General features: G+C 69.2%; 51 protein-coding genes and 1 tRNA gene (1 of these 52 running past the window's edge). 29 read left to right on the plus strand and 23 right to left on the minus strand.

Translation table 11 applies throughout. From position 1 onward, the window contains the following. On the minus strand, positions 1–1,020 hold the 5' portion of the coding sequence (locus tag O4N75_RS18215) for an HWE histidine kinase domain-containing protein (protein WP_269626860.1). Its footprint begins 126 nt before the window's first position; 1,020 of the gene's 1,146 nt are visible here — the first part of the coding sequence; the start codon lies at positions 1,018–1,020; the stop codon falls past the left edge of the window. Positions 1,021–1,121: 101 nt separating this feature from the next. Continuing rightward, a complete protein-coding gene (dctA, locus tag O4N75_RS18220; protein ID WP_269626861.1) occupies positions 1,122–2,429 on the minus strand; it encodes a C4-dicarboxylate transporter DctA in 1,308 nt (435 codons plus the stop codon). 59 nt (positions 2,430–2,488) lie between these two features. Between dctA and O4N75_RS18225 the strand changes: the two genes are divergently transcribed. Next, a tRNA-Arg gene (locus O4N75_RS18225) sits at positions 2,489–2,565 on the plus strand. 441 nt (positions 2,566–3,006) lie between these two features. After that, positions 3,007–3,468 (plus strand): hypothetical protein, encoded by a 462-nt coding sequence (locus tag O4N75_RS18230; protein WP_269626862.1) that lies wholly within the window; start codon positions 3,007–3,009, stop codon positions 3,466–3,468. Between the two features lie 713 nt (positions 3,469–4,181). Here the strand turns inward: O4N75_RS18230 and O4N75_RS18235 are convergent. Both O4N75_RS18235 and O4N75_RS18240 read right to left on the minus strand, forming a co-directional pair. Next, a complete protein-coding gene (locus O4N75_RS18235) occupies positions 4,182–6,335 on the minus strand; it encodes a malate synthase G (RefSeq protein WP_269626863.1) in 2,154 nt (717 codons plus the stop codon). 152 nt (positions 6,336–6,487) lie between these two features. Then, the gene (locus tag O4N75_RS18240; protein ID WP_269626865.1) at positions 6,488–7,903 is read right to left on the minus strand and encodes a helix-turn-helix transcriptional regulator; all 1,416 of its coding nucleotides are present in this window, start codon (positions 7,901–7,903) and stop codon (positions 6,488–6,490) included. A gap of 157 nt (positions 7,904–8,060) precedes the next feature. Here O4N75_RS18240 and O4N75_RS18245 point away from each other — a divergent pair, with 157 nt between their 5' ends. Then, the gene (locus tag O4N75_RS18245; protein ID WP_269626866.1) at positions 8,061–9,653 is read left to right on the plus strand and encodes an isocitrate lyase; all 1,593 of its coding nucleotides are present in this window, start codon (positions 8,061–8,063) and stop codon (positions 9,651–9,653) included. A 161-nt stretch (positions 9,654–9,814) separates the two neighbouring features. Beyond that, entirely contained in the window at positions 9,815–10,804 is a 990-nt protein-coding gene (locus O4N75_RS18250; RefSeq protein ID WP_269626867.1) for a polysaccharide deacetylase family protein, read from the plus strand. 98 nt (positions 10,805–10,902) lie between these two features. On the opposite strand, the gene O4N75_RS18255 is transcribed toward O4N75_RS18250, so the two are convergent. Beyond that, on the minus strand, positions 10,903–11,574 hold the full coding sequence (locus O4N75_RS18255) for a methyltransferase domain-containing protein (protein WP_269626868.1): 672 nt from the start codon (positions 11,572–11,574) through the stop codon (positions 10,903–10,905). A gap of 210 nt (positions 11,575–11,784) precedes the next feature. Between O4N75_RS18255 and O4N75_RS18260 the strand changes: the two genes are divergently transcribed. From O4N75_RS18260 to O4N75_RS18270, 3 genes are read left to right on the plus strand one after another with little or no spacing between them, the layout of a single operon-like run. Next, positions 11,785–12,654 carry an ABC transporter permease gene (locus O4N75_RS18260; RefSeq protein ID WP_269626869.1) on the plus strand — a complete coding sequence of 290 codons (870 nt, stop codon included), beginning with the start codon at positions 11,785–11,787 and terminating at the stop codon, positions 12,652–12,654. Continuing rightward, positions 12,651–13,919: an ABC transporter ATP-binding protein gene (locus O4N75_RS18265; protein WP_269626870.1), complete on the plus strand. Its 1,269-nt coding sequence runs from the start codon at positions 12,651–12,653 to the stop codon at positions 13,917–13,919. The genes O4N75_RS18260 and O4N75_RS18265 overlap by 4 nt, the downstream gene beginning before the upstream one ends. 18 nt (positions 13,920–13,937) lie before the next feature. Then, positions 13,938–15,056, plus strand: a complete 1,119-nt coding sequence (locus O4N75_RS18270) for a glycosyltransferase family A protein (protein ID WP_269626871.1) — start codon at positions 13,938–13,940, stop codon at positions 15,054–15,056. Here the strand turns inward: O4N75_RS18270 and O4N75_RS18275 are convergent. Genes O4N75_RS18275 through O4N75_RS18300 form a run of 6 tightly spaced genes read right to left on the minus strand, consistent with a single transcriptional unit; the run spans position 15,053 to position 20,890 of the window. After that, positions 15,053–15,991: a glycosyltransferase gene (locus tag O4N75_RS18275; protein ID WP_269626872.1), complete on the minus strand. Its 939-nt coding sequence runs from the start codon at positions 15,989–15,991 to the stop codon at positions 15,053–15,055. The two genes, O4N75_RS18270 and O4N75_RS18275, sit on opposite strands and share 4 nt — an antisense overlap. After that, a complete protein-coding gene (locus O4N75_RS18280; RefSeq protein ID WP_269626873.1) occupies positions 15,991–16,863 on the minus strand; it encodes a glycosyltransferase family A protein in 873 nt (290 codons plus the stop codon). Before O4N75_RS18280 ends, O4N75_RS18275 begins: the two co-directional genes overlap by 1 nt. Further along, positions 16,850–17,818: a glycosyltransferase family A protein gene (locus O4N75_RS18285; protein WP_269626874.1), complete on the minus strand. Its 969-nt coding sequence runs from the start codon at positions 17,816–17,818 to the stop codon at positions 16,850–16,852. Before O4N75_RS18285 ends, O4N75_RS18280 begins: the two co-directional genes overlap by 14 nt. Before the next feature lie 17 nt (positions 17,819–17,835). After that, positions 17,836–18,915, minus strand: coding sequence for an NAD-dependent epimerase/dehydratase family protein (locus O4N75_RS18290; RefSeq protein WP_269626875.1), 1,080 nt, complete (start codon positions 18,913–18,915; stop codon positions 17,836–17,838). After that, a complete protein-coding gene (locus O4N75_RS18295) occupies positions 18,912–20,012 on the minus strand; it encodes a Gfo/Idh/MocA family oxidoreductase (RefSeq protein ID WP_269626876.1) in 1,101 nt (366 codons plus the stop codon). Before O4N75_RS18295 ends, O4N75_RS18290 begins: the two co-directional genes overlap by 4 nt. Next, a complete protein-coding gene (locus O4N75_RS18300) occupies positions 19,898–20,890 on the minus strand; it encodes a glycosyltransferase (protein ID WP_269626877.1) in 993 nt (330 codons plus the stop codon). The genes O4N75_RS18295 and O4N75_RS18300 overlap by 115 nt, the downstream gene beginning before the upstream one ends. An 873-nt stretch (positions 20,891–21,763) precedes the next feature. Between O4N75_RS18300 and O4N75_RS18305 the strand changes: the two genes are divergently transcribed. Next, complete coding sequence (locus O4N75_RS18305) at positions 21,764–22,762, plus strand: NAD-dependent epimerase/dehydratase family protein (protein WP_269626878.1); 999 nt, start codon at positions 21,764–21,766, stop codon at positions 22,760–22,762. On the opposite strand, the gene O4N75_RS18310 is transcribed toward O4N75_RS18305, so the two are convergent. Next, positions 22,755–23,828 carry a glycosyltransferase family 2 protein gene (locus tag O4N75_RS18310; protein WP_269626879.1) on the minus strand — a complete coding sequence of 358 codons (1,074 nt, stop codon included), beginning with the start codon at positions 23,826–23,828 and terminating at the stop codon, positions 22,755–22,757. The genes O4N75_RS18305 and O4N75_RS18310 overlap by 8 nt on opposite strands. A 103-nt stretch (positions 23,829–23,931) precedes the next feature. On the opposite strand from O4N75_RS18310, the gene O4N75_RS18315 reads away from it, so the two are divergent. The 4 genes from O4N75_RS18315 to O4N75_RS18330 all read left to right on the plus strand — a co-directional run bounded on the left by O4N75_RS18315 (position 23,932) and on the right by O4N75_RS18330 (position 28,635). Next, a complete protein-coding gene (locus O4N75_RS18315) occupies positions 23,932–25,059 on the plus strand; it encodes a glycosyltransferase family 4 protein (protein ID WP_269626881.1) in 1,128 nt (375 codons plus the stop codon). Beyond that, positions 25,049–26,068: a UDP-glucose 4-epimerase GalE gene (gene galE, locus O4N75_RS18320; protein WP_269626882.1), complete on the plus strand. Its 1,020-nt coding sequence runs from the start codon at positions 25,049–25,051 to the stop codon at positions 26,066–26,068. The genes O4N75_RS18315 and galE overlap by 11 nt, the downstream gene beginning before the upstream one ends. A gap of 2 nt (positions 26,069–26,070) precedes the next feature. Beyond that, positions 26,071–27,246 carry a class I SAM-dependent methyltransferase gene (locus tag O4N75_RS18325; protein ID WP_269626883.1) on the plus strand — a complete coding sequence of 392 codons (1,176 nt, stop codon included), beginning with the start codon at positions 26,071–26,073 and terminating at the stop codon, positions 27,244–27,246. Between the two features lie 114 nt (positions 27,247–27,360). Further along, positions 27,361–28,635, plus strand: a complete 1,275-nt coding sequence (locus O4N75_RS18330; RefSeq protein ID WP_269626884.1) for a DUF1254 domain-containing protein — start codon at positions 27,361–27,363, stop codon at positions 28,633–28,635. A 77-nt stretch (positions 28,636–28,712) separates the two neighbouring features. Here the strand turns inward: O4N75_RS18330 and O4N75_RS18335 are convergent, their stop codons facing one another. Beyond that, positions 28,713–29,162, minus strand: coding sequence for a hypothetical protein (locus tag O4N75_RS18335; protein WP_269626885.1), 450 nt, complete (start codon positions 29,160–29,162; stop codon positions 28,713–28,715). A gap of 289 nt (positions 29,163–29,451) precedes the next feature. Between O4N75_RS18335 and O4N75_RS18340 the strand changes: the two genes are divergently transcribed. Genes O4N75_RS18340 through O4N75_RS18350 form a run of 3 tightly spaced genes read left to right on the plus strand, consistent with a single transcriptional unit; the run spans position 29,452 to position 33,766 of the window. Then, entirely contained in the window at positions 29,452–30,171 is a 720-nt protein-coding gene (locus O4N75_RS18340) for a response regulator transcription factor (protein ID WP_269626886.1), read from the plus strand. After that, positions 30,168–31,472 carry a FecR domain-containing protein gene (locus O4N75_RS18345; RefSeq protein ID WP_269626887.1) on the plus strand — a complete coding sequence of 435 codons (1,305 nt, stop codon included), beginning with the start codon at positions 30,168–30,170 and terminating at the stop codon, positions 31,470–31,472. Before O4N75_RS18340 ends, O4N75_RS18345 begins: the two co-directional genes overlap by 4 nt. Beyond that, positions 31,469–33,766, plus strand: a complete 2,298-nt coding sequence (locus O4N75_RS18350) for a CHASE2 domain-containing protein (RefSeq protein ID WP_269626888.1) — start codon at positions 31,469–31,471, stop codon at positions 33,764–33,766. Before O4N75_RS18345 ends, O4N75_RS18350 begins: the two co-directional genes overlap by 4 nt. A gap of 1 nt (position 33,767) precedes the next feature. Here the strand turns inward: O4N75_RS18350 and O4N75_RS18355 are convergent, their stop codons facing one another. Then, positions 33,768–34,265, minus strand: coding sequence for a hypothetical protein (locus tag O4N75_RS18355; RefSeq protein ID WP_269626889.1), 498 nt, complete (start codon positions 34,263–34,265; stop codon positions 33,768–33,770). Positions 34,266–34,833: 568 nt separating this feature from the next. On the opposite strand from O4N75_RS18355, the gene O4N75_RS18360 reads away from it, so the two are divergent. Further along, the gene (locus O4N75_RS18360; RefSeq protein ID WP_269626890.1) at positions 34,834–35,271 is read left to right on the plus strand and encodes a helix-turn-helix domain-containing protein; all 438 of its coding nucleotides are present in this window, start codon (positions 34,834–34,836) and stop codon (positions 35,269–35,271) included. A gap of 59 nt (positions 35,272–35,330) precedes the next feature. On the opposite strand, the gene O4N75_RS18365 is transcribed toward O4N75_RS18360, so the two are convergent. Continuing rightward, the gene (locus O4N75_RS18365; RefSeq protein WP_183772915.1) at positions 35,331–35,534 is read right to left on the minus strand and encodes a cold-shock protein; all 204 of its coding nucleotides are present in this window, start codon (positions 35,532–35,534) and stop codon (positions 35,331–35,333) included. A gap of 187 nt (positions 35,535–35,721) precedes the next feature. After that, positions 35,722–36,351, minus strand: coding sequence for a TlpA disulfide reductase family protein (locus O4N75_RS18370; RefSeq protein WP_269626891.1), 630 nt, complete (start codon positions 36,349–36,351; stop codon positions 35,722–35,724). On the opposite strand from O4N75_RS18370, the gene argH reads away from it, so the two are divergent. The 4 genes from argH (at position 36,352) to O4N75_RS18390 (ending at position 41,145) form a co-directional block, all read left to right on the plus strand. Continuing rightward, positions 36,352–37,785 carry an argininosuccinate lyase gene (argH, locus tag O4N75_RS18375; RefSeq protein WP_269626892.1) on the plus strand — a complete coding sequence of 478 codons (1,434 nt, stop codon included), beginning with the start codon at positions 36,352–36,354 and terminating at the stop codon, positions 37,783–37,785. Beyond that, entirely contained in the window at positions 37,782–38,060 is a 279-nt protein-coding gene (locus O4N75_RS18380; protein ID WP_267231452.1) for a hypothetical protein, read from the plus strand. The genes argH and O4N75_RS18380 overlap by 4 nt, the downstream gene beginning before the upstream one ends. After that, positions 38,057–39,340, plus strand: a complete 1,284-nt coding sequence (gene lysA, locus O4N75_RS18385) for a diaminopimelate decarboxylase (protein WP_269626893.1) — start codon at positions 38,057–38,059, stop codon at positions 39,338–39,340. Before O4N75_RS18380 ends, lysA begins: the two co-directional genes overlap by 4 nt. 74 nt (positions 39,341–39,414) lie before the next feature. Further along, positions 39,415–41,145, plus strand: coding sequence for an ATP-binding protein (locus O4N75_RS18390; protein WP_269626894.1), 1,731 nt, complete (start codon positions 39,415–39,417; stop codon positions 41,143–41,145). Here the strand turns inward: O4N75_RS18390 and O4N75_RS18395 are convergent. Together O4N75_RS18395 and O4N75_RS18400 are read right to left on the minus strand one after the other, a co-directional pair. After that, entirely contained in the window at positions 41,142–41,681 is a 540-nt protein-coding gene (locus tag O4N75_RS18395) for a phosphoribosyltransferase family protein (RefSeq protein WP_267231449.1), read from the minus strand. The two genes, O4N75_RS18390 and O4N75_RS18395, sit on opposite strands and share 4 nt — an antisense overlap. Next, positions 41,674–42,558 (minus strand): DUF3426 domain-containing protein, encoded by an 885-nt coding sequence (locus O4N75_RS18400; RefSeq protein ID WP_269626895.1) that lies wholly within the window; start codon positions 42,556–42,558, stop codon positions 41,674–41,676. Before O4N75_RS18400 ends, O4N75_RS18395 begins: the two co-directional genes overlap by 8 nt. Positions 42,559–42,614: 56 nt before the next feature. Between O4N75_RS18400 and ftsE the strand changes: the two genes are divergently transcribed. The 4 genes from ftsE to O4N75_RS18420 are packed head-to-tail and all read left to right on the plus strand — an operon-like array spanning position 42,615 to position 45,545. After that, positions 42,615–43,331 (plus strand): cell division ATP-binding protein FtsE, encoded by a 717-nt coding sequence (ftsE, locus tag O4N75_RS18405; protein WP_269626896.1) that lies wholly within the window; start codon positions 42,615–42,617, stop codon positions 43,329–43,331. Then, positions 43,328–44,215 (plus strand): ABC transporter permease, encoded by an 888-nt coding sequence (locus tag O4N75_RS18410; protein ID WP_269626897.1) that lies wholly within the window; start codon positions 43,328–43,330, stop codon positions 44,213–44,215. The genes ftsE and O4N75_RS18410 overlap by 4 nt, the downstream gene beginning before the upstream one ends. Next, the gene (locus tag O4N75_RS18415; RefSeq protein WP_269626898.1) at positions 44,212–44,829 is read left to right on the plus strand and encodes a YdcF family protein; all 618 of its coding nucleotides are present in this window, start codon (positions 44,212–44,214) and stop codon (positions 44,827–44,829) included. The genes O4N75_RS18410 and O4N75_RS18415 overlap by 4 nt, the downstream gene beginning before the upstream one ends. 5 nt (positions 44,830–44,834) lie before the next feature. Further along, positions 44,835–45,545, plus strand: a complete 711-nt coding sequence (locus tag O4N75_RS18420; protein WP_269626899.1) for a lysophospholipid acyltransferase family protein — start codon at positions 44,835–44,837, stop codon at positions 45,543–45,545. A 36-nt stretch (positions 45,546–45,581) separates the two neighbouring features. On the opposite strand, the gene O4N75_RS18425 is transcribed toward O4N75_RS18420, so the two are convergent. Beyond that, positions 45,582–46,121, minus strand: coding sequence for a gamma-glutamylcyclotransferase (locus tag O4N75_RS18425; RefSeq protein WP_267231443.1), 540 nt, complete (start codon positions 46,119–46,121; stop codon positions 45,582–45,584). Here O4N75_RS18425 and O4N75_RS18430 point away from each other — a divergent pair. After that, entirely contained in the window at positions 46,120–47,187 is a 1,068-nt protein-coding gene (locus tag O4N75_RS18430; RefSeq protein ID WP_269626900.1) for a DUF2125 domain-containing protein, read from the plus strand. The two genes, O4N75_RS18425 and O4N75_RS18430, sit on opposite strands and share 2 nt — an antisense overlap. A gap of 176 nt (positions 47,188–47,363) precedes the next feature. On the opposite strand, the gene O4N75_RS18435 is transcribed toward O4N75_RS18430, so the two are convergent. The 3 genes from O4N75_RS18435 to O4N75_RS18445 form a co-directional block, all read right to left on the minus strand. After that, a complete protein-coding gene (locus O4N75_RS18435; RefSeq protein ID WP_269626901.1) occupies positions 47,364–47,798 on the minus strand; it encodes a DJ-1/PfpI family protein in 435 nt (144 codons plus the stop codon). Next, entirely contained in the window at positions 47,795–47,941 is a 147-nt protein-coding gene (locus O4N75_RS18440; RefSeq protein WP_269626902.1) for a hypothetical protein, read from the minus strand. The genes O4N75_RS18435 and O4N75_RS18440 overlap by 4 nt, the downstream gene beginning before the upstream one ends. A gap of 72 nt (positions 47,942–48,013) precedes the next feature. Then, positions 48,014–49,261 carry a Xaa-Pro peptidase family protein gene (locus O4N75_RS18445; protein WP_269626903.1) on the minus strand — a complete coding sequence of 416 codons (1,248 nt, stop codon included), beginning with the start codon at positions 49,259–49,261 and terminating at the stop codon, positions 48,014–48,016. A gap of 142 nt (positions 49,262–49,403) precedes the next feature. On the opposite strand from O4N75_RS18445, the gene O4N75_RS18450 reads away from it, so the two are divergent. The 4 genes from O4N75_RS18450 (at position 49,404) to O4N75_RS18465 (ending at position 53,196) form a co-directional block, all read left to right on the plus strand. Beyond that, positions 49,404–50,168: a methyltransferase gene (locus O4N75_RS18450; RefSeq protein ID WP_269626904.1), complete on the plus strand. Its 765-nt coding sequence runs from the start codon at positions 49,404–49,406 to the stop codon at positions 50,166–50,168. A gap of 119 nt (positions 50,169–50,287) precedes the next feature. Then, entirely contained in the window at positions 50,288–51,094 is an 807-nt protein-coding gene (locus O4N75_RS18455; protein ID WP_269626905.1) for a chorismate mutase, read from the plus strand. Between the two features lie 45 nt (positions 51,095–51,139). Then, on the plus strand, positions 51,140–52,270 hold the full coding sequence (gene hisC, locus O4N75_RS18460) for a histidinol-phosphate transaminase (RefSeq protein ID WP_269626906.1): 1,131 nt from the start codon (positions 51,140–51,142) through the stop codon (positions 52,268–52,270). After that, entirely contained in the window at positions 52,267–53,196 is a 930-nt protein-coding gene (locus O4N75_RS18465) for a prephenate/arogenate dehydrogenase family protein (protein WP_269626907.1), read from the plus strand. The genes hisC and O4N75_RS18465 overlap by 4 nt, the downstream gene beginning before the upstream one ends. A 149-nt stretch (positions 53,197–53,345) precedes the next feature. On the opposite strand, the gene O4N75_RS18470 is transcribed toward O4N75_RS18465, so the two are convergent. Further along, positions 53,346–55,376 (minus strand): elongation factor G, encoded by a 2,031-nt coding sequence (locus O4N75_RS18470; RefSeq protein ID WP_269626908.1) that lies wholly within the window; start codon positions 55,374–55,376, stop codon positions 53,346–53,348. Between the last annotated feature and the right edge of the window lie 28 nt (positions 55,377–55,404).

Genomic DNA, 55,404 nt, shown 5'->3' on the forward strand with positions numbered 1-55,404 from the left:
GAAGCCCCGCGCGGCCGGCGCGTCGACCTTCGGCCCGCCTCGCTCGATCCAACGGAACTCCAGCGCCCCCGGCGCCTCGCGCCGGTCCACCTCCCAGTTCACGTCCAGCCGGCCGCCCTCGACGCTGAGCGCGCCGTACTTGGTGGCGTTCACCGCCAGCTCGTGGACGGTCATATGCATCGCGACCGCGGTTTCGGGGGCCAGCCCCACCTGCGGCCCCGACACCGCCAGCCGCAGGCCGCCGACACCGCAGAACGGCGTCAGCGCCTGGCCCACCACGTCGGCCAGGCCCGCCGGTCCCCAGTCGCCGCGGGTCAACAGCTCGTGCGCCCGCGACAGCGCCCCGAGCCTGCCGTTGAAGGCCTCGACGAAGTGCGCCGGGGAGGCCGAGCGCCGCAGGGTCTGGTCGGCGATGGACCGCACCGCGGCCAGGGTGTTCTTGCAGCGATGGTCCAGCTCGCGGGCCAGCAGATCGCGCCGCGCGAGGGTCTCGTGCAGCGAGGCGTAGGCCTGGACATTGGCCAGCGCCGTGGCCGTGGCGCGGGCGATCACCTGCAGCAGCGTCACCTCCTCGGCGGTCGGCTCGCGCTGCCGGCTCCAATAGGCGCCGATGGCGGCGATGGCCTCGGTAGGACGCACCGGCGTCATCACCAGGCTGCGCACGAAGGTCGGGCGATAGGCGTCGTGCGGGATCCGCGGATCGGCATAGATGTCGGGGATCACCACCGTGCGGCCGTTCAGCATCGCCCAGCCGGAAATGCAGGCGCTCATCGGAAAGCGCAGGCCCTTCCAGAGCGGGGCGATCGCGTCCTCGTCGAGATAGATGCAGTCCTCGCCCTCGCGCAGCACGAAGGTGACGCCGTCGGCCCCCGACAGCAGGCGCGCGCGGGTCCGGACGATCTCTGCGATCTGCTCGATGCTGCGCGCGCCGGACAGCGCCTCGATCACCTCGACGAGAGCGAAGACCGGGTCCTTCGGATCGCCCTCCGACATCCCCCTCTGAGCGTCCGCCTCCAACATGGCGTGCTCTCCCGACGCATAACGACTAGCCTTGGATTGAAATCCTGCCCCATCGGCGCGGCAAGTCAATCTCGGGTTGATATTGCTCTAAATTCGCCGCGTCAGTCGGCGTCGGCATGAGCCGGCGCGGCGACGGGCGTCGCGTGGTTGGGGCCGCGGTCCAGCTCCCGGGCCAGGGTCTCGCGGTCGAGATCGCCCTCCCAGCGGGCGATGACCAGGGTGGCCACGCCGTTGCCGACCAGGTTGGTCAGCGCCCGGCACTCGCTCATGAAGCGGTCGACCCCGACCAGGATGGCCAGCGAGGCGATCGGGATCTGCGGCGCCACCGCCAGGGTGGCGGCGAGCGTGATGAAGCCTGCGCCGGTCACGCCGCTGGCCCCCTTCGAGGTCAGCATAGCCACCCCCAACAAGGTCAGTTCCTGGGTCAGGGTCAGGTCGATGTTGGTCGCCTGCGCCAGGAACAGGGTGGCCAGGGTCATGTAGATGTTGGTGCCGTCGAGGTTGAACGAATAGCCGGTCGGGATGACTAGGCCGGTCGTGGTCTTGCCCGCGCCCAGCCGCTGCAGCTTGTCCATCATCTGCGGCAGCACCGATTCCGACGACGAGGTGCCCAGCACGATCAGCAGCTCCTCGCGGATGTAGCGGAGGAACTTGAAGATCGAGAAGCCGGCCGCCAGCGCGATCAGGCCCAGCACCACCAGCACGAACAGCAGCGAGGTGGCGTAGAAGGTCGCCACCAGCGCGCCGAGCTTGAGCAGCGCGGCCAGCCCGTACTTGCCGATGGTGAAGCCCATGGCCCCGAAGGCGCCGATCGGGGCCAGCTTCACGATCACCTGGATGATCGAGAAGAACACCTTGGATATGTCCTCCAGCACGCCGGCGACCTTGTCGCCGAACGCCCCCAGCCGCGAACAGGCGAAGCCGGTGATGATCGCGATGACCAGCACCTGCAGCAGCGCGCCCTCGGCGAAGGCGCCGAAGAAGGCGTCGGGGATCAGGCTGAGGATGTAGTCGGGCAGGCTGTCGCCGTGCTCGGCCTTCTCGACATAACCGGCGGCGATGCTGGGATCGAGGGTGGCCGGGTCGATGTTGAAGCCCTGCCCCGGCTTGACCAGGTTGCCGACGATCAGGCCGATCGCCAGCGCCAGGGTCGAGACGACCTCGAAATAGATCAGGGTCTTGGCGCCCAGCCGCCCGAACGCCTTGATGTCGCTCATCCGGGCGATGCCGGCGACGATGGTGCAGAAGATCACCGGCGCGACGGCCATCTTGATCAGTTTGATGAAGCCGTCGCCGAGGGGTTTCAGCGAGACGCCGAACTCAGGCCAGATCGCGCCGACCGCGATGCCGAGCGCGATCGCGACCAGAACCTGCACATAGAGCAGGCGAAACACTTTCAAGAACCCCATAAACCCCTCTATCGCAGCCATTCCCACCGGAACAGCCTTGCGCTATCACCCCACCGGTCGGCCCGGTAGCTCAGCAGGATAGAGCAGCGCTTTCCTAAAGCGAAGGTCGGGGGTTCGAGTCCCTCCCGGGCCGCCAGCGCAACTGTCGTTGCAACTTAAGACGTACCCATTTCCAACTTAAGGCCGTCCGATATATCTAGACGGGCCATGTGCGTGGCCAGGAGCGGACGCCCGGCGATGTCGGACATGGGTGGGTTGCGGACGTTGCTCTCCCGCTCAAGTTCGGCAGTATTTCTCGATGCGCTCACTTTGGACCCGCCAACTGAATGTCGTGACGGTCGCGGTCTTTGCCGCTTTGCTCGTTGGATGTGGTTCGCGAAGCGCATCTGGGAACGCCGAGCCCCTTCGGCTTACGGAAGATGCGCGCGCAATTGAAGCGTGCGAACTGTCGGTGCGGGTCGCTAGCGTTGGCGATGCCCACTCTAGGCTCGCCCGCGCCCTTTCGGGACGAAATGTGATCGTTTGCCCATTCAGGTCCGAACCTCAGACCAAGGTGTTTGCGGTGGGAGAGGCTGCGTTGTGCCAGAGCATGGAAGTCGGGGGACTGTCAGTGGCGGGCTCGCGACCGACCTCGTTCTCAGAGGTTGAACGCGGCGTGGAGTGCTCGGCTGCCACACGCACCGACCTGAGCGGCTCTCAGCCCGGACGCAGCGAAGTGTTCGTTTGGCAACTTCCCGATCCCCCACGAGTCGCTCGCGGCGACGTCCGCCCCGGCGATCTGATGTTTGAGGACTCTAAGGTGACACAACTGCTCGCGGACAGCGGCCTGCCCTTTCTCTATCGCGACCGGATCGGCGACATCATTTGCTTCGAGGTTCGAGAAGGCGAGCCCGATCCTCTGACTATGCTGCGGAGCGTGGGATATGTTCCTCCGAGCAATCTACGACAGATCGCACTGCAAGGGACCGACTGCCACGAAGCGGTCAAACGCCAGTTCAATAGGGACCTGCCAGTGATTGTCTCCAACAACGTCCGCTAAGGGTCGAAAGCCGAAATATCCTCCTTGCCGCAAAGCGGACCTAGAAAGTCGGCCTTAAGTTGCCACTCGCGAAATTGGGCCAGCGTTAGGTTGGCGATGCCGAGTTGTGGAAAAGCGCGACGCCCGCGTTTCCAGCGGGTTAGCCCGCCCTCGTTAAGTTGTACCGACAGTGATCGCGCCCAGGTGAGCGTCTAGCCCGCGGACGCCGACCGACATCCGCTCACCAAAGCCTCAGCGTCGCGCAGACGCCGTCATGGCACGGCTATGGACAGGCTTAAGTTGGGCACGCGCCAATTGAGACAGCCTTAGCTTGGATCGCCAAGTTTGGGGGAAACTCCACCACGTAGCGGTATCAACGTCTTGGCCGGACAGCATTGGGTAGGGCCGATATTTTTCTATGTATCTCAATTATTTAATTGAATTCTAGGCCCATCCTCATGTCGTCGCGGACGCGCCCAGGGCGATCACATCGCGCTATCAGTCGCCCAGGCTGCGGACTTCCAGGCCCTGTCGGGCAAGGTGGCTATGCTCGGCGCCGATACGGTGATCACTCTGGGCGGTCTGACGATCGTCATGGCCGGCGTGCCGATGAGCAGCCTCGTCGCCCGCGACTTTATCTTTTCCTGACCTCGGGCGTCGCCATGCGGCGCATTTAGCGCGGCGCTGGCGACAGCGGGCGGCCGGGATCGCAGCACGATCCCGGCCTGCCGACGTCAGGCGCCGGCCAGCTGCGCCTTACGCTCGCGGCGGCGGCGGGTCAGGACATGCTCGGTGTAGCCGTTCGGCTGCACGCGTCCCTCGAACACCAGCTCCAGCGCGGCCTGATAGGCGATGCTGGCGTCCGGGTTGGGGCTCATCGCCTGATAGGCGGCGTCACCGGCGTTCTGGGCGTCGACCACCTTGGCCATCCGGCCGAAGGTCTCGCGCACCTGCGCCTCGGTGCAGATCCCGTGGTGCAGCCAGTTGGCGATGTGCTGGCTCGAGATCCGCAGGGTGGCGCGGTCTTCCATCAGCCCGACGTCGTGGATGTCCGGCACCTTCGAACAGCCGACGCCCTGGTCGATCCAGCGCACCACGTAGCCGAGGATGCCCTGGGCGTTGTTGTCCAGCTCCTGCTGGATGTCGGCGGCGTTCCAGTTGGACTTCGCCAGCGGCGGGGTCAGCAGCTCGTCGGTCCCGGTCTTGGTCGCCGACTTGAGCATCGCGGCCTGCAGGGCCGGCACGTCAACCTCGTGATAGTGCAGCGCGTGCAGCACCGCGGCCGTCGGCGACGGCACCCAGGCGGTGTTGGCGCCGGCCTTCGGGTGGCCGACCTTGGCGGCCAGCATGTCCTTCATCATGTCGGGCGCCGCCCACATGCCCTTGCCGATCTGGGCGCGGCCCGGGAAGCCCGTGGCCAGGCCGATCTCGACGTTGCGCTTTTCGTAGGCCGGCAGCCAGGGCTCGGCCTTGATGGCGTCCTTGCGGACCACCGGGCCCGCCTCCATCGCCGTGTGGATCTCGTCGCCCGTGCGGTCGAGGAAGCCGGTGTTGATGAACACGATGCGGTCCCGGGCGGCGTGGATGCAGGCGGCCAGGTTGGCGCTGGTGCGGCGCTCCTCGTCCATCACGCCCAGCTTCACGGTGTTGCGCTCCAGGCCGAGCGCGTCCTCGACCATGTCGAACAGTCGCACAGCCAGCGCGACCTCATCGGGGCCGTGCATCTTCGGCTTCACCACATAGACCGAACCGGCCTTGCTGTTGCGGCGCGCGCCCTTCAGGTCATGCAGGGCGGCGGCGACAGTGACCAGGGCGTCGACCGCAGTCTCGAACACCGGCTCGCCGTCGAAGGTCACGGCGTCGGTCAGCATGTGGTGGCCGACATTGCGCACCAGCATCAGGCTGCGGCCACGCAGGGTCAGCGCGCCGCCGTTCGCGGCGGTATAGGTGCGATCCTCTTCCAGGCGACGGGTTTCGGTCTGGCCACCCTTGGTGAAGGTCGAGGTCAGGTCGCCCCGCATCAGGCCGAGCCAGTTGCGATAGACGCCCGTCTTGTCCTCGGCGTCGACGGCGGCGACGGAGTCCTCGCAGTCCTGAATGGCGGTCAGGGCGGCCTCGACCAGCACGTCGGAGACGCCCGCGGCGTCGTCCTTGCCGATGTTATGGGCGCGGTCGATCAGGATCTCGAGATGCAGGCTGTTGTGAGCCAGCAGCACGCCGGCCGGCGCGGCCGCCTCGCCGCGATAGCCCACGAACTGGGCCGGTGTCGCCAGCGCGACTTCCTGGCCGTCCTTCAGGCGCACGACCAGCCCTTGCCCGGCCACCACATAGGCCGCGGCGTCGGCATGCGAACCCGAGGCCAGCGGCGCGACGCGGTCCAGGAAGCTCCGGGCGAACGCCACCACCTTGGCCCCGCGCACCGGATCATAGCCCTTGCCGCCGGTCGGCGGTTCGAGCGCGTCAGTGCCGTAGAGCGCATCGTAGAGGCTGCCCCACCGCGCATTGGCGGCGTTGAGCGCGAAGCGGCCGTTGGAGACCGGCACCACCAGCTGCGGACCGGCGATCGAGGCGATCTCCGGATCGACGTTGCCGGTGCTGATCTCGAAGGGCGCCGGCTCGGGCAACAGGTAGCCGATCTCACGCAAGAAGGCGGTTTCCTCGGCCACGTCCAGCGGCTTGCCGCGACGCTCGCGCCACCAGCTGTCGATTTGCGCCTGCAGCTCGTCGCGGCGCTGCAGCATGGCCGCGTTGCGCGGGGTGAAGTCGGCCAGCACCTTTTCCAGCGCGGCCCAGAAGGCGTCCGGAGCTACGCCCGTCCCCGGCAGCAGCTCGCCTTCCACAAAGGCGTGCAGCGTGTCGTCGACCGTGAGGGATTTGCTGATGTTCATGCGACCCGTGTCCCCAACTAAAAGCGTCCCTGGGCTTCGCCGCAGTGCAGCGAGCCGGACCATTCCGGCGCTTTACTGCACGGAAGCGCGCCGGTTTGAAGCGTTTTGTTCGCGAGGGGCGACGCTTTGGCGCGCCAGGGGCAGAATTTGCCTTAGGCGTCGGAAAAGCCGAACGGCGCGCTCGTGCGGCGGATGTCGTCGGCCAGGATCTGCCGGCCGATCGGCGGCGCCGAACGCGCCGTGCACTCGGTGCGATGGCAGAGTCGGCAGGTGACCCCGATCGGCGTGGCGCTTTCCGGACCCGGACGGTCCTGGGTGTAGATCAGTCGGTGGGCGTGCTCGGCCGAGCACCCGAGCGCAATGGCCCGTTCAACCCGGGGGGTGCCGAATGCCCCGCCGCCGGCGGTGACGGTGCGGGCGATCGAAAAGAACCGCTCGCCGTCCGGCAGCTCCAGCCACTGGGTGACGATTTCGCGCGGCGTCTTGAACGCCTGGTGCACCGACCACAGCGGACAGCCGCCGCCGTGGCGCGCGAACGGAAAGCCCGCCCCGTCCAGGCGCTTGGAAACGTTGCCGGCCGGGTCGACGCGGATGAAGAAGAACGGCACCCGCTCGTGGCCGGGCTTCTGCAGGGTGGTCAGGCGGTGAGCGGTCTGCTCGAAGCTGGCCCCGAACTGGCGGGCCAGGGCCTCGACGTCGTAACGCCGCGCCTCCACCGCCTTGGCGAAGGCGGTATAGGGCATCAGGATCGCGGCGGCCGCATAGCTGGCCAGCGCCCGGCGGGTCAGCCGCTCGCCGCTCTCGCTGGCGAAGGTCCCCTCGGCCGCGACGGCGTCGACGTCCTCGCGCATCTCCAGATAGGCCAGTTGCAGGGCCAGCTGGAACACCTGGCTGGCGGTGTCGAGCGAGTCGTCGAGCAGCAGCTCTTTGCGGTGCCAGTCGAGCCGGCGGATCGACCCGACCATGAAGCTCGACGGGATGCGCCGGACCCGCAGATTGTGCCGCGCCTTCAGATAGGCGGCGATGCTGTCATGGGCGGCGACCTGCTGGGCCAGACGTTCGGCCGCGTCGTCCAGCACCGGAAAGCAGTTGCGTCGCGCGGCCAGGAACCGCCGGGACTCCGCCACCGGGTCGGCAGCGTCCGGGCCCTGGGCGGCGTCGCCCGCCGGCCCCTCGGCGCCGCGGTCGGCCAGGGCCAGCTGTTCTTCCTTATAGGCGGTGTAGAGCCGCAGCAGCGCCTCGGTGATGCCCGGGAAGTTGGTCGTGACGTCGGTGCTTTCCAGGGTCGGCAGGTCGATGTCGCCGAACATCGGGTCCTTCAGCACCGCCTGCAGCCGCGCCACGTCGTCCGACCCGCCGTCGCCGGCCAGGGCGGCCATGTCCATCTTGTAGGTCTGCGACAGCCGCAGCAGCATTTCGGCGCTGAGCGGTCGGTGGTTGCGCTCCAGCAGCGCGATGTACGAGGGCGAGACCTCCAGGTCCGCGGCCATGTCCGCCTGGGTCAGGCCGTGGTCCCGGCGCAGGCGGCGCAGGCTCGGACCGACATACAGGCGGCGTTCAGCGGCCATTTCTTACTCCGGACCTTGTCGATACATTACAGCATTACAGAGATCGTCCGTAAAGTCTTACATCCGCACCTCGCAGCGACTCCACACCGCCGGGCGACCGCCCTAGGTGACCGCCAGCACCGGGCCGAGTTCCCCCGGCTGATCGCGGAAGAGGCACATGTCTTATCAAGACCACATCATCGAGATGAGCCAGCTCATCAAAAGCAAGAGCGGCACCTGGGACGGCATCAACGCCGAGTCGGTGGCCCGCATGCGTCTGCAGAACCGCTTCAAGACCGGCCTGGAGATCGCCAAGTACAACGCCGCGATCATGCGCAAGGACATGGCCGCCTACGACCTGGACGCCGGCAAGTACACCCAGTCACTGGGCTGCTGGCACGGCTTCATCGGGCAGCAGAAGCTGATCTCGATCAAGAAGCACTTCGGCACCACCGACCGCCGCTACCTCTACCTGTCGGGCTGGATGGTCGCCGCCCTGCGTTCGGAGTTCGGCCCGCTGCCGGACCAGTCGATGCACGAGAAGACCTCGGTCCCGGCCCTGATCGAAGAACTCTACACCTTCCTGCGCCAGGCCGACGCCCGTGAGCTGGGCGGCATGTTCCGCGACCTCGACGCCGCGCGCGCCGCCGGCGACAAGGCCAAGGAACAGTCGATCATCGACGCGGTCGACAACTACCAGACCCACGTCGTGCCGGTCATCGCCGACATCGACGCCGGTTTCGGCAACGCCGAAGCGACCTACCTGCTGGCCAAGAAGATGATCGAAGCCGGCGCCTGCGCCCTGCAGATCGAAAACCAGGTCTCGGACGAAAAGCAGTGCGGCCACCAGGACGGTAAGGTCACCGTTCCGCACGAAGACTTCCTCGCCAAGGTCCGCGCCTGCCGCTACGCCTTCCTCGAGCTGGGCGTCGACGACGGCGTCATCGTGACCCGCACCGACTCGCTGGGCGCCGGCCTGACCAAGCAGATCGCCGTCAGCCACACCCCGGGCGACCTGGGCGACCAGTACAACAGCTTCCTGGACTGCGAAGAGATCGCCCCCGCCGACCTGAAGAACGGCGACGTGATCATCAACCGCGAAGGCAAGCTGCTGCGTCCGAAGCGTCTGCCGTCGAACCTGTTCCAGTTCCGCGAAGGCACCGGCGAAGACCGCTGCGTCCTGGACTCGATCACCTCGCTGCAGAACGGCGCCGACCTGCTGTGGATCGAAACCGAAAAGCCGCACGTCGAGCAGATCGCCGGCATGATGGACCGCGTCCGCGCCGTCATCCCCAACGCCAAGCTGGTCTACAACAACAGCCCGTCGTTCAACTGGACCCTGAACTTCCGTCAGCAAGTGTACGACGCGTGGAAGGCGGCCGGTAAGGACGTCTCGTCCTACGACCGCGCGGGCCTGATGAGCGTGGACTACGACGCCACCGAACTGGCGGCCGAAGCCGACGAACGCATCCGCACCTTCCAGGCGGACGGCGCCAAGCGCGCGGGCATCTTCCACCACCTGATCACCCTGCCGACCTACCACACCGCGGCCCTGTCGACCGACAACCTGGCCAAGGAGTACTTCGGTTCGCAAGGCATGCTGGGCTACGTGAAGGGCGTCCAGCGTCAGGAAATCCGCCAAGGCATCGCCTGCGTGAAGCACCAGAACATGTCCGGCTCGGACATCGGTGACGATCACAAGGAATACTTCGCCGGCGAAGCCGCGCTGAAGGCCGGCGGCGTCCACAACACGATGAACCAGTTCGCCTAAGGCGAGCCTCATCGACCGACTAGGGAACGGCCCGGGGCTCTCGCTCCGGGCCGTTTTTCTTTGGCGCGCGGCGCAAAGCCGGCGCGAACTTCATTCTCAACTAAGGCATTTGGGCGTTTAATCCGCCCAGCAAGCATTGCTGTGCTGGGAAATAGCCTCGGATGTCCAGGATCAGACGCATCGCCCGCAAGGCCGGGTATCGCCTCAAGGCCGCCGGCCGCCGCATGCTCGGCCTGCCCGCCGGCCCGGCGATCCTGATGTACCACCGCGTCAACGAGCCGGGGTACGATCCCTGGGAACTGGCGGTCACCCCAGCCCATTTCGACGAGCAGCTCGCCTGGCTCAAGCGCCGGCGCACGGTGCTGCCGCTGGTCGAGTTCGCCGAGCGCCATGCCCGCGGCGACCTGCCGCGCGACGCGGTCGCCATCACCTTCGACGACGGCTACGCCTGCAACGGCCTCAACGCCGCGCCGCTGCTGGCCGCCCATGGCCTGCCGGCCACCGTCTTCCTGGCCACCAGCGCGATCTCGGCCGACCATGAGTACTGGTGGGACGACCTGGAACGCATCGTCGTCGGCGCGCCGGTCACCTCCATGGACATCGAGATCGAGGGGCAAAGCCACGCCTTCGATCTCGGCCCGGCCGGCGATCTGCACGCCCCTAATCCGCAACGCCAGGCCGCCTACAAGGCGCTGTGGCAGGCGATGCGTCTGCTCGACCCGGTCGAGCGCCGCGCGCTGCTGGCCGACCTCGCGCGCCGCCACGGCATGCCGCAGACCGGACGCTCCAGCCATCGCAGCATGACCCGCCAGGAAATCCAGACCCTGGCCGCCGAGGGCGTGATCAGCTTCGGCGCCCACTCGGTCAACCACCCGGCGCTCAGCGAACTGAGCCGCGAGGACCAGCGGGCGGAAATCGAAACCAGCCGCGAGGTCTGCGCCGAGCTGTTGGGCGAGGCGCCCTCCACCTTCGCCTATCCGTTCGGCGACTACAGCGACGTGACCGTAGACGTGGTGCGCGAGGCCGGGTTCGCGGTCGCCGTCACCACCGACGCCGATGTGGTGCGCAAGGGCGCCAACCACTTGCGGCTGCCCAGGCTGCAGGTCGGCGACTGGCCGGCCAGTCGGCTGAGCGCGGCGCTCAACGCCTAGAGCATTTTCCGCCGAAGTGGCTACCGGTTCGGCGAAGAAAATGCTCCAAATTTGAAGAGTCCTGAGCAATTTCCGATCCGATCAGATCGGAAATTGCTCTAGGCCGCGCGTCGGGCCTTGATCGTGATGGTCACCGGATAGCCGTCGTCGACCTCGTCGAGTTTGCGCTTGCTGACCTGTTCATGGGCGAGCCCTTGCAGGAAGGCCGTGGCGGCGAAGGCGTTGCCGAAGGTCTCGACCTCGACGTTCTCCGGCCCGAAGACTTCCCCGAACAGCCGCTTGGCCGACAGCGTCGTCAGCGACCAGTACCAGGTCGTGCCCCACTGGTCCTCGGCCACCGGGCTGATCCCCGGCACCGTCACCAGCGCCACCCCGCCCGGCTTCAGCCCGCGCCGCATGCCCTCGACCGCAGCCTTCATGTCGTAGATCAGGTGCAGGGTCTGGGTCAGCACGATGCAGTCCAGCCCGCCGTCCGGCAGCACCCCTGGCTCAGCCAGGTCGCCGACGATGGTCGCTTCCGGATTGCCCGCCTTGACGTGCAGCACTTCCTGGCGCGTCACCTGCTCGCCGCCGAAGCGACGGCAGTAGGCCGCGTCCCCGATCTCCAGCGCCCGCCCGCGGATCTCGCCGGCCTGGCGGGCCAGGAAATTCTCGATGTAGTACCGGTCGATCGGCGTGCCGCGGTCGTAGCCGAACCGCCGGCTGACCGGCTCGGTGGTCAGGAACCTCAGGAACAGCCCTGCGCCGATACGGCGGTCGATTTTCGACATCAAGGCACGGCGCCGGCGGCTGTCGATCAACACAGCATTCCTCAAAAGTGGCGGGAGACAATCAACAATAGCGAAGCAGCAATTGACCATTGCGCTTCAATATTAACACTCCCTAAGCATCGGGTGTGGTCAATGCCTCGGCAACTGGAGTCTTGATGCGGGCGCTCGGGTCGGCCAATGCTCGGGAACCGCGAGGGAGCTCGTAACCACATGGCCGACAGCGCCGCACTCCCGGACCACGAGGCTTCGCCCCCGCACCTCCTGCGGGAAACCGTGGTGCGCCCCACCAGCGGCTGGCGGGCGCTCAATCTCGGCGAGCTGCTGCTCTATCGCGACCTGTTGATGTTCCTCGTCTGGCGCGACCTCAAGGTCCGCTACCAGCAGACCATCCTCGGCGGCGCCTGGGCGATCATCCAGCCGCTGGCGACGATGCTGGTTTTCACCGTCGTGTTCGGAAAGCTGGCCAAGCTGCCGTCCGACGGCATCCCCTACCCGCTGTTCAGCTTCACCGCCCTGGTGATCTGGACCTATTTCAGCCAGGCGGTGAGCGGGGCGGTGAACAGCCTGATCGGCAACACTCAGCTCATCGAGAAGGTCTACTTCCCGCGCATGATCCTGCCGATCGCCGCGGTGGTGCGCGGCCTGGCCGACCTGGCCGTCGCCTTCGCGTTCCTGCTCGCCCTGCTGGCCTTCTACGGGGTCTGGCCGACCTGGAAGGTGGTGTTCGTCATTCCCTTCACCCTGCTGGCCATCGTCGCCACCGTCGGCGTCGGCGCGGGGCTGGCGGCGGTCAACGTTCGGTTCCGTGACGTGCGGCAGATGATGCCGCTGCTGGTGCAGCTCTGGATGTTCGCCACCCCCGTCGCCTATCCGGCCAGCATGGCGCCCGAGGCCTGGCGCCCGCTGCTCGGCCTCAACCCGATGACCGGCGTCGTCGAAGGCTATCGCTGGGCGATGCTGAACACCGGACCCTTCCCGTTCGATCTGGTCGCCATGTCCACCGCCAGCGCGTTGGTCATGCTGATCGTCGGCCTCTTCGTCTTCCGAAGGATCGAGAGCAGCTTCGCGGACATCATATGAAGAACGAACGGCCATGGGCGATCAGGGTCGACGAGCTCACCAAGCGCTATCGCCTGGGCGGGGCCGGCTCGACCAACCTGCGCTATACGATTTCCGAGGGCGTCCGGCGCGTGCCCCAGCTGCTGCGCGGCGAGCGGCGTCCCCGGCCTGAGGATTTCTGGGCGCTCAACGGCGTGTCCTTCGACATCGCCCGCGGCGAGATCGTCGGGGTCATCGGCAAGAACGGGGCCGGCAAGAGCACGCTCCTGAAGATCCTGTCGCGGATCACCGAACCGACGACCGGCGAGGTCCGCTTCCGCGGTCACGTGGGTTCGCTGCTCGAGGTCGGCACCGGCTTCCACCCCGAGCTCTCGGGCCGCGACAACGTGTTCCTCAACGGCGCCATCCTGGGCATGTCGCGCCAGCAGATCGCCCGCCGGTTCGACGAGATCGTCGCCTTCGCCGAGGTCGCCGACTTCATCGACACCCCGGTCAAGCGCTACTCCAGCGGCATGTACACGCGCCTGGCCTTCGCGGTCGCCGCGCACCTGGAGACCGACATCCTGCTGATCGACGAGGTTCTCGCCGTCGGCGACATCGGCTTCCAGCAGAAGTGCCTGGCCCGCATGGACGAGCTGGCGCACGGCGGCCGCACGGTGCTGTTCGTCAGCCACAACATCACCGCCATCCAGTCGCTCTGCCCGCGCTCGATCCTGCTCCAGGGCGGCAAGGTCGCGGCCGACGGACGGACCCACGACGTCCTCTCCTCCTATCTGCGCGCCGGCGCCGAAGGCCCGTCCGGCCTGCGCCATTGGACGCCCGAGACCGCGCCCACCGGCGGCTCGGCCAAGCTGCATGCGATCCAGGCCCTGTCGCTCGACGAGGTCCATCCGCACCTCATCGACGTCCACACGCCGTTCCAGATCGCCTTCGACTACGAATGGATGGGCGCCCCCAAGCAGCCGCTGCGCTTCGACATCCGCGTACTGAACCAGAGCGGCGTGGTGGTGTTCGACGTCGCCAGCCCGCAATCGACCTGGGCCCAGACGCCCGGCCGCCATCGGATCAGCTGCCTGATCCCCGGGGACATGCTGAACGCCGACGAGTATCGCCTCAATCTGATCCTGCGGCAGGGCGACGAAGAGGTGCTAGACCTTCCCGACGTGATGCTGTTCGAGCTGCTCGACAGCGACGTCGACCGCTACGGCTGGTACGGGGAATGGGAGGGCGTGCTGCGGCCGCGGTTCGAATGGCGCGCCGAGCCGATGCCCGCCGTCGCCGTCTGACCTGACCGGCCGCCGATGGTGACCAGCCCGCCCCCCAGCGACCTGATCGGCCCCGGCGTGGCGACGCCCGGCGTCAGTCATCGCCCGCTGTCGGCCGAACCGGACCCGGCGGCCGCCATGACCGTCTTCTGGGAAGCTGGCCTGCCCGTCGCCCAGGCGCTGACCGGCAGCGATGGCGTCACGCGCCGCACCGTCCCGGCTAAGCGCCGGATCCGGCTGAGCCTCTCGCCGCAGCCGCCGTCGGTGAGCGTCGTGATCTGCACGCGCGACCGCCCCGAGGAACTGCGCCGCTGCCTGGCCTCGCTGCCGGCCCAGACCCTGCGCCCGCTGGAAGTGATCGTGGTCGACAACGCATCGAACGGCGAGGCCACCCGCGCAGCCGCCCTGGACGCCGGCGTGGTCTATGTGCGCGAGGACCGACCCGGCCTCGACTATGCCCGCAACACCGGCGCGGCGACCGCGCGCGGCGAGATCGTCGCCTATACCGACGACGACGTGCTGCTGCACCCGAACTGGCTGCAGAACCTGGTCGCGGCCTTCGACGCGCCGGAGATCGGGGCGGTGACCGGACTGGTGCTGCCGGCCGAACTGGCCACCCCCGCCCAGCTGCACTTCGAGACCTATTGGAGCTTCGCGCGCGGCTACGAGCCCCGGGACTACACCCCCGAAGCCTTCAAGGCCGAGCGGCGGGCCTTTCCGGCCTGGGAGATCGGCGCCGGGGCCAGCATGGCGTTCCGTCGCCAGGTCTTCGCCACGGCCGGCCTGTTCGACGAGCGACTGGACGTGGGCCGCGCCGGCTGCTCGGGAGACTCCGAGTTCTGGCACCGGCTGCTCGCCAACGGCTATGTCTGCCGCTACGAGCCGTCCTCAGTCGCCTTCCACTATCATCGAGCGTCCGACGACGGCCTGGCCCGCCAGCTGTTCAGCTACATGCGGGGGCATTCGGCGGCGCTGCTCGTGCAGTTCGAACGGACCGGCCGCCTCGGCGACCTGCGCCGCGCCTTCCTGAGCCTGCCGGTGCGCTACGGCCGCCGGGCGCTGCGCCGCTCCCAACCGCGCGACCGGTTCCTGGACCTGGAGATCCGCGGCTACCTCTCGGGCCTCGGCTTCTACCTTAGCGGTTCGCGCCGGGTCTAACGGCCGACCACGCCGCGCACGGATCGCCTTACCGCGCGGCGCGCCCGCACCGCCGCGTCGGACGCCCGCCGCGCCGCCAGGGCCAGGCGATCGCCAGCTCCGAGCGGCCAATCCGGCAGATCGTAGGGAGCGAAAGCCAGCCGAAAGGCCCGCTCGGTCTGCGCCGTCATCAGCCCATGCTCGCGGGCGTGCTCGGCCGCCCAGGTCAGGAACGCGATCCGCGCCGCGTGCGGCCGAAAACGATCATAGTCGCCGCCCTCGCTGGCCTTGTTCGAGGTCGACTCCGGATGCTGGCGATAGCGGGACTGGAATTGGTCGGCGACATAGACCGGATGGCGCAGCAGCAGCTTGGCCCAGAGGCTCTGGTCCTCGTACAGCGCGAACCGCTCCTCGAAGCCGCCGACTTCCTCGATCGCCGAGCGGCGGATCAGCACCGCGCAGGTGCACGGCACGTCGCCCTGCTGGCCCAGGAGCACCGAGTTGAACAGCGACGGCCCCGGATGCGTCCGGCCGGCGAAACGGCGCATGCTTTCGGTCCAGGTGCGGGGGTTTTCGCCCTCCCACCACCACAGGGTCGGCCCGTACATCCACGCCGCCTGCGGCGCGCGCTCCAGCGCGGCGAGCTCGAAGGCCAGTTTGGTCGGCTCGAACAGGTCGTCGGCGTCCAGGAAGGCGACGAAGCGTCCGCGCGCGGCGTCCATGCCGCGGTTGCGCGCCGCGGCCGCGCCGCGCCGCGCCGGATCGGGCGCCAGGACCCGGATTCGCCCGTCGGCGGCGGCCGCCGCAGCCGCCATCTGCGGGCTGGCGTCGCTGGAGCCGTCGTCCACCAGCAGCAGCTCCCAGTCGCCGAAGGTCTGGGCCTGCACCGAGGCGATCGCCTGCTCGATATAGGCCTCAGCGTTGAGGAACGGCGTGATCACCGAGACTTCAGCCATCAGCGGGGCGCCTTGCCGATCAGACGCCGCACCATGTTCTTGGCCATCCTCAGCCGCAGGTCGGCGATCGTGCTCCGCACGGCCTGCCGCGCCTGCGGGTCGGCCCGCTGCGCCGCAAGGTAACGCGACAGCCAGCCGAGATAGCGCAGCCGCGCCCGGTCGTCGGCGCCCGCCGCGGCGGATTCGGCCGTCGCGCTCTGCGGATGCTGCCGATACTTGAACCACACCGCGTCGGCGACATAGGTCGGCGCGGCCAGCAGGGCCTTGGCGTAGAACACCTGGTCCTCGAACATGCCCTTGAACGCGGCCTCGAAGCCGCCGACCCCGTCGACCAGCGACTTGCGCAGCAGCGAGCCGCTGGAGGTGGGCGTCTGGTAGACGTTCTTCAGCTGCAGATGGAACAGATGCGGCGGCCGATAGAGCCGGTCCGGTTCGACGCCCAGGTCGTAGACGAAGTCGTCTTCGGCGGCGTCCGGCATCCAGGCGTGCCAGATCAGCGCCCGTCCATAGACCATGCCGGCCTCGGGCTCGCGGTCCAGGATCGCGACCTGTTCGGCCAGCTTGCCGGGCGCCCAGATGTCGTCGGCGTCGAGAAAGGCGACCAGCTCGCCCTTGGCGTGGGTCAGACCGAGATTGCGCGTCGCGCTCATCCCGCGATTGACGCCGCCTGGGTGACGCAGCAGCCGCACGCGGTCCGGATGGGCGTCCACATAGCTCTGCGTCAGTTCGCGGCTGCCGTCATCTGAGCCGTCGTCGACGACCAGCAGTTCGTAATCCGGCCAGGTCTGGGCCAGCACGCTGTCGATCGCTTCAGCCAGGTAGGTCTCGCCGTTGTAGACGATGATGATGACGCTGACCCTAGGCGGGGCCATTCGGACCTCCCGCCCGCTGCGCCAGGCGGCGGCGCAGCGCCGATCGCGCCGACTGCACGCGGCGGCGCGTGTTGGCGATGGCCATGCGCGCGGCGCTGGCCGGCAGGGCGCGCGGCGAAATCTGGGTGATCCCGACGGCCTGCCGCATCAGCGGGGCCAGCCCGGCCGCCTTGCGGTTCTCCAGCAGGTTCATCAGCCAGGTGTCGGAGTAGAACCGGATCCAGCGGGCCTCGCCCTCGCGGACAGCCGTGCGCCATTCCGGCCGCTCGTCGGCTGCGGCGCGATAACGGCGCACGACCCCGAGCACCGAGCGCAGCATCATCGCGGTGTCGCGCGACATGTTCTGATCGTGCTGCCAGTACTCGGCCATCATCTCCGGCCGCGCGGCGATCGCATAGTTGCGCGACATGCGCAGATAGGCGTCGTAGTCCTCGCAGGCGCGCAGCGAGGCGTCGAACGCCCCCACCGCCTCCAACCGGTCGGCGCGATACATGACCGTCGCGTGCATGCCGATGCAGTTGCAGCGCAGGAAGGTCGCAAACGGATCCTCGCCCGGCGGGAAGAGCGGCGCAGGGGTGATCTCGCGGGTCACCGCATCGACATAGCAATAGGAGCCGTAGACCATCCCGCAGTCGGGATGCTGGGCGAACAGCTCGAGCTGCTTGGCCAGGGCGTCGGGCAGCAGTTGGTCGTCGGCGTCGAGAAACACCAGGTACTCGCTGTCGGCCGCCCGCATGCCTGTGTTGCGCGCCGCCGACAGGCCCTGGTTCTCCTGCCGGATCAGCTTGACCGTCGGATAGCGCGCCGTCACCGCCGCCGGATCGTCGCGCGAGCCGTCGTCGACGACGATCACCTCGGCCGGCGGCACGGTCTGGGCCAAGGCGCTGTCGATCGCCGCAGCCAGGTAATGTGCGTGATTATAGGTCGGTATGATCACCGCTACTCTGGCTGCCATCGCCCCACCCTGTCCTCTTACGACACAACTGGATAACCTGCGGACTCGAGCCACGCGATGGAACGACGAAGCCCTTCCCCGAACGATACGACGGGAACGTAACCAAGTTCCACCTCGGCGCGAGTCCAGGAAATCCAGACCGAGCCGGTCTGTAGCAAGGTCCGTTCCAGCGAGACCTCGGGGCCTGCGCGCACCGGCGCGGGCGGGGCGGCGCGCGCGCGGTACGACTTGAGCCCAGCCCCGATCCCGACGCGGACCGGCCGCGGCAGGCCGCCGGCCAGACCCTTGACCAGCGGCGAGCGACGCAGCCGCTCCAGCGGCGAGGGCGCCGCCGGGGCGGGGGCGGCGGACGCCGGCATGTCCGGCAGCGCGTCCAGGTCCACGCCCAGGGCCGCAGCGATCGGCCCGTAGAGGTCGCGCCAGCTGGGCTGCTCGCGATCCCCCAGCAGGTAGGTGCGCCCTGCCGCCCGATCCGATGTCGCCGCCAAGCCGATCGCGTGGACGAGATTGTCGACATAGATGGAGTTGCAGGCCCCGCGCGCGCCGGCGACCACATAGGCCTCGCCGGCCAGCAGTTCGTCGGCCCAGCCTCCCACCCATTGCGATCGCGGCCCGAACACGATGCCCGGACGTAGCACCACCGTTTCGACTCCGCCGTCACGCGCGAGCTCAGCCAGCAGGCGTTCAGCCCGGACCTTGGCGTTGTTGTAGGCCATCGGCTGGCGGTCGTTGAGAGCGCTGTCCTCGTCGGCGCCGGCGGCGGGCGCCTGGCCATGGACCGAGGCGCTGCTCAGATAGATCAGCCGCGAGACCCCGGCGTCCTGCGCGGCCCGATAGACCGGCTCGACGGCGCCGACGATAGCCTGCGGGTCGCCGGCCACCGCCGAGACGACGACGTCGCAGCCGCGCAAAGCGGCGGCCAGGGCGGCGCGGTCACCCGCATCGGCCACCCGGACGTCCAGGTCGAACCGGCGCGGAAGCGCCGCGGCGCTGGCCCGGCGGACGATCGGGAGCACCTGCCGCCCCGACAGATGCAGCATTTCGACGGCGCGGTTGCCGACGAAGCCGTTGGCGCCGAGGATCGCGATCCGCGTCATGGCGCTGCGCCGACGTCGATCCACGGCTCAGCCATCGGCAGGCGCCGCGCGTAGCACAGATCGATCATCGCCAGGGCCGCGAGACCGGGTTCCTGCCCGCGGCCCGCTTCCGGAGCGCCGGAGATCGCCGCCCGCAGCTGGGCCGTGAAGGCGTCCTGGAAGTCGCCGCCCTTCTCCAGGACCAACGCGGCGACCTGGCCGTCGAGCTCAAGCTCCAACCGGTCGGTCTCGTACGGCGTCCAGATCATCCTGCCGGCCGAACCCTGAAAGACGAAGCGGTTGGGCCGCGCCCAGTCGCGACTGAAGCGGACCCTCGCCCGCACGCCGCCGAAGTCCAGAACGACCCGCGCATTGGCCTCGACGCCGCCGCGGGCGTCGTCCCGGCATTCGATCAGTTGCGGCTCTCCGAGCCAGCCGATCAGCAGGTCGAACACGTGCGGGCCGAGGTCCCGCAGCACCCCGCCGCCGCTCTCGGCGCGGCTGAAATAGGCCGGCGAACTGACCGGCCAGTCGAACGGGCCGCCCTCGAAGACCTCCACGGTCTCCAGGTCCCCGATCACCCCTCGGCGCAGAAGATCAGCGATGGCCCGCACCGACGGGAAGCGGCGGCGCACCAGCCCCTCGGTCAACGGCCGACCCGCAGCCTGCGCGGCGGCGACCATGCGGGCCGCCTCGTCCCCCGACATCGCCAGCGGCTTCTCGCAGTGAACCGCCAGCCCGCGGGCCAGCGCGACAAAGGTCTGCTCGGCGTGTCGCCGGGGCGGCGAGGCCACCAGGACCAGATCAAGGTCGGCCGTCAGCAGATCCTCGTAGCTGGCGCAGGTGCGCGCGTCAGGCAGTCGCGCGCAGACCGCCTGCATCGCCGCCGGATCGGGGTCGAAGACGGCGACCAGCCGCGCTGCCCCCTCCGCCTCCAGCGCCAGCAGCGCCGGCGCGTAGTAGCGCGCGCTGACCGCCCCGCACCCGGACAGCCCGATGCGGATCAGACGCCGTGGGCGCCCCGGGCGATGAAGGTGAGGGTCAATGCGATCGCGGCCGCCCGCCGCAGTACGGTCGGGGTCGCGCTTAGCCTGATCGCCGCCAGCAGATGCGCGCACGTTCCTTGCCGATCCCCGCTCCGCGCGAACCTGCGCGCATTGTTGAGGGCGGTGTCGGCATAGGTCAACCGAGCCCGCTGGGTGATGGCCCGCGCCCGCGGCGCCGGCAGGTACTCGCTGAAGATCTCGATGGCGCGCCGGGTGTAGCCCAGCTCCTGCGCGAACCGGTAATGGCGGCCGGTGTTCGAGTTCTCGTGCATGCGGTAGCCCGCCAGCACCTTGGGCTCGTACCAAACCGGGCAGCGGGCGGCGATGCGCACCCACATCTCCCAATCCTCGGAGCAGACCAGCCGCGGGTCGAAGCCGCCAAGCTCTTCATAGACATCCCGCCGCACGGTGATCGACGGAGTCATGATCCGCTGCTCCTCGGCCAGCCGCTCGACGCCGCCGGTCAGCGGCCCGGCTCGTGGTTGCTCAGCGTCGGGAACGGAGAGCTCGCGCCCGTCGCCATCGATGTAGCGATGCCGGCAGAAGGCGGCGCCGATCTCCGGCGAACTCTCGAACCCCTTCTGCATCGCCGCATAGAAGCCCGGCTCGACGCGGTCGTCGCCGTGCAGCAGGTGAACATAGCGCCCCCGGGCGCGGCTCAGGCAGGTCGCGAAGTTTAGGATGTGCCCGACATTCTGCGGCTGGCGGTGAAAGACCACCCGATCGCCGGCGATGGCCCGCACGACAGCTTCCGGATCGTCGGTCGAACCATCGTCCACCACCTCGATCTGCATCTCGTCAGCGCCCCGCGGCGCCTGGTCGAGCACGCTGCTCAGAGTCTCGCCCAGATAGCCGGCGCAGTTGTAGGTCGGGATCATCACCGACCAGGTCGGCCGCGGCAGGTTGTCGGTGATCGGCTCGATCCGGGCGCGTTGCAGGGGCGTGCTCATCGGTGTCCTCCACCCCCCATGCGCACGCCGGAAATGCGCAGCACCTTTGCGCGTCTTCAGATGACGGGCGTCGCCGACGCACAGCGTCCGTCACACACGACCGCGCGCGCCTACGTAGTCTGGCCGCGCCCTGGCCGCCGGTCGTCGTCGCCGGAAGGAGCCTCACCCAGCCCCGGACGACCACCTCCTTGAAGCGCAGCTCGGCGGGCGTCCCTACCGCGCTGACGATCGCTTCGACCGCCATATCGATACGCGCTCAGCACAAGGTCAAGAGAAATGGATACATATGTAAGCTTAGTTATAGACAATTATGACAAATAACGAAATTGGTCTCGACCTTAACTGTATTTACAATTGACAACTTCAGCGATAATTTCACCCGAATTCCCAACCTTAACTTAACGACAAAACTTACCCGATCGCGAAATGTCGCCAAAAACAACCAACGCGCGCACAACTTTGCGGCGATCTCGCAATCTCTACTATAGAATGTTTAGAAAACGACGGGCGCGGGTCGCGGCGCCGGAGCGGCGACGATGTCCGCAAGGCGACGCCTGCCCGCCGGACAGCCAAGAAGAGTCGAGGCACTCGGCACCCACGGGCGGCGTAGGAAATCGACCTAGACTGTAACCGCTCAGAAACCCCTGCCGCATATGATGTGCATTCGCGCGGAATTCTCCAAAATGGAGAATGACGTTTTTTTCGGGATGTATCCGAACGTAAATCGACTAATGTACAGGCTATAAGTCTCGGATTATCGCGTAACTTTCGCCCACCCCGTTTTCGGGACCTCGACTGCCCTAACCAGCAGGTCGTCGAGCCAGATTTCTTCTGGGTGGTTTTTGGCTCTACCGTTCACAACTGGGGGTGAATGTGGGAAAGGCAGTACTCGTCGCCGGTGGCTGTGGCTTCCTTGGCTCGCACCTGATCGATCGCCTCCTGTTGAGGTCCGATGTCGACCGCATTGTCGTGGTGGACAATCTCTGGACCGGGACGAGGGACAACCTTAAGCATATTTCCGACCCGCGCCTGCACATCGAGGTCGCGCCCGCCGAGCAGTTCTCGACGTCGGAACGCTTCGACGAAATCATCCACCTCGCTTCGCCGGCCTCGCCGCCGTGGTACATGCGCGACCCGGTCGGCGTCATCCAGGCCAACCTCGGCGGCGCCATGAACCTGCGCAACCTGCTGGCCAAGGGCGGTCGCTTCTCCTTCGCCTCCACGTCCGAGGTCTATGGCGACCCGCTGATCTCGCCCCAGCCCGAGCACTATCGCGGCTCGGTCGACTGCACCGGCCCGCGTTCGTCGTACGACGAGAGCAAGCGGTGCACGGAGTCCCTGCTGTTCGAATGCCGCCGCGTCTACGGCATCGACATCCGCATTGTGCGCCTGTTCAATGTCTATGGCCCGCGCACGCGGATCGACGACGGCCGCGCGGTGTCCAACTTCCTCGGCCAGGCCCTGACCACCGGCAAGCTCACCGTCTACGGCGACGGCCTGCAATCGCGCAGCTGGGGCTATGTCGATGACATCATCGACGCGCTGGAACGCTATTTCTGGCGTGATCAGGTCAGCTATCCGGGCCCGCTCAACGTCGGCAACGACCGCGAAATCTCAGTGCTTGAGGTCGCCGAATACATCACCAAGCTGGTGCCCGGCACGTCGATCGAGTTCATGCCGCCGGTCCCTCAGGACCCGACCAATCGCCGGCCGGACCTGACGCGGATGAACCAGATCCTTCCGGGCTGGTCCGCGGACATTCCCTACGAGGACGGCATCCGTCGCACGCTCGAATGGTTCAAACTGCAGATCGGCCAGCAAAAGACCACGCCGGCCCTGGCGCCCGCGCCGCTGCTCATGGACCCTAACTAGCGGGACGCTCCACCATGCCCGGATCGTACGCGTCGTCGAGCGCAGCCAGGCTCTTGAACCGTTGAAGCCGGCGCCTCGCATCCCAGGGCGTGTCGATCTCGCTGTCGGAATAGGCGTCGAAGTGGCGTGGATCGATCGGTCGGTCCGCGCGCACGCGCTTGCCTCGGCTGAGGTAGATGAACGTCAGCCGCGCCTGTTCGGCCAGCTTGAGCGGGGCGCCGAGCGGGTCGTGCGCGAACGCTTGGCCCACGGCGCCGATCGCCTCGCGAGCCAGGCCGCGGCGGGCGCGGTTGCGCGCGTACTCGGCGAAGAAGCCCGCCATCCGCCGCCGTGCGAGCCTGCGGGCCGTGTCGTCCAGATCCGGCCACAGCACCCGGTACATCTGGATGTGCGAGCGGATCATCCGGCCGACGTCCTCGGTCATCGCCCCGTCGGTCCGGCGGTAGCCGGTCAGATAGGCCGGCACGCAGGCGAACTGGTGGTTCAATGCAATCTGCAGCTGGATCAGGTAGTCCTCGCAGCCCTGGGCGCCGACGGCGTTGAGCCCCGGGTCGTAGCGCACATCGCCCAGCGCGCTGCGCCGGATCAGCGGCGTGCTGCCGTTGGACACGAAGTTCCAGTCCAGGTGCCGGTACAGCACCCAGCCCTCCACCACCGGCGCGGCCGAGATGTCGATGATCCGGCCGGACGTGTCGATCCGGCGATACCAGTTGTAGACCAGGCCCAGGCTGGGCGGCCCGTTCGTGAACCGCTCGAGCTGCAGCCGCAGCTTGTCCGGATGCCACAGGTCGTCGGCGTCCAGCGGCGCGATGAAGTCGCCCCGCGCCGCATCGATGCCGGTGTTGCGCGCGGCGGCCACGCCCGCGTTCGCCTTGGAGATCACCCGCACCCTGGGGTCCTCGGCCGCGAAGGACTCCGCCATCGCCCGCGTGCCGTCCTTGGAGCCGTCGTCGACGACGATCACTTCGAGTTCTGCATGGGTCTGCCGCAGCGCCGACCGCAACGTCTCGGCGAGCGTCGGGGTGGCGTTGTACGCGGGTATGACGACGGAAATCAGGTTCGGCATGATCCAACTTCGCGGTGAAAACGTGCAGAATTCGAACTACACTATTCAAATACCTTTGGTAGCCATCGGCCTAGCGCCAATGTGCTGGTGAGCGGGAGTCATTGTGCGTATCGCCTTTGTCTCGCTAGGCAGTCCCTTCAACCGCTCGTCCTGGAGCGGCATACCCTACTATGCGCTGCGCGAATTGAGCCGGCGGTTCAACGACCTCACCGTGATCGACACCCCGCGGGTCGATGAAAGCCTGCGCTACGCCTCCAGCCTGGCGGCGATCGGGATGCTGGTGTCGCGCGAACCGATGGTGACCCGCGCGTTCGGCCACTGGCTCGACAAGCGCCTGACCGAGGCCGACGCCGACGCCGTAATCTCCATCGGCGCGGCTCACAAGGTCGCCTATATCGACCCCAAGTGGCCGGTTCTGCACGTCGCCGACGCGCTGTTCGGGCCGCTGGTCGACTATTATCCCAAGTACCGCCCGCTGAACGGCCGCAGCCGGCGCATCGGCAACGCCCTGCAGCGTCGCCTGATCAACCGCAACCAGCCGATCATGCTGACCTCCGACTGGGCGGCGCGCTCGGCGGCCGAGTACTATCAGGTCCCGACCGAGCGGTTCGGGATCGCCCCGCTCGGCGCGAACTTCGACGTCGAGCCGGCCGCCTACGAGCGCGTCTCGAAGGGCGACAAGCTGAAGCTTCTCTTTGTCGGCTACGACTGGCCCCGCAAGGGCGGGGCGCTGGTGCTGAAGGTGTTCAAGGACCTCCGCCGGCACATCGGCGACGCTGAACTTCACATCGTCGGCTGCAAGCCGCCCGAGACCTTCGGCGTCCCGGGCGTGGTCCATCACGGCCATCTGAGCAAGACCGATCCCGAGCAGGCCGCGCTGCTGGAGAAGCTGTTCCGCACCTCGTCCTTCCTGTTCATGCCCAGCCAGCAGGAGGCGTTCGGCCTCGTCTACTGCGAGGCCTGCGCCTTCAGCCTGCCCTCTCTCGCGCGCGACACCGGCGGCGTCGGGGCGATCGTCAAGCACGGGTCCAACGGCCTGCTGTTCGGAGCCGACGCCGAGGTCGAGGATTATGTCGCCGGCATCCGCGAAATCTGGGCCGACGAGGCCCGCTACCTCGCCATGACCCGCGCCGCTCGGGCGGCGTTCGAGGACCGCCTCCGCTGGAACGTGTGGGGCGCTACGGTCGAGGCGGAGATCCGCGCCCTGGGGAGGAAGGTCAATGGCGATTGAGATCGGCGGGGCCAAGCCCGCCATCCTGGTCACGGGCGGCGCCGGCTACATCGGCAGCCACGCGGTTCTTGAACTGCTCGACGCCGGCTATCCCACCGTCGTCATCGACAATCTGGTCACCGGCTTCCGCTGGGCCGTCGACCCGCGCGCGGTCTTCGTCCAGGGCGCCATCGAAGACGACGCCCTGGTGCGCCGGACCGTCCGGGAACACGCGATCGGCGGGGTGCTGCACTTCGCCGGCTCCACGGTCGCGCCCGAGTCCGTCGCCGATCCGCTGAAGTACTATCGCAACAACACCGCAGCCAGCCGCTCGCTGCTGGAAAGCGTCATCGGCGAAGGCGTCCGCCACTTCGTCTTTTCCTCGACCGCGGCGGTCTACGGCGTCACCCCCGAGCGACCGGTCACCGAGCGCGACCGCGTCGAACCCGAAACGCCCTACGGCCGTTCCAAGCTCATGACCGAGCGGATGCTGGCCGATATCGCCGTGGCGAAGGCGGACTTCAACTATTGCGCGCTGCGCTACTTCAATGTCGCCGGCGCGGACGCCCACGGCCGCGCCGGTCCCTCCGGCATCGGCGCCACCCACCTGATGAAGGCGGCGGTCGAGGTCGCGGTAGGCAAGCGCGAAGCTCTCATCGTCCACGGCGACGACTTCGCCACCCCCGACGGCACCGGCGTGCGCGACTACATCCATGTCAGCGACCTGGCCGCGGTCCACATCCTGGCGCTGCAGCGGCTGCTCGACGATCCCAGCGCCAGCCACGTGCTCAACTGCGGCTACGGCCGCGGCCATTCGGTGCTCGACGTGGTCGGGGCGGTCAGCATCGCGGCCGGCCGCCAGATCCCCTACGTCGTCGGTGGACGCCGACCAGGAGACCTCGGCTCGGTCATCGCCGACAACGCGCGCATCAGGACCGAGTTCGCCTGGCGCCCGCGCTTCGACGAACTGTCGGTCATCGTCGCCGACGCCCTGCGCTGGGAGCAGGAGCTGGAACGGCGAAGGACTTGAGCATGGCCGAGTCGGATACCCCAAGGTTGGAGCGCCTGCTGCAACTCGGTATCCTGCGGCTCCGCGAGCACTTCCTGCACCACGCCGAGCAGATCTTCCGCCAGATGCTGGCCGAGACGCCCGACCATCCCCACGCCCAGCGTTTCCTGGGCGTCACCCTGTTCAAGCTCGGCCGGCGCGACGAGGGGATCGAAATGCTGCGCCAGGCGACCGCCGATCCGGACACGCCGCCCAAGGCCTGGGGAGACCTGGCGGCCGCCCTGCATCGGGTGGGCGCCTCCGACGAGGCCGCCGAAGCCTATGGCCGCGCCGTGCACGGCCCGCCGACGACCCCGCCCGCCGATATCGCCTTCGCCACCGAACGGGCGGTGCACGAGTTCAAGCTCTCCGACTATCCCTACCGCGCCACCGTGCGCTACGGCGCCGGGCGGCCGCCGCACCCGCGCCTGTTCGAGCTGATCGACGGGCGGCGCGCCGACTATGCGCGCCAGTTCGTCGCCATTGCCGAAATCCAGGCTGACTTCGCCGATGTCGCCTGGAACGGCCACTACGACGCCACCGAGCCGTTCTGGATGAACGGCTGGTTCCCGCCGCTGGACGGCATGATCCTGACCAGCATGCTGCGGCAAACCAACCCAAAGCGTTTCGTCGAGGTCGGCTCGGGCGTCTCGACCAAGTTCGCGCACCGCGCCGTCCGCCGCTACGGCCTGCAGACCAAGCTGATCTCGATCGACCCGCAGCCCCGCAACGAGATCGACGCGCTCTGCGACCAGGTCCTGCGCAAGCCGCTGGAAACCTGCGATCCGGCGATGTTCGACGTTCTCGATCCCGGCGACGTCTTCTTCCTGGATTCCTCCCACCGCGCCTTCCAAGGCTCGGACGTCACCGCCTTCTTCCTCGACATCCTGCCGCGCCTGAAGCCGGGCGTGATCGTCCAGATCCACGACATCTACCTGCCGGACGACTACATCGGCGGCCATGTCGCGCGGCTGTGGAACGAACAGTACCTGCTCGCCGCGGCGTTGCTGTTCGGCTCGGACGCCTTCGAGATCCTGTTCCCCTGCTGGTACGCCGGCCAGGACGCGGCCCTCGCCGACTACGCCGCGGACCTGTTCCGCGGCGGCCCGCTTGAAGGCCTGAACCTCTACGGGGCCTCCTTCTGGTTGCGTAAAGCCTAGCGCCCCGCTTCCGCACATTGCCACACCGGAGCGCCGCGGGCAGTTTGCGCGGCCCGGTCGCCCAGCCGCAGGGCCGCCGTCATTTGACACCACGCGGCCAGGGAGAATCCAACCATGTCGGGCGTCCAAGCTTCCTCGCCGACCAGCGATCTAGACCGCCTGCGCGAGGCCGCCTGCGAGGCCTGGATCTACGGCCTGCCGCTCATCGAGATCGCCGCCACCCGCGCCAGCCGCGCCGGCTTCGGCGGGTCGCTGAACACCTTCGGCCACATGCGCAACCTGGCCAATCACAAGATGCGGGCGGTGACCACGCCCAATAACGACACCCTTTACACCAGCGCCCAGATCGATCTCAGCGCGGGCCCGGTCACCATCTCCCTGCCGGCCAGCGGCCAACGCTATCTGTCGCTGGCCTTGATGGACGCCTACACCAACAACTTCGCGATCCTCGGCACCCGCACCACCGGCCCCGACGCGGTGACTTTCCGCCTGATTGGCCCCCATGACACCAGCGAGGGGCCCAACACCCTGCGCTCGCCGACCAACCATGTCTGGGCCCTGGCCCGCATCCTGGTCGACGGTCCGTTCGATCTGGAGGCCGCCCGCGCCGTCCAGGCCGGCATTTCGCTGCAGGGCCCGGAATCCTCCGAAGCCCCCGTCCACGCCCGCCGCAGCGCGCCGTGGAACGAGTACTTCGCCAGCCTCGACGCCCTGCTGGTCGCAAATCCGCCGCCGGTCACCGACCTGGCGCTGCTGCGCCGCATCGCCCCGCTCGGGCTGGGGCAAGGCGACTTCGACCCCGCCCGCTTCAACGCCGACCAGGCCGCGGCGATCGAGGCCGGCATCGCCCAGGCCCGCACGATGATCCGCACCTCCGGCATCGGCGGCGTCAACTGGGTCGACGGCTGGTCCTATCCGCGTTCCGACCTCGGCGACTTCGGCCAGAGCTACGGCTATCGCGCCGCGGTGGCCCTGGCCGGGCTCGCCGCCCTGCCGCCGGTCGAGGCGATGTACATGCGCGGCAAGGGCGAAAGCCGCGGTCTCTACGACGGCGCCAAGGACTGGCGCCTGCACTTCCCGGCCGACCGGCTGCCGGCGGTGGACAGCTTCTGGTCGCTGAGCCTCTACGAGGCGACGCCCGACGGGCAGTTCTTCTTCGCCGACAACCCGCTCGACCGCTACGCGATCGGCGACCGCACGCCGGGCCTGACCTACAACGACGACGGCTCGCTCGACATCTGGATCGGCCACGCCCACCCGGGCGAGGGACGCGAAAGCAACTGGCTGCCGGCGCCGGACGCGCCCTTCGCCCTGTTCATGCGCGCCTATCTGCCCAAGGCCGCGATGCTGGAAGGCGACTACCGTCTGCCGCCGGTGACCGCTGCCTAGAGCCAAAATCCGATCTGATCGGACCCAAATGCAGGGTCGATTTCCGCTCGCGATGTCTCTCGCGAGCGGAAGGGCTCCTAATGCACCCGCTCGAAATGACCGCACAGGCGTTCGACCGCATAGACCGTGGCCCGCAATTCGCGTGTCAGGACCGGGCTGAGCGTCTCGTCGGGATCGAGCATCCATAGCTCGCTATCTTCGGTGCAGGTCGCCAGCAGCACCCGTAGCGCCAGCATCAGGTCCTCCCAGACCGAACGATCATTGTCCGGCGCTCGGTACGGGTCCGACACGAACATCAGGTCAGCGAAGCGGCGCATGGCGCGCGAGGCGTGGGCGACATCCATGGCCAGCGGGCTGGCCTCGAACTGCGGCGCCGTCATCAAGCGCCCGAACTCGCCGGGGGAAGCGCCGGCCCACAGCAGCCCTTCATTGAGCCGATGCAGCGACTCGCTCAGCCGCAGCAGCCAGTAAGTCAGCTGATCCTGCTGTGAGAGGCCGGGATGGGGGACGCCCCCGAAAGCGGACATGTCAGAGATTGTCCACTGGACGGCCGCTGGCGAGACACCGCTTGAGAGCGAATCCCAGCGACAACACCATGAAAAGCCAGATGAACAACAGGCCGGCGATATAGGCGGCGATACTCATGGGACCACGCGAGGGCAGATGATACTCGCCCCATGGGTAGTCCAGGCCCCTAGCCGATAGGTGTAAACTTCCGGCGCATTTACACTTGTTTACCGCCCCTAGCCGGACCATGGCTGTAGTTCTTCTGTCGGCGCCGGCTCCCTGCGGCGTCGATGACGATCCCGATCGAGCATGCGTATGAGAATTGCGGCGTTGGAAGACGACGACGCCCAGAGAGAGGCGATCGCTCGCCTGTTGGTGAGCGGCGGGCACAACTGCCAGTGCTTTCAACTGGCGACGCCGCTGATCGCGGCTCTGCGTCGCGAGACCTTCGACCTGCTTGTCCTCGACTGGAACCTGCCCGACATGAGCGGGCTGGACGTCGTGACGTGGGCGAACAAGAACCTCACCCCGTGCCCGCCGATCCTGCTGCTGACCAGCCGCTCGTCCGAGGCCGACGTCGTCGCCGGCCTGAACGGCGGCGCCGACGACTATGTGGTCAAGCCGGTCCAGTCGGGCGTGCTGCTGGCCCGCGTCAACGCCCTGCTCCGCCGCAGCTATCCCGATCGCGCTACCGGCGGGATCGAGACGCACGGCGAGTACCGCTTCAACCTTCCCGCCGAACAGGTGACCCGCGACGGCGAGCCCGTGCCCCTGACCGCCAAGGAATTCGGTCTGGCCCTGCTGCTGTTCCGCAACGTCCATCGGGCGCTGTCGCGTGGCCACATCCTCGAGGCGATCTGGGGCCGCAACCCCGACCTGCCGACCCGCACGCTCGACATGCATATCTCGCGCATCCGCAGCAAGCTCGAGCTGCGACCGCAGAACGGCTACCGCCTCGCCCCGGTATACAGCTACGGCTACCGGCTCGAGCGGCTCACCGAGGACGCGCCGGAAGAGGCCGAGGAATGAGCTGGAAGCGGGCGGCGATCGCCGGATTGGCGCTGCAGGCGCTCGCCGCTGCGCCGGCCCTTTCGGCCGAACCGGTGGAAAGCTACGTCGTCCGACCGGGCGACACGCTCTATGAACTGGGCCGCCGCTACTTCGCCGGCGGCGACTATCGCGCCGTCCAGCGGCTGAACCGCATCGCCGATCCGCGCCGCCTGAAGGTCGGCAGCCGGCTCAAGGTCCCGGCCCGGCTGCTGAAGGTCACCCCGATCGAGGCCCGCGTCGCGGGCTTCCGCGGGGCCGTCACGGTCACCGCGGGCGGCCGCACCCTGCCCATCTCCACCGGCATGATGCTCAACGAGGGCGCGGTCGTCGCCACCGGGCCGAACGCCTTCCTGCGGCTCGACCTGCCCGACGGCACGCACCTGTCGCTGCCGTCCCAGAGCCGCGTGCAGCTGGGCAGTATGACCTTGGTCGAGATGACCGGGGTCGTGCGCCGCGACCTGCAGGTCCAGGGCGGTCGGCTGGAGTCCGACGTCACTCCGCTGCGCGATCCGCGCGACAGTTACACGGTGCGCACGCCGATGTCGGTCTCGGCCGTGCGCGGCACCGAATTCCGCGTCGCCTACGACGAACAGGCGGGTCGGGCCAGCACCGAAGTCATCGAGGGGCTGGTCGCGGTCAGCGCGGATCATGACGGGGCTGACGTCGCGGCCGCCTATGGCGCGGTCGCCACCGCCGACGGCGTCTCCGACCCGATCCATCTCGCCCCGCCCCCCGGCCTCGTCCAACCCGGCCGGATCCAGGACGAGCAGACCGTGCGCTTCCAGCTCGTCGCGCCCGCGGCGGCCGCCGGCTACCAGGTGCGCCTGGCCGTCGACGCCGGCTTCGTCGAGGTGCTGGAGGAGACCGCCGCACAGGGCCAGGAGATCGCGCTCGGCGAGCTGCCGGACGGGGTCTACTTCCTGCGCCTGGCCGCCCTGGACGACAACGGCCTGCTTGGCCTGCCGGCCACTTACGCCTTCGAGCGGCGGCTGAACACACTGCGGGCCGAGGCCCCGGTAGCCTCGCGCGACGGCGGCGTGCGCCGCTACAAATTCCGCTGGCAGGCCGGCGGCCTGGGCGAGCGCACCTACCGGCTCCAGCTCCTGCGCGAGGGCGCCGAGGCGCCGGTCGTCGACGAGGCCGGCCTGACCATGCAGGAATTGACCGTCACCGACCTGGCTCCCGGCGTGTACAACTGGCGCGTGATGTCGCGAACCTTCGCCGGCGGGGGCTTCTACGAGAAATGGACGCCCCTCGAGCGGTTCGAAATCGGCCGTTGAGTGCACGCGCCGGCAAGCTTGGGGTCTGGTCCGCACGCCGGCGGGTGATCGCCGAGTGGGTGCTGGTTGCGCTGGCCGTATCGGCCATGGTCGTCGCCCTGGTGCTGACCCGCGCGACCGAGCGCGCCGACAACGTGGTGTTCGACACCGTGTCGGGCTGGGGCGTGCGCGCCCCGCACGAGGACATCGTGGTTGTCGCGATCGACAACCGCAGCCTCGCCGAGCTCGGCCGCTGGCCATGGCCGCGCGCCCGCCACCAGGCCCTGCTCGAATCTCTGGCCCGATACGGCCCGCGCGCAGTCGCCTACGACGTCCTGCTAGTCGAGCCGGACCTGACGCCCGGCGCCGACGACGCCCTCGCCAGCGCCCTGACGGCCGGCCCGCCGGTCTTCCTGCCCCTGACCTTTGACGTCCCTGGACCGGACGGCGCGCCCTACGAGGTGCTGGCGCCGATCGCCCCGCTCGCGGCCCGCGCCGCCGGCCTCGGTCAGGTCAATGTCGACTTCGACAGCGACGGCGTCATCCGCCGCACCTACATGGTCGAGCGCGACGGCGCGCGGGCCTGGCCGCACCTGATGGCCTTCATGCAGGCCGCCGCCGAGGGGACCCCTCGACCGGCCAGCGCCGGCGCCGCGGCCGGCCCAGCCCGCGCGCCGTTGCTTCGCGAAGCGCCGCTGCTGGTCTCGTTCGCCGGCCCGCCCGGTCACTTCCGGACCGTCTCCTTCGTCGACGTCGTCAACGGCGCGACCCCCGCCGAATTCCTGCGCGACAAGCTCGTCCTGGTCGGCGCCACCGCCGACGGGCTGGGCGACCGCTACGCCACCCCGCTCTCGCACCGCACCGAGATCATGTCGGGCATCGAGCTGCAGGCCAACCTGCTCGACACCCTGCTGACCGGACGCGCCATCGCGCCGGCCGGGCCCGGCCGACTGCTGGCCTTCTCGCTGGCCCCGCTGGTCCTGGCCCTGGCCGGGTTCCTGCTGCTGCGGCCGCGCGCCAACCTGCTGCTCGGCGGCGCATTGGTGGCCGCGACCATCGTCGCCAGCGCCGTGCTGTTGCTGCAGGCGCAGGTCTGGGCGCCGCCCACCGCCGCCCTGGCCGGGCTGATCCTGGTCTACCCGCTATGGAGCTGGCGGCGGCTCGAGGCGACCAGCGCCTACATGCTGCAGGAGCTGCGCGCCTTCTCGCAGGAGCCTGACCTGCTCTCGGCCCTGGCCCAGCGCCGCGGCGGCCCGCCCACCGACGTCATCGACCGCCAGGTGGCGCTGATGCACGCGGCTATCGACCGAGCCCGCGACCTGCGCCGCCAGGTGCTCGACGCCCTGCAGGGCCTGCCCGACGCAACCCTGGTCACCGATCTGGCTGGCCAGGTGCTGATCGCCAACCGCGAGGCCGAGGCCCTGTTCGGCGACGACCCGGCGGGCCGTCCGGTGGCCGAACTGATCGCCAGCCTCTCGCCCGAAGCCGGGGCCCTCGACTTGGCGAGCCAGGCCGCCGACGCCGAGCTCACCATCCCCGACGGTCGCAGCTTCGCAATCCGCCGCACCCCGCTCAGCGAGGCCGGCGGCGATCAGGTCGGCTGGATCATCCGCTTCACGGACGTCACCGCCCTCAAGGACGCCGGCCGCCAGCGCGAGCACATCCTCGAACTGCTGACCCACGACATGCGCTCGCCGCAGGTCTCGATCCTCACCCTGCTCGGCAGCTCCGAGGCCAAGGCCGCCGTCGCCGCCCCGGTCGCCGACCGCATCGCCGGCTACGCGCGGCGCACCCTGTCCCTGGCCGACAACTTCGTGAACCTCGCCCGCGCCGAGGCCGACGCCTACGCCGCCGAGGTGCTCGATCTCGGCGAGGTCCTGCTCGACGCGGTCGACGACCTCTGGCCGCAGTCCTCGGCCCGCCAGATCGCGGTCGTCGCCGCCGAGACCGACGGTGAAGTGCTGGTCGAGGGCGACCGCGCCCTGCTGACCCGCGCCCTCATCAACCTGGTCGACAACGCCATCAAATATTCACCGGCCGGCGGGCGGGTGGACTGCGCGGTGCGGATCGAGGACGGGCAGGCGGTCTGCACCGTCGCCGACCAGGGCGAGGGCATGAGCCCGGCCCAGCTGGCCAACCTGTTCAAGCGCTTCCATCGGGTCCGTCCCAAGGGCGGCGAGCGGATCGACGGCGTCGGCCTCGGCCTCTCCTTCGTCCATGCGGTGGTCCAGCGGCACGGCGGGCGCATCGACTGCGCCAGCACGCTGGGCCAGGGCGCCAGCTTCACGGTGCGCCTGCCGCTGGCCAGCGCCTAGATCAGGAGCTCGGCGCGAGCCGCCCCGCCACCGCCGCGTTGAGGCCGGCCTCGGCCTCGCCGCAATCGGGCGCGCGCCCCATGGCGCTGGCGCGCACGCGATAAGCCTCCGCCCCGCTCGCCGCCTCCAGGACCCGCGCGGTCAGGGTGCAGAGCTGGCGGCTGCGCGGCATCCACCACCGGCGCTTCTCGGGCGCGGCCACCCAGGCGTCCGGCGCGGCGTCGGCGGCGGGGCTCGGCCCGGCATAGGCGCCGACCTTCTGCGGCCGCTCGCTATAGCTCAGCTCGACCAAGTAGCCCGCGCCCGGCGTCTCGCGCACCGCCAGGCCCCCGTCCTGCAGCGTCTTCGCCATCGGACCGGCGCCCTGGCTCTCGGGCGCGAACGCCAGGCCGCGCGCGCGCAAATCCGGCCGCACGCCGCTCTCGACCACGTCGATTTTGTTGGAGACACATCCCGCCGCCAGCAAGGCGAGGACGCACGCGACAGGGACTCTCGTCATCTCGAGCCAGACTTGGACATGGCCCGAGTATGGTCATTTCACCAGATGAGTAAATCGTGCCGCCCCCGCCGCTTGCGACCCGCCCCCGCGCCGAACCTGCGCGGTCGCTGGCGCCCGCCATAGTAGTAGAGAAATCGCGCGCTAGCGACGGCTGTCTGCAAGTTACGGAATTTGCGAGGGTTACAACCCTTCCGGCAGCTGGAGACGGCGCTACGGCCCTGCTTCAAATCGTCGCCGAACTCAGCCTTAAGGTGAAATGTCCGGCGCGACCCGCGAACGCGCTCAACCTCGCCGCCGCCGCCCTGCAACCGCGTTCGGCCTGGGTGAACAGCGATCCTGAGGCGAAATCGGCCGGATTTTCGCTTCTCGGACGCTTACACGCACCGATTTATTCGCAGAACAAAGCTTTCGGACCGAGAGTATTCGAAAGTCGCAAAACGCGTTCGCTGAGCATGCTCGGCAATCGTCGGCCTGAGCACCAACAGTACTCTTTTCAAAGAAGAATTATGGGCCTTAACTTCCTTGAATCCAAAGCGAACCTCGGGGCCTTCACTCCGGCGGCGGACCTTTGGGTGAGGAGACCACCATGTCTGCTGAACTTTCTAACAAGACCCCCGATCCGATGGACGTGGCCCTCGGCGCCGCGGTCAGGATCCGTCGAAGGACGATCGGCATGTCGCAAGAGGCGCTTGCCGAACAGTGCGGCGTAAGCTTCCAGCAGATCCAGAAATACGAGAACGGCGCCAACCGGATCTCGTTCTCCCGGCTCGTTCAGATTGCGCGCGCGTTGCGATGCCGGGTTGTGGACCTGATGGACGTTCTGGACACCCCGGCCGGCGAAGGCGACGTCGACCTTCTCAGCCGGATGCGCACGCCAGGCGCGCTTGAGTTGTTGAGCGCCTTCGAGCGCCTGCCGCAGGAAGCCAGGTCCTCCCTGGTCAATCTCCTGCGGGTGATGACCGACCCCGAGGCCGGCCAGCGGGCGCGCCAGAAGGAAGTGGCCTGAACGAAACGAGCGCCGGCCCTCGCAGACCGGCGCTCGTCGTCTGAGTTTCTGTGTGGACGCTAGAGCGGCTTCAGGTCGACCGCCGCGATCTTGCCGCGCTCCTCCCGCTCGACGAACTCGAGCTTCTGGCCCTCGTTCAGGCTGCGCAGGCCCGCACGCTCGACCGCGGAGACGTGGACGAAGACGTCCTTGCCCCCATTATCCGGCTGGATGAAGCCGTAACCTTTGGTGGTGTTGAACCACTTGACCGTCCCGGTGGCCATAACGCTTTCGTCTCCCTGACTAGCGTTCCAAACAAGGCACGCTCGACGCGCGCCCTGAAACAATCTCAAGTCTGGGAAGGCTGGTTCGATCCGCAAGGGCGGGAAATGAACGTCTGCAGGCCCAAGTCCGGATTGCGGGCCAAATTTTTGCACACGGCCAGGCTGGGCGGTCAACAGAGAACGCCGGTCAATTTTCCGCCAGAACCTTGTCGATCAGGGCCTTGGCGTCCTTGCCGGACCAGTCGGCGTCGCCCGCCAGCCGGCCGCGCTCCACCCCGTCGGCGCCGTAGATGACCGTCGTCGGCATGCCCGCCGCCGGCGGCTTGAAGGCGAACGGCAGGGCCATCTTGGGGTCGTGATAGAAGGCCAGCGGCGCGTGCTTGGCGATGAAGGCGCGGGCCTTGTCGGCGTCCTGCGGGCGGTCGACGCTGATCGCCACCACCTGCACCGGCTTGCCCTCATAGCTGGCGGCCAGCTTGGCCAGGGTCGGCATTTCGATGACGCACGGGGCGCACCACGTGGCCCAGAGATTGACCACCGTCACCTGCCCTCGGAAATCGGCGATGCGCTTGGGCGCGCCATTGGCGTCGAGGAAACTCGCGGCCGGCGGAGAGGCGGCTTCCAGCGGAACTTCGAACTTGGCCATCTCGCCCTTGGCCAGCGACTTCAGGTCGGTTTCCCGCTGGGGGTTTATGGAAGCCTGGACGATGATGTAGACAACCGCGGCGACGCCAGCGACGGCGACGCCCCGAAGCGCCCATTTCAACGGGAAGGCCTTGGGTTCCCCAGCGGTTTTCTCGGCAGACTTCTCGTTCATATGACGCACTCTTCCTCGACTGGCGCCGGACACCCGGCGCAAGCGCCCCAAGACGGGGGCCAGGCCATGTGGGGCGGACGGTTCTCGTCCAAGCCGGCCGAATTGATGCAGGCGATCAACGTCTCCATCGGGTTCGACAAGCGGCTCGCGGCCCAGGACCTGGCCGGATCCCGCGCGCACGCGGCGATGTTGCTCAAGCAAGGCGTGATTTCAAGCGAGGACGAGGCCGCCATCCAGGGCGGGCTGCAAGCGATCGAGGCCGAGATCGCCGCCGGGACCTTCCCGTTCCGCGACGAATACGAAGACATCCACATGAACGTCGAGGCGCGGCTGCGCGAGCTGATCGGCCCGGCGGCCGGCCGGCTGCACACCGCCCGCTCGCGGAACGACCAGGTGGCGCTCGACTTCCGCCTCTGGGTCCGCGACGCCTGCGACCGCACCGTCCACCAGGTCCAGGCCCTGCAGCGCGCCCTGGTCGCCAAGGCCGAGCCGCACGCCGCGACCCTGATGCCGGGCTTCACCCACCTGCAGCCGGCCCAGCCGGTGACCTTCGGCCATCACCTGATGGCCTATGTCGAGATGTTCGGCCGCGACGCCTCGCGCTTCGCCGACGCCCGAACACGGATGAACGAATGCCCGCTGGGCGCGGCCGCCCTGGCCGGCTCGCCCTTCCCGATCGACCGCCATGCGACGGCCCAGGCCCTAGGCTTCGCCGCCCCGACCGCCAACTCGCTGGACAGCGTCTCCGACCGCGACTTCGCCCTTGAAAGCCTCTCGGCCGCCAGCCTCTGCGCCGTGCACCTGTCGCGCCTGGCCGAAGAGATCGTGATCTGGATGACGCCGCAGTTCGGCTTCGTGAAGCTGACCGACGCCTTCACCACCGGCTCGTCGATCATGCCGCAGAAGAAGAACCCCGACGCGGCCGAGCTGATCCGCGCCAAGGTCGGTCGCGTGCTGGGCTCGCTGACCCAGCTGACCGTGGTCATGAAGGGGCTGCCGCTGACCTATTCAAAGGACATGCAGGAGGACAAGGTCCCGACCTTCGAGGCCTTCGACGCGCTCGAACTGTCGCTGGCCGCCATGGCCGGCATGGTCGCCGACCTGGAGCCGAACGCCGAGCGCATGGCCGCCGCCGCCGGCGCCGGCTTCTCGACCGCCACCGATCTGGCCGACTGGCTGGTGCGGACCCTCGACATGCCGTTCCGCGACGCCCACCATGTGACCGGGGCTGCGGTGAAGAAGGCCGAAGGCCTGGGCGTCGATCTGCCCGGCCTGCCGCTCGCCGAACTGCAGGCCATCGAGCCGCGGATCACCGCGGCCGTCTACGACGTGCTGACGCCCCAGGCGTCGGTCGCCAGCCGCATGAGCTACGGCGGAACCTCGCCGGAGCAGGTCCGCGCCCAGGTCGCGCGTTGGAAGGAGAAGCTCGGATGAAACTTCACCCCCTCGCTGCGATCGCCCTGATCGGCGCGGCCGCCCTGGCCGGCTGCGGCAAGATGGGCGAGCTCGAACGTCCCGGTCCGATGTTCGGCAAGGGCTCGGGCGCCGACGCCGGCGCCGATCCGGCCCGCGCGGTCCGCACCGTCGATCCGCGCACCCGCGACGACCGCCCTGCGCCGCCGCGCACCCTGCCGATCGACTCCGCCCAGAACCCGACCGCCAGCGCCCCGCAGGGCGCCCTGCCCGATCCGTACGCGAACCCCAGATGAATCATTTTGAGCTGAAGGGCGGCGAGCTCTTCTGTGAGGGCGTGTCCCTGGCCGACATCGCTTCGGCGGTCGGCACCCCGGTCTATGTCTATTCCAGCGCCACCTTCGAGCGGCACTATACGGTGCTGCGCGACGCCCTGGTCGCCGAGGGCATCAAGGGCGACGACGGCGGCGATCCGCTGATCGCCTTCGCGGTCAAGGCCAACTCCAACCTGGCCGTCCTGCGCACCCTCGCCAAGCTCGGCGCGGGCGCCGACACGGTGTCCGAGGGCGAGGTCCGCCGCGCCCTGGCCGCCGGCGTCCCGGCCGAAAAGATCGTCTTCTCGGGCGTCGGCAAAACCGAGGGGGAGCTGGCCTTCGCGCTCAAGGCGGGGGTCGGCGAGATCAACGTCGAGTCAGAGCCCGAGATGCGCCTGGCCAGCCAGGTCGCCCAGTCTCTGGGAACCCGCGCCACCATCGCCATCCGCGTCAATCCGGACGTCTCGGCCGGCGGTCACGCCAAGATCTCGACCGGCAAGTCCGACAACAAGTTCGGCGTCTCGTTCTCCGAGGCCGAGCGGCTCTACGCCAACGCCTCGAACGATGCGGGCCTTAATCCGGTCGGCGTCACCTGCCATATCGGCAGCCAGATCACCGACCTGGAACCGATGGCCCAGGCGTTCGCCAAGATGCGCGGCCTGGTCGAGCGCCTGCGCGGCGAGGGACTGTCCGTCCAGCGCCTCGACCTCGGCGGCGGCCTGGGCGTGCCCTACTTCAACCAGCCCGAGCCGCCCTCCCCCACCGACTATGCGCGGATGATCGCCAAGACCATGAACGGACTGGACGTCGGCTACGCCTTCGAACCTGGGCGGATGATCGCGGCGAACGCCGGCGTGCTGCTAGCCCGGGTCCAGCACATCCACGAACGCCCGGAAGGCAAGAAGTTCGTCGTCCTCGACGCGGCGATGAACGACCTGATCCGCCCGGCGATGTACGACGCCTATCACGAGATCGTCCCGGTCCATCCGCGCGCGGGCGAGCCCGTCGTCTACGACGTGGTCGGGCCGATCTGCGAAACCGGCGACACCTTCACGCGCGAGCGGGCCATGCCGCCGCTGCAGGCCGGCGACCTGGTCGCCTTCCTCAGCGCCGGCGCCTACGGGGCGGTGATGTCCAGCGAGTACAACAGCCGCCTGCTGGTCCCTGAAGTGCTGGTCAAGGGCGGCGCCTACGCCGTCGTGCGCCCGCGCCCGAGCTACGAAGACATGCTCGCCAGAGAGGCCCCCGCCCCCTGGCAGTAACCCGCGCGCTAACCCTATCTTGAAACTCCGTGCTGCACATTGTCGCGGGACTTGGGGCGGGTGCGGGTCGGAACGTGGCTCTGAAAGAGATGCTGGACGACGGCCAGGACGGCGCGACGCTCGCCCAGAGCAAGCGCAGCCGTATCAGCCGTCTGGTCCTCGCCACCCTGGTGGGGGCGCTGCTCGGCTACCAGTTCGGCTGGAAGGCGGTCTGCGCCTGGATCGCCGTCAGCGCCATCCTCGAACTGGTCCTGTTGGCCAGTCACCTCAGCTTCACCCGCAACGTCCGTAAGGATCGCAGCAAGACCCGCTGGGAACGGCTGGCCCCCGCGGTCACATTCAGCCTCATCTGGACCGGCATGGCCGTCGGCTGCTGGATCTACGGCTCGGAGGCCGCGCGCTTCGGCGCCCTGCTGGTGATGTTCGGGATCCTTCTCGAAGGGCTGAAATACGCCGCTCTCAGCCGCGCGGCGTTTCTCGCCATCGTCCCGTTTCCCGCCGCCGCCCTGGCGATCGCCCCCCTGACCTCGGGGGATTTCAGCGGCCGCGGCGCGGTCTTCGCCGCCGGAGCGCTGGTCGCTCTGGCGATCTGCGTGATCCACGTGTCGCGCGCCCTGCGCGCCAACGCCGTAGCGTTGGAAAAGGCCCAGGCCGAGGCTCAGGAGGCCAACCGCGCCAAGTCGGCCTTCCTGGCGATGATGAGCCATGAGCTGCGCACCCCGATGAACGGCGTGCTCGGCATGGCCCACGCCTTGGCGGCCACCAAGCTCGACCGCCAGCAGGCCGACTATCTCGACATGATCGTCCAGTCGGGCGACGGGCTGATGGCGATCCTCAACGACATCCTCGACCTCTCGAAGATCGAGGCCGGCAAGCTCGACCTTGAAAGCGTCGGCTTCGACCTCGAGACGATGGGCCGACAGGCCTTCCTGCTGTGGAGCGAGAGCGCCCGCCAGAAGGGCCTGGAGCTGACCTTCGACATCGACCCGGCCACGCCGACCTGGCTGGTCGGCGACCCGGTGCGCGTACGCCAGATCCTGCTGAACCTGATTTCCAACGCGCTGAAGTTCACCGACCAGGGCTCGGTCGCGGTCCGTATCGCGCCGCTCGCCCCGCAGGGGATCGAGATCGTCGTCGCCGACACCGGCGTCGGCATGCGCCGCGACCAGCAGGAAAACCTGTTCCAGGCCTTCTCCCAGGCCGAGATCTCGACCACCCGCCGCTACGGCGGCACCGGGCTTGGCCTCTCCATCTGTCGCCAGCTGGTCGCGATGATGGGCGGGGAGATTTCGGTGGAGAGCGAGCCCGGCTCCGGCTCGACCTTCCGTGTCGCCCTGCCCCTGCCGACCGGTGCGCCGCCCGAAACGTCCCAGGCCGCGCCCGACACCGTCAGCCTGCAGGGCCGCCAGGTCCTCGTTGTCGACGACAACAAGGTCAATCAGGCCGTGGCCCGCGCCATCCTCGAAGCGGCCGGCGCGACAGTCAGCCTCGCCGACGACGGCCTCGACGGTCTCGACGTGCTGCGCGCAGGCCATTTCGACGTGGTGCTGATGGACGTCCACATGCCGCGCATGGACGGCATCGAGGCCCTGCGCCGCATCCGCGCCGGCGAGGCCGGGCCCCGCGGCGTTCCGGTCCTGGCGCTGACCGCCGACGCCATGTCGGACGAGTGCGAGCGGCTCATCGCCCAGGGCTTCGACGACGTGCACCCCAAGCCGATCCAGCCGGCCGAGCTGATGTTCACGGTCGCGGCCTGGTGCGCGCGCGCCGATCAGGCGGCCGTGCTGGCCGCCAGCGCCGCCTAGTCCATCGCTCCGATATAGGGCAGGCCGCGCAGCGCGCCGGCCGCGTCCATGCCGTAGCCGACCAGGAACCTGGCCGGCGCCTCCCAGGCCACGAAGTCCGGGGTGATCGCCCGCGGCGTCGGCCAGGGCTTGCTGGCGAACACCGCGGTCAGCACGCGGCTGGCGCCGGCGTCGCGCACCAGCCGGTGCGCCTCCGACAGCGACAGGCCGGTATCGATGACGTCGTCGATGACCAGCGCCGTGCGCCCGGCCAGCGGCCGTTGCAGGTCGGCCCGCACCTCGCAGCGCCCCAGGCTGGCCCGCTCGTCGCCGTAGGAGGCCAGCCACAGCGCATCGAAGCGCACGAAGCGCCCGGCCCGCGCCAGCGCCCGGGTCAGGTCCGAAGCAAACCACAGCCCGCCGGTCAGCAGGCAGACGGCCACCGTCTCGTCATCGATCGCCGGGGCGATCTGGCGGGCCAGCGCCTCGACGCGGCCGGCCACCTCCTGCTCGGTCAGCAGGACGGTGGGGGCGGGTTGGGCGACAGGATCAGTCATGGGACGGAAGGGCGTCTGGGCTGCCCGGGGGCAGCGGCTGGGCTTCCACCGGCGCGAGCACGGGCGCTGGCGGTTCGGCGGCGGGACGCAGGGCCGGGCCGGCCGCCTTCGGGGCGACGGGGGCCGGATCGCCCTGCTTGACGTTGAGGTTTACCGGTTCGCGGGGCGCGAACGCCACCTCCAGCTCCTTGGCGCTGGCCGGCGGGTCGAGCAGCGCGATCGCGAAGTGGCGGGTCTCTCCGGGCGGGATGCGCGCGTCGGCCGGGCGGGCGATCTTGGTGGCCACGGCCTTGCCCTCGGCGTTGAGCAGGCTGATGCGCAGCGGCGGCGTCACCACCGGCTCGTTCTCGATGTTGCGGATCATGCCCGACACCGACAGCGCCGCATGGCCCTCCTGCAGCGACGGCTCGAAGCGCACGCCCTCGATCACCAGGCCCAAGCTGTTCACCGGCAGGCCGACCCCGGCATAGGCGCTGGCCGTCCGCGGCCACAGCCGCACCACGTCGACCCGGAAGATGATCGCCAACGCGATCATCACCACCAGCGCCGCGGCCATGCCGGCCCAGATGACGCCGGTGGCCGCCGCCTCGCGCACGCGCCGGTCGGTGTCGGCCTTGGCGCGGAACGCCCGCGGCAGTTCATCGCCGCTCAGTTCGCGGACCGGCTTCTCGGCGACCGCCTCCGGCTCGGGCGCCGGCTCGCGCGCCACCGCGCCTTCCTCCTCGGAGGTTTCCAGCTCCAGCGATTTTTCGGGGGGCGCAGGGGTCGCAGTCCAGCGCGCGCCGCAACTGGCGCACTTCACCAACCGGCCATCCGCGGGGATCTTGGAATCGTCCACGAAATAGCTGGTGGCGCAGTCTGGACAGGTCAGTATCATGACAGCCGAATCGGACGCTCCAGCAACCTCCACCGAGGTCGCCGATTTCGGCCCCCATGTCCAGAAACCCGAACGCCACAGGCGCCACCGACGCCGATCACGCCGTTGTCCGCTTCGATGATGTGTCGATGCGCTATGGTCGCGCCCCCGAGACTTTGAAGGACCTGACCTTCTCACTGGAGCCGGGGTCGTTCCACTTCGTGACCGGCGCCTCGGGAGCGGGCAAGACCTCGCTGTTGAAGCTTTTGTTCCTGGCGGCCAAGCCGTCCAAAGGACTCATGCACCTGTTCGGCCAGGACGTCTCGACCATCGCGCGCGAGGCCCAGCCTTTCCTGCGCCGCCGCATCGGGGTGGTTTACCAGGAGTTCAAGCTGCTCGATCACCTCTCGGTGTTCGACAACACCGCCCTGCCGCTGCGGATCGAGGGGCGCAAGCCGGACACCTATCGCGACGACGTCGCCGAACTGCTGGCCTGGGTCGGTCTCAAGGACCGGATGCACGCCATGCCCGCCACCCTGTCCGGCGGCGAGCGCCAGCGCCTGGCCATCGCCCGCGCCGTGGTCAACCGCCCCGAGATCCTGCTGGCCGACGAGCCCACCGGCAATGTCGACCCCGACATGGCGCTGCGCATCCTCAAGCTGTTCGTCGAGCTGAACCGCCTGGGCGCCACGGTGCTGTTCGCCACGCACGACCAGGACCTCGTCGCCCGCTCGGGCATGCCGGTGCTGCACCTGGAGCATGGCCGCCTGGTCGCGCAGGGAGCCCGCCGATGAGCGACTTCGACGTCGCCCGCTGGCGACCCGCCCCGTTCCTGCCGGAATCCGACGCCCGCGACGGTTCGCTGACCTTCGTGGTGGCGGTGCTCTGCTTCCTGGCCTGCCTGACCCTGCTGGCGGTGCTCGCCGCCGACCGCGCCGCCCGCGACTGGACCGACCAGCTCGAAGGCCAGGCGACGATCATCGTGCGGCCCAAGGCCAACGAAACGCCGGACGGCGCGGCGGCCCGCGCCGCCGAAACCCTCGCCGGGGTCGACGGGGTCGCCGAGGCCCGCGCCATCGAGCGCGAGAAGGCCGAGGCGCTGATCGCCCCCTGGCTCGGCGACGCCGACCTCTCCGACCTGCCCGTGCCGCGGCTCGTCGCCGTCCAGCTCACCCGCGAGCGGCCGGCCAGCGCCGCGGCCCTCGACCAGGCTCTGAAGGCCCAGGGCCTCGACGCCGTCGTCGACGATCACTCGGTCTGGATGGCCGACATTCAGCGCTCGGCCCGCACCGCCCGCTGGGCCGGGCTGGCGGTGTTCGGGCTGATCGCCGTGGCCGCCGCCGCGGTGGTGGCCTTCGCCACCCGCGCCGGCCTCGCCGCCCGCCGCGAGGTGGTCGAGGTGCTGCACCTCTCCGGAGCCGAAGACAGCTTCATCGCCCGGCTGTTCCAGGTCCGCTTCGCGCGCATGGCCGCCCTGGCGGGCTTGTTCGGAGCCGGCGGTGCGGCGATCATGGGGGCTCTGTTGCGTTTGGCGGGGGGAGGCCAAGGTTTGACGCCCGTGCTGCCGATCGCCTGGATCGATCTGTTGTCCGTCCTGCCCGCGCCGCTGGTGGCCGGCGGCGTGGCGGCGCTCGCCGCGCGCTTCACCGCCCAGGCCATGGTCCGGGAGCTGGCGTGAAAGGCCTGACCGCCCTCCTCGTCGCCGCCGCCATCTGGGCGGCCGGCCTGCTCGCCTTCGCCGAACGGGTCGAGCGCTCGACGCCGGCCCCCCAGCCGGCGGTCGCCGACGGCGTCGTCGCCCTGACCGGGGCCGGCTCCAACGAGCGCATCGGCGCGGCGATGGAGCTGCTGGCCGAAGGCAAGGCCCGCCGCATGCTGGTCTCCGGCGTCAGCCGCGAGGCCTCGCGCGAGGACATCCGCGTGGTCAGCCGCGCCGTGCGCCGGCTCTACGACTGCTGCGTCGACCTCGGCTTCGACGCCGCCAACACCCTCGGCAACGCCCGCGAGACCCAGGAGTGGGCCCGCGCCATGCGCTTCGACAGCCTGATCGTGGTCACCGCCGACTACCATATGCCGCGCGCCATGCTCGAACTGCGCGGCGCCATGCCCGACAAGCGTCTGACCCCCTATCCGGTCTCCACCTCGGTGATGAACGCCGGCCGCTGGTGGCGGACCAGCGGGGCTGCGCGGCTGATGGTGACCGAGTACTGCAAGTATCTGGCGATCCTGGGCCGCGAGGCGGTGCTGGGCCTGGGCCCCCGCAACGAACCGGCCCCGCCGAAGAAAGGCTGACCTTTTTGACGACCCTGCGCTCCCTGGCCTTCGCCTTCCTGTTCTACCTGTGGTCCGTCCTCGTCGCGGTCGGCTGCGCGATCGTCGTCCTGCCCGCCCCGCGCAGTTGGTGCACCGGCATGATGCGCATGTGGGCCAAGGGCATCATCGTCCTGCTGCGCGTGGTCTGCGACATCAAGGTCGAGGTTCGCGGCCGCCAGCACATGCCGACCGGCGCTGCCCTGCTGGCCCCCAAGCACCAGTGCATGTTCGACGTCTTCGCCCAGTTCGCCTTCATGCCGGACGCCTGCTTCGTCATGAAGAAGGAGCTGATGTGGATCCCGTTCTTCAGCTGGTACGCGATCAAGGCCAAGATGATCGTCGTCGACCGCGAGGGCCACTCCGCGGCCCTGCGCAAGCTGGTCAAGGACGCCCAGGAACGCTTCGCCGACAAGCGCCAGGTGATCATCGCCCCGGAAGGCACCCGCACCGCCCCGGGCGCCGCGCCCGACTACAAGCCCGGCATCGCCGCCCTCTACCGCGAGATCGACGTGCCCGTGCACCCGGTCGCCACCAACGCCGGCGTCCACTGGCCCAAGCACGGCTTCACCCGCAAGCCAGGCACCATCGTCTTCGAGTACCTGGAGCCGATCCAGCCGGGCCTGAAGCGCGCCGAGTTCATGCGCACCCTGCAGGAGCGCACCGAAACCGCCTCGAACGCGCTGCTGGAGCTGTGACGCGCCTTCCCTCCCCATGAAGGGGAGGGAAAGTCCTCACCGCGCCGCCAGCTCGCGCGCCTCGACCATGCCCAGCAGTTTCTCCATCACCGGGTCGTGCACCCCCATCTCGCAGAGGTGGACGACCAGGTCGCGCAGATAGTCGACATTGCGCCCGGACAGCCCATGGGCCCCGGCGATCAGCTCGGCCTGCTTCTCCAGCGACAGCGCCCCGGCCCACTGCGGATGGTGCACGTCCGACAGAAAGACCAGGGTCTCGACCCGATGGCCGTTCGCCAGCCTGATATTGGCCTTGGCCTCGACATAGGTCTCGGTCGGCTGCTCGCGCTCGCGCAGGTACTCGTAGGTCGCCGGCCAGTGCTCCTCGGCGACCCGATAGGCCGCCCCGCGCACCGCGCCGCCCGGCGCCAGGCCCAGCACCAAGCCTGGCCGCTGATAGGTGCCGCGATGGTGCACCGAATAGATGCAGAAGGCGCGACGCCGCCCGTGTAGGGTGGCGCTCTGGCGCTCGACGAACTCGAACCCCGGACGCCACATCAGCGACCCGTAACCGAAGACCCAACGCTCAACCGACATGGCCCGCCGCGACAATCCCGCTCCGCCTTCCACCCGTGTGCCCGATCCGGCGCACCACCGCAAACCCCGACGCGCGGCGCTCTACATTCCGTTCATCCTCGCCGGCGCGGCCGCGCTCGCCTGGAGCGGCGCCTGGGTCTATGCGCGCGGCGAGGCGGCCAAGCGCCTGGAGGCCGGCGCCGAGCAATTGCGCAAGGCCGGCTACGACGTCGCCTGGAGCAACCAGCGGATCTACGGCTACCCGTTCCGGCTCAATATCCAGCTCGACGACGCCAAGGTCCGCGAGCCGTCCGGCTGGGCGCTGGCCGCCCCCAAGCTCGAGGCCCAGGCCTTCATGCACGGCCTGTCGTCCTGGGTGCTGGCCGCGCCCCAGGGCCTGACCTTCACCCGCCCGGTCGGCGGCCCGGTCGAGGTCAAGGGCGAGGTGATCCACGCCAGCCTCGCTGGCCTCGACCAGCCGCTGCCGCGCTTTTCGTTCGAGGGAACCAAGCTCGCCTTCACGCCGACGCCCGGCGCCCAGCCGTTCGCGCTGTCGGCCGCCGACAAGGTCGAGTTCCACTTCCGCCCCGGCCCGGACGACCAGGCCGCGGTGTTCTTCAAGGTCGACGCCGGCAAGGCCCGGCTCTCGGGCCTGTTCGCCCACATCGCCGGCGACAAGCCGATCTCGATTTCCTGGGATTCGCTGCTCTCCAAGATCAGCGCCTTCAAGGGCGCGAACTGGCCCGAAGCGGTCCGCGCCTGGACCACGGCGGGCGGCCGCATGACCGTGCGCCAGGCCGGGATCACCGCGGGCGAGGCGGTGATCGGCGCCCAGTCCGGCGTGCTCAGCGTCGGCTATGACGGCCGCCTGAACGGCTCGCTCGACGTCACCCTGCGCGAGGCGCCCAAGGCGCTCGGCGCCATGGCCGAGAACGGGGTCATTCGCCCGGAGGCCGCCATGGCCGCCTCGGCGGTCGCCGCCGCCCGCCAGGGCAACGACGACGTCGCCCGCGCCAACGTCACCTTCCAGGCCGGCCAGACCACCCTCGGTCCGGTCGCCATCGGCCCGGCGCCGAAGGTGTACTGACGCCTACCGAATCCCATCGCGTGTCATCCCGGTTTGCGCAGCAAGACCGGGACCCATGAACACCGGATGGATCAGAACTCGGCTCGGCCGGGGCCCCATCACCCCTTCCTGCGCGAATGGGTCCCGGACAAGCCCTGCGGGCTTTCCGGGATGACAGCAGGTGCGCTGGCGAACGCCTACCCCGCCAGCTCCGCCGCGCACATCTCCCGGAACTGCGCCAGGCTCTCGGCCCGCTCGGGATGCAGCGCCCCCAGCACCTCGATCGTGAAGGTGACCGGCGCCGAGCCCGCCGCCGTCACCAGCGTGCCGTCGCGCACCGCCGCGGGCGTGTCGACATAGAGGTCCCAGGCGCGATAGCCCGGCGTGTAGTGGCGCATGAAGTCGAGGGCGTTCGAGGTATGCCGCCGGCTGTCCAGCAGGCCGGCCCGCGCCGCCGCCACCGTCCCGGCGCAGATCGCCCCCACCACCTTGCCGGCCGCGTCGGCGGCCTGCAGCACCGAGGCGATGTCGGGCGCGTCGTCGCCGGTCCAGCCGTCCGAGCCGATCACCACCAGCGCGTCATAGGCCTCGGGCTGCAGGTTCTCGATGGCCGCGCCCGGATCGATGGTCATGCCGCCCATCGAGGTGACCGGCCGCCCCCCGGCGTATGGAACGAGGTCGCCCCGTCGAAATAGGTTCGCGCCGCGGCGCTCAGCTGCGCGTGCTCCCAGTCGGCGAAGTTGTCGATGACGATGAAGGCGATGTGCTTGCCCATGGCGATACTCCAGACGCGCGATGACGAAACGCATCATCGCCGCTTCCGGCGCCAGAACCTGTCAGCAGGATGTCAGCCCATCGGCCGATCGATCGAGGTCGGCGGCGTCGAAAACCAGCGCGCCCCCTGCTCGGTCATATAGAGGCAGTCCTCCAGCCGCACCCCGAACCGGCCGGGCAGATAGAGTCCCGGCTCGTTGGACAGGCACATGCCCGGCGCCAGCCTCGTCGCCTCGCCGCGAACGAAGTTGATCGGCTCGTGGCCGTCCAGGCCGATGCCATGCCCGGTCCGGTGCGACAGCCCCGGCAGGCCGTAGTCCGGTCCATAGCCCAGGCTCTCGTAGTGGCGCCGCACCGCATCGTCGACGGCGCCGGCGGCGACGCCGACCTGGGCGGTCTCGAAGGCGATCTGCTGGCCGCGCGCCACCTCGCTCCAGACCTTGCGCTGGGCGCCGGTCGGCTCGCCGAACACGAAGGTCCGCGAGATGTCGGATTGATAGCCCTCGACCGTGCAGCCGCAGTCCATCAGCACGATCTCGCCCTCGCGCACGACCTGCGGCTTCTCCGAGCCATGCGGCAGGGCCGCGCCCTCGCCGACCAGCACCATCGCGAACTCCGGCGTCCCGCCCAGCGCGCGGGTGGCCTTGTTCATGATCGCCCCGACCTCGGCCTGGGTCATGCCGCGTTCGACCTTGCCGTGGGTGTAGCGGTAGGCCGCGACCGTCACGTCGGCGGCCAGCTGCATCAGCGCCAGCTCGGCGGGCGACTTGATCATCCGGCAGCCGCGCACGACGTCGGCGCCGGAAACGAAGGTCGCATCGGGCAGCCGCCGCGCCAGGCCGTCATGGACGAAGAAGCGGACCGTCTCCTCGACCCCGATCCTGCCGGCCGCCAGCTTGCGGGCCTTCAGCCAGTCGGCGACGACCAGGGCCGGATCCTCATCCTCCTGCCAGACCCGCACCTGCGCCGGGACCGCCAGGGTCTCGCGCACCGACGGCTCCTCGAAGTGCGGCGTGACGATCAGCGTCTCGCCCTCGACCGGGATGATCGCGGCGGTCACCCGCTCGCTGCGCCACCAGCGCACGCCGGTGAAATAGGTCAGCGAGGAACCGGCCTCGACCACCAGCGCCGACAGCCCCTGCGCCTTCATCAGCCGCTGGGCCTTGGCCATCCGCGCCAGGCGTTCCTGCGGCGAGATCGGGGCCGCCCCGCCGGTGATCTTCGCCAGCCCATCGACCTGCGCCGCCGCAGCGCCGCCGAGGCTCAGCGCCAGCCCGGCGCCCGCCGCCCCGGCCAGGAAGTTCCGTCGATCCAGACCCATGCCCATCCCCCCTTTGGGCGAGGCGCCCGTCACCCCGCTCGCCTATCTGAGCCGAGCCGCCGGCCGGCTCAAATCGATAACAACGATATTCCAGAACCGCCCTTGCACAGCTAGCCTGCCGCCAAAAGGAGAGGCGTCCCCCATGACCCAGCGCACCAGCATCCTCGCCCTCGTGCTCGCCGCCGGCCTGGCGGCTTCCGCCCTGGCGACCTCGGCCTTCGCCGCGCCTCCGGCCAACATCGCCGCGGCCCTGGCCGACCCGGCCCGTCCGGCCGCCGACGTGGCCCGCGATGCGACCCGCAAGCCCGGGGACCTGCTGGCCCTGGCCGACATCAAGACCGGCGACAAGGTGGCCGACTTCGTGATCGGCGGCGGCTACTTCACCCGCGTCCTGTCAGCCGCCGTCGGGCCGACCGGCCACGTCTACGCCTACCAGCCCGCCGAGTTCATCAAGTTCCAGGCGTCCTACGGCGAAAACCTCAAGAAGGTGGCGGATGCCTACAAGAACGTCACCCCGCTCGACGCCAGCTTCCAGCAGCTCGACCTGCCCGACGGCCTCGACGCCATCGTCACCGTCCAGAACTATCACGACCTCTACCTGAAGCCGTTCCCGTCCGGGATGGCCGCCAAGGTCGACGCCGAACTCTTCAAGTCGCTGAAGCCCGGCGGCGTGCTGCTGGTGGTCGACCACGCCGCCGTGCCCGGCTCGGGCATCAGCGCCGCCGACAGCCTGCACCGCATCGACCCCGAGGCGGTGAAGAGCGACCTGAAGGCCGCCGGCTTCGTGCTGGAGAGCGAAAGCCCGCTGCTGGCCGACGCCGCCGATCCCCACACCGCCAGCGTCTTCGACCCGGCCATCCGCGGCAAGACCGACCAGTTCGTCCTGGTGTTCCGCAAGCCCCGCTAGCCGCCCGCGCCGCCTTGCGCGGCAACAGGTATCTGGTGCAACTTTTTTGCGGCGAAGGGGCCTATTGCGCCTTCGCCTGCGATGACCTATGCGCCGAACCTTCGTTTTCGGGGGAAAGTATGGCCAAGGCCGATCCCAAGTCCGCTCCGCCCACCCTCGAGGCCGTGCGCGCGCGCATCGACGCGATCGACGCCCAGCTGCTGGCCCTGGTCGACGAGCGTGCGGGCCTGGCCGTCGAGGTCGCCGCCGCCAAGGCCGCGGCGGGCGATGCGGATAAGTTCGCCCTGCGCCCCGGCCGCGAGGCCCAGCTCATCCGCAGCCTGCTCGAGCGGCCGCGCAACGCCGCCCGCCCCAGCCTCGTCGTGCGCATCTGGCGCGAACTGATCGGCGACAGCCTCTCGCGCCAGGGCCCGTTCCACATCAGCGTCTTCGGCGGCCGCGATCCTGGCCGCGCGGTCGAGGGCGCGCGCCTGCGTTTCGGCGCGGCCGCCTCGCTGCGCCAGGTCGCCCGCCCCGAGGACGCCATCGCCGGCGCCAAGACCCTCGGCGGCGTCGCGGTGCTGGCCCTGTCGTGCGACACCCCCTGGTGGGGCCGCCTGCTGGCCGAGCCGAAGCTGAAAGTGTTCGCCGCCCTGCCGTGCCTGTCGGCCTGGGGCCCGAACACCGCCCTGGCCGTCGCCGACGTCGAGGTCGAACCCACCGGCGCGGACCTCACCTACTGGGTCACCGACGCCGGCGGCACGGCCCAGGCCATCGAGGGTGCGCTCGGCCGCGACGGCGTCGCCGGCGACCTGATCGCCGAAGCCGGCGGCTTGAAGCTGTTCGCGCTGATGGGCTTCTACCAGCCGGGCGACGAGCGGCTGGCCCGCGCCCCCGGCCGCCTGACCGGCGTCATCGGGGCTGCGCCGGCGCCGATCGACGTGTAAGACGGCGCTCCCCTCCATCGCCGCCGAGCTCCTGCCGCCGAAGCCATGCCCGACACCGTTCTCGACCGCGCCTCCGCCCCGCGCCCGACGCCCAAGCCAGGCATCCTCGATATCGCCCCCTACGTGCCGGGCAAGTCGAAGGTCGAAGGGGTCGAGCATCCGCTGAAGCTGTCGGCCAACGAGAACATCCTCGGCTCCAGCCCCGCGGCGCGCGAGGCGTTCTCCACCGCCTTCGACCAGCTGCAGATGTACCCGGACGGGCGCGCGACCATCCTGCGCGAGGCGTTGTCTGCGACCTACGGCCTGGAGCCCGAGCGCCTGCTGTTCGGCTGCGGCTCGGACGAAATCTTCCAGCTGCTGAACCAGACCTTCCTCGAACCGGGCGACAACATCGTCCAGGGCGAGTTCGGTTTCGGCGCCTACGCCATCGGCGCGCGCGCCTGCCAGGCGGAAGTGCGCATGGCCCCCGAGCCCGACTACCGCATCGACGTCGACGAGCTGCTTAAGCTGGTCGATGCGCGCACCCGCATCGTCTTCGTCGCCAATCCAGCCAACCCGACCGGCACCTGGAATTCGGGCGCCGAGATCCGCCGCCTGCACGCGGCCCTGCCGCCCAGCGTCGTCCTCTGCCTGGACGGCGCCTATGCCGAATTCTGCGACGACCCGGCCTATGAGGACGGCATGTCGATGGTGCGCGAGTTCGAGAACGTCGTCGTCACCCGCACCTTCTCCAAGCTGCACGGCCTGGCCGCGCTGCGGGTCGGCTGGGCCTACATGCCGCCGGAAATGGCCGCCGCCGTCGACCGCATCCGCCTGCCGTTCAACGTCAACATCCCGGCCCAGCTCGCCGCGGTCGCCGCCCTCGGCGACGATGACTTCCAGCGCCGCTCGCTCGACCTCGTGAACCGCTGGCGCCCCTGGCTGGCCCAACAGCTCGGCGGCCTCGGTCTTGAGCCCTTGCCCTCGGCCGCCAACTTCGTGCTGGTCGGCTTCCCGACCACGCCCGGCAAGACCGCCAAGGAGGCCGACGCCTTCCTCAGCGCCCGGGGCCTGATCACCCGCAATGTCGCCGGCTACGGCCTGCCCAATCACCTGCGCATCACCATCGGCCTCGAGGAACACAACCGCGCCGTGGTCGAGGCCTTGCGCGAATTTCTGAACGGAGCCGGCGCATGAGCGTGATCTACCCGCGCATGGCGGTGATCGGCTGCGGCCTGATCGGCTCGTCGGTGATCCGCGCGGCCCGCGAGGCCGGCGCCGTCGGCCACGTCTTTGTCGCCGACGCCAGCGAGGCGCACCGCGCCCGCATCGCCGAGCTCGGCTACGCCGACGAGGTCACCGGCGACATCGCGCAGGCGGTCAGGGACGCCGACCTGGTGGTCCTGGCCGTCCCGGTGCTGGCGATGGGAGAGGCCGCCGCCGCAGCGGCCGCGGCGCTCAAGCCCGGCGCCACGGTCACCGACGTCGGCTCGGTCAAGGGCAGCGTCGCCGACGCCATGGCCAAGGCTCTGCCCGCTGACGTCTTCGTCGTCCCCGGTCACCCGATCGCCGGCACCGAGCATTCGGGCCCCGACGCCGGTCTCGCCGAGCTGTTCCAGAACCGCTGGGTGATCCTCACGCCCCAGCCGCGCGCGGACGAGGCCTACATCGAGGCGACCGGCCGCTTGGCCGAGTTCTGGCGCGCGCTCGGCGCCAATGTCGAACAGATGGACGCCGGCCACCACGACCTGGTGCTGGCCGTCACCAGCCACCTGCCGCACCTGATCGCCTACAACATCGTCGGCACGGCCGCCGACATGGAGGAGGTCACCCAGGCCGAGGTGATGAAGTACTCGGCCGGCGGCTTCCGCGACTTCACCCGCATCGCCGCGTCCGACCCGACCATGTGGCGCGACGTCTTCGTGGCCAACAAGGACGCGGTGCTCGAAATCCTCGGCCGCTTCACCGAGGACCTCCAGGCCCTGTCGCGCGCCATCCGCTGGGGCGAGTCCGACAAGCTCTACGACCTCTTCACCCGCACCCGCGAAATCCGCCGCGGCATCATCGCCGCCGGCCAGGAAAGCGCCGAACCCAACTTCGGCCGCGACCGCGGCAAGCATTGACTCAAGCTGTCATCCCCGTTTGCGCAGCAAGACCGGGACCCATGAACACCAGATGGCTGAGGTGCTGACTCAGCCGAGCCTCATTCCGCCAACGCGGCGCGAATGGGTCCCGGACAGGCGCTCCGCGCCTTCCTGGATGACGCCATTTGTTAAGCCACGTGCTGCTCGCCCTTCGCCACTTGCTCGGCCAGCTTGCCGGGCAGTTCGGCCATGTGGTCGAACTGCGCGGTGAACTCGCCCAGCCCCTGGGTCAGGCCGCGCAGTTCCTGGATCAGGTCCTGACGCTCGGCCCTGGGCAGGCAGACCTCGATCTCGTCCCAGCCGCTCCAGCCCTCGCGCGGCGCGAAGCCGAGGATCTGGCCGCGCCGCGCCGACACCGCCTGGGTGATCTTCGAGGTCGAGGCCTGCGGCGCGTGGATGATCAGCTTCTCGACCGGCTCCAGCAGATAGGGCGCGGCGGCCCGCAGGCCCTCGCTCATCGCCAGCCGTCCGGCCGCCCGGAAGCTCATCTCCGAGGAGTCGACGCTGTGGTACGAGCCGTCGACCAGCACCACCTCGACGTCGGTCACCGGGAACCCGAAGGCGCCGCGCTCCATGGCGTCGCGCACGCCCTGCTCGACCGAGGGAATCCACTGCTTGGGCACCACCCCTCCGGTGATCTTCTGCGAGAACGAAAAGCCCTCGCCCCGCGCCCGCGGCCTGATCTCCAGCACCACGTCGCCGAATTGGCCGTGGCCGCCGGTCTGCTTCTTGTGCCGCCCGCGCTGGGTGACCGGTTTGCGCAGGGATTCCTGGTAGGAGACCTTCGGCCGCCCGGTCGCCGCCTCGACCCCGAACCTGCGCTTCAGCCGCTCCAGCAGCACATGCAGATGCGCCTCGCCGCGGCCGGAGACGATGGTCTCCTGGGTCGCCGGATCCTGGGCGACGACGATGGCCGGATCCTCCTCGGCCAGCTTGTTCAGCGCCGCCGACAGCCGCACGTCGTCCTTGCGGTCCTTGGCCGAGATCGACATCGAGTAGAGCGTCGCCGGCGGGAACGCCGGCTGCGCCAGGCTGCGGGCCTTGGCGTCCATCGAGGCGACCATGCCCGGCATCGCCGCCTCCAGCTTGCCGATCGCGACCACCTCGCCTTCGAGCGCCTTGTCGGTCTTCTTGCCGCTTGGCGAGGAGAAGGTGACCAGCCCGCCCGCCCGCGCCTTGTCGCCGCCGCTCAGCGTCAGCTCCTGGCCGTCGGCCAGTTCGCCCTGCATCACCCGGCCATAAGCGATCTTGCCCGCCTGGCCGGCGTAGGAGGTCTTGAAAATGTAGGTGCAGGGCCCGTCCAGTCCCATGCGTGCGGCCGCCGCCACCACGTCCGGCGTTTCGTGCCGCAGCGCCTTCAGCAGCCGCCGCACGCCGAACCCGTTCAGCGCCGAGCCGAAGAACACCGGGGTGATCAGCCCCTGGGCGAGGTCCGCCGCCAGGTCGGCGAACACCGCGTCCTGGTCGGGGCTCAGGTCCGACAGAAGTTGCTCCATCAGCGTATCGTCGAAATCGGCCAGCTGCTCCAGCATGTGGAACCGCGCATCGGCCTCGGCCGCCGCGACCTCGCCGGTCAGGTCGATCTGCTGGCTCGGCTGGCCCGGCCGGTAGACGAAGGCCCGCTCCAGCGCCAGGTCGACGAACCCGGTCACGTGCTCCTTCTCGACCAGCGGGATCTGCCGCGCGACCAGCCGGTTTCCCGAGGCCGGGGCCATCGCGGCCATCAGCTCGTCCAGCCCGCCGCGCGCCTGATCGATCTTGTTGACGAACACCGCATGCGGCGTCCGCCGCGCCTCCAGCTCCTTGAAGATCGGCTGCAGCAGATGGGCGCGCGCGGGGTTCGGGTCGGCGACGATGATCGCCAGGTCGACCGCCGGCAGCACGAAGTCCTCGGTCCCCGAGAACTCCGGCGATCCGGGACAGTCGATCACCGCATAGCGGTCGCCCATGAACTCGAAGCCCGCCACATTGAATTCAATGGTTTGCCCGCGGGCGCGCGCCTCCGGGCTGGCGTCGCCGACGCTGGCCGAGCCGACCTCGCCCTGGCGCGGGATCGCGCCGGCCGCGAACAGCATGGCTTCCATGAGGCTAGTCTTACCGGCTCCCGCCGCGCCGACGAGGGCGATGGCGCGTGCGGCGCCGGAACCTGGTCTGCCCATCCTATGGGCCCTCCCAACTGGAGGCGCC

Origin of the sequence: Phenylobacterium sp. NIBR 498073, from assembly GCF_027286305.1 — a bacterium.
GTDB lineage: Bacteria > Pseudomonadota > Alphaproteobacteria > Caulobacterales > Caulobacteraceae > Phenylobacterium.

Bases quoted from the DNA above. Each gene is read 5' to 3' on its own strand.
- dctA (WP_269626861.1), bottom strand. From the start codon at position 2,429: ATGGGGTTCTTGAAAGTGTTTCGCCTGCTCTATGTGCAGGTTCTGGTC.
- O4N75_RS18235 (WP_269626863.1), bottom strand. From the start codon at position 6,335: ATGAACATCAGCAAATCCCTCACGGTCGACGACACGCTGCACGCCTTT.
- O4N75_RS18240 (WP_269626865.1), bottom strand. From the start codon at position 7,903: ATGGCCGCTGAACGCCGCCTGTATGTCGGTCCGAGCCTGCGCCGCCTG.
- O4N75_RS18245 (WP_269626866.1), top strand. From the start codon at position 8,061: ATGTCTTATCAAGACCACATCATCGAGATGAGCCAGCTCATCAAAAGC.
- O4N75_RS18250 (WP_269626867.1), top strand. From the start codon at position 9,815: ATGTCCAGGATCAGACGCATCGCCCGCAAGGCCGGGTATCGCCTCAAG.
- O4N75_RS18255 (WP_269626868.1), bottom strand. From the start codon at position 11,574: ATGTCGAAAATCGACCGCCGTATCGGCGCAGGGCTGTTCCTGAGGTTC.
- O4N75_RS18260 (WP_269626869.1), top strand. From the start codon at position 11,785: ATGGCCGACAGCGCCGCACTCCCGGACCACGAGGCTTCGCCCCCGCAC.
- O4N75_RS18265 (WP_269626870.1), top strand. From the start codon at position 12,651: ATGAAGAACGAACGGCCATGGGCGATCAGGGTCGACGAGCTCACCAAG.
- O4N75_RS18275 (WP_269626872.1), bottom strand. From the start codon at position 15,991: ATGGCTGAAGTCTCGGTGATCACGCCGTTCCTCAACGCTGAGGCCTAT.
- O4N75_RS18280 (WP_269626873.1), bottom strand. From the start codon at position 16,863: ATGGCCCCGCCTAGGGTCAGCGTCATCATCATCGTCTACAACGGCGAG.
- O4N75_RS18285 (WP_269626874.1), bottom strand. From the start codon at position 17,818: ATGGCAGCCAGAGTAGCGGTGATCATACCGACCTATAATCACGCACAT.
- O4N75_RS18290 (WP_269626875.1), bottom strand. From the start codon at position 18,915: ATGACGCGGATCGCGATCCTCGGCGCCAACGGCTTCGTCGGCAACCGC.
- O4N75_RS18300 (WP_269626877.1), bottom strand. From the start codon at position 20,890: ATGAGCACGCCCCTGCAACGCGCCCGGATCGAGCCGATCACCGACAAC.
- O4N75_RS18310 (WP_269626879.1), bottom strand. From the start codon at position 23,828: ATGCCGAACCTGATTTCCGTCGTCATACCCGCGTACAACGCCACCCCG.
- galE (WP_269626882.1), top strand. From the start codon at position 25,049: ATGGCGATTGAGATCGGCGGGGCCAAGCCCGCCATCCTGGTCACGGGC.
- O4N75_RS18325 (WP_269626883.1), top strand. From the start codon at position 26,071: ATGGCCGAGTCGGATACCCCAAGGTTGGAGCGCCTGCTGCAACTCGGT.
- O4N75_RS18330 (WP_269626884.1), top strand. From the start codon at position 27,361: ATGTCGGGCGTCCAAGCTTCCTCGCCGACCAGCGATCTAGACCGCCTG.
- O4N75_RS18335 (WP_269626885.1), bottom strand. From the start codon at position 29,162: ATGTCCGCTTTCGGGGGCGTCCCCCATCCCGGCCTCTCACAGCAGGAT.
- O4N75_RS18340 (WP_269626886.1), top strand. From the start codon at position 29,452: ATGCGTATGAGAATTGCGGCGTTGGAAGACGACGACGCCCAGAGAGAG.
- O4N75_RS18345 (WP_269626887.1), top strand. From the start codon at position 30,168: ATGAGCTGGAAGCGGGCGGCGATCGCCGGATTGGCGCTGCAGGCGCTC.
- O4N75_RS18355 (WP_269626889.1), bottom strand. From the start codon at position 34,265: ATGACGAGAGTCCCTGTCGCGTGCGTCCTCGCCTTGCTGGCGGCGGGA.
- O4N75_RS18365 (WP_183772915.1), bottom strand. From the start codon at position 35,534: ATGGCCACCGGGACGGTCAAGTGGTTCAACACCACCAAAGGTTACGGC.
- O4N75_RS18370 (WP_269626891.1), bottom strand. From the start codon at position 36,351: ATGAACGAGAAGTCTGCCGAGAAAACCGCTGGGGAACCCAAGGCCTTC.
- argH (WP_269626892.1), top strand. From the start codon at position 36,352: ATGACGCACTCTTCCTCGACTGGCGCCGGACACCCGGCGCAAGCGCCC.
- O4N75_RS18380 (WP_267231452.1), top strand. From the start codon at position 37,782: ATGAAACTTCACCCCCTCGCTGCGATCGCCCTGATCGGCGCGGCCGCC.
- lysA (WP_269626893.1), top strand. From the start codon at position 38,057: ATGAATCATTTTGAGCTGAAGGGCGGCGAGCTCTTCTGTGAGGGCGTG.
- O4N75_RS18395 (WP_267231449.1), bottom strand. From the start codon at position 41,681: ATGACTGATCCTGTCGCCCAACCCGCCCCCACCGTCCTGCTGACCGAG.
- O4N75_RS18400 (WP_269626895.1), bottom strand. From the start codon at position 42,558: ATGATACTGACCTGTCCAGACTGCGCCACCAGCTATTTCGTGGACGAT.
- ftsE (WP_269626896.1), top strand. From the start codon at position 42,615: ATGTCCAGAAACCCGAACGCCACAGGCGCCACCGACGCCGATCACGCC.
- O4N75_RS18410 (WP_269626897.1), top strand. From the start codon at position 43,328: ATGAGCGACTTCGACGTCGCCCGCTGGCGACCCGCCCCGTTCCTGCCG.
- O4N75_RS18430 (WP_269626900.1), top strand. From the start codon at position 46,120: ATGGCCCGCCGCGACAATCCCGCTCCGCCTTCCACCCGTGTGCCCGAT.
- O4N75_RS18425 (WP_267231443.1), bottom strand. From the start codon at position 46,121: ATGTCGGTTGAGCGTTGGGTCTTCGGTTACGGGTCGCTGATGTGGCGT.
- O4N75_RS18435 (WP_269626901.1), bottom strand. From the start codon at position 47,798: ATGACCATCGATCCGGGCGCGGCCATCGAGAACCTGCAGCCCGAGGCC.
- O4N75_RS18440 (WP_269626902.1), bottom strand. From the start codon at position 47,941: ATGGGCAAGCACATCGCCTTCATCGTCATCGACAACTTCGCCGACTGG.
- O4N75_RS18445 (WP_269626903.1), bottom strand. From the start codon at position 49,261: ATGGGTCTGGATCGACGGAACTTCCTGGCCGGGGCGGCGGGCGCCGGG.
- O4N75_RS18450 (WP_269626904.1), top strand. From the start codon at position 49,404: ATGACCCAGCGCACCAGCATCCTCGCCCTCGTGCTCGCCGCCGGCCTG.
- O4N75_RS18455 (WP_269626905.1), top strand. From the start codon at position 50,288: ATGGCCAAGGCCGATCCCAAGTCCGCTCCGCCCACCCTCGAGGCCGTG.
- hisC (WP_269626906.1), top strand. From the start codon at position 51,140: ATGCCCGACACCGTTCTCGACCGCGCCTCCGCCCCGCGCCCGACGCCC.
- O4N75_RS18465 (WP_269626907.1), top strand. From the start codon at position 52,267: ATGAGCGTGATCTACCCGCGCATGGCGGTGATCGGCTGCGGCCTGATC.
- O4N75_RS18470 (WP_269626908.1), bottom strand. From the start codon at position 55,376: ATGGGCAGACCAGGTTCCGGCGCCGCACGCGCCATCGCCCTCGTCGGC.